The organism is Shewanella sp. 3_MG-2023 (genome assembly GCF_030548765.1).
GTDB lineage: Bacteria > Pseudomonadota > Gammaproteobacteria > Enterobacterales > Shewanellaceae > Shewanella.
Genome location: NZ_JAUOSH010000022.1, coordinates 1 through 57671, shown reverse-complemented (window position 1 = coordinate 57671; position 57671 = coordinate 1). Strand labels below are relative to the sequence as shown.

Annotated in this window: 52 protein-coding genes and 1 other RNA gene (1 of these 53 running past the window's edge); 31 read left to right on the top strand and 22 right to left on the bottom strand. The window is 42.4% G+C overall.

Annotation, left to right across the window (positions count from 1 at the left end; all coding sequences use genetic code 11):
- A protein-coding gene (gene pulA / locus Q4591_RS13440; protein ID WP_303461447.1) for a pullulanase-type alpha-1,6-glucosidase crosses the window boundary here: on the top strand, positions 1–625 show its 3' portion. 3704 nt of this gene lie to the left of the window's left edge; only the last 625 of its 4329 coding nucleotides appear in the window; the start codon falls outside the window, past its left edge; it ends in the stop codon at positions 623–625.
- A 497-nt stretch (positions 626–1122) separates the two neighbouring features.
- Complete coding sequence (raiA, locus tag Q4591_RS13435; RefSeq protein ID WP_102477203.1) at positions 1123–1479, top strand: ribosome-associated translation inhibitor RaiA; 357 nt, start codon at positions 1123–1125, stop codon at positions 1477–1479.
- 109 nt (positions 1480–1588) lie between these two features.
- Here raiA and Q4591_RS13430 read toward each other — a convergent pair whose 3' ends face one another.
- Positions 1589–2311 (bottom strand): YebC/PmpR family DNA-binding transcriptional regulator, encoded by a 723-nt coding sequence (locus tag Q4591_RS13430; RefSeq protein WP_102438132.1) that lies wholly within the window; start codon positions 2309–2311, stop codon positions 1589–1591.
- A gap of 326 nt (positions 2312–2637) precedes the next feature.
- On the opposite strand from Q4591_RS13430, the gene Q4591_RS13425 reads away from it, so the two are divergent.
- Positions 2638–2901, top strand: coding sequence for a TIGR02922 family protein (locus tag Q4591_RS13425; protein WP_102438134.1), 264 nt, complete (start codon positions 2638–2640; stop codon positions 2899–2901).
- A 312-nt stretch (positions 2902–3213) separates the two neighbouring features.
- On the opposite strand, the gene Q4591_RS13420 is transcribed toward Q4591_RS13425, so the two are convergent.
- Positions 3214–5952, bottom strand: a complete 2739-nt coding sequence (locus Q4591_RS13420; RefSeq protein WP_133126442.1) for an EAL domain-containing protein — start codon at positions 5950–5952, stop codon at positions 3214–3216.
- A gap of 396 nt (positions 5953–6348) precedes the next feature.
- On the opposite strand from Q4591_RS13420, the gene Q4591_RS13415 reads away from it, so the two are divergent.
- Positions 6349–6690 (top strand): zinc ribbon domain-containing protein YjdM, encoded by a 342-nt coding sequence (locus Q4591_RS13415; protein ID WP_076542642.1) that lies wholly within the window; start codon positions 6349–6351, stop codon positions 6688–6690.
- 175 nt (positions 6691–6865) lie between these two features.
- Here the strand turns inward: Q4591_RS13415 and ssrA are convergent.
- Together ssrA and smpB are read right to left on the bottom strand one after the other, a co-directional pair.
- Positions 6866–7220, bottom strand: a transfer-messenger RNA (tmRNA) gene (gene ssrA / locus Q4591_RS13410).
- Positions 7221–7293: 73 nt separating this feature from the next.
- The gene (gene smpB / locus Q4591_RS13405) at positions 7294–7791 is read right to left on the bottom strand and encodes an SsrA-binding protein SmpB (RefSeq protein ID WP_076542647.1); all 498 of its coding nucleotides are present in this window, start codon (positions 7789–7791) and stop codon (positions 7294–7296) included.
- Positions 7792–7995: 204 nt separating this feature from the next.
- Here smpB and Q4591_RS13400 point away from each other — a divergent pair, with 204 nt between their 5' ends.
- Together Q4591_RS13400 and Q4591_RS13395 are read left to right on the top strand one after the other, a co-directional pair.
- A complete protein-coding gene (locus Q4591_RS13400; protein WP_102440491.1) occupies positions 7996–8433 on the top strand; it encodes a type II toxin-antitoxin system RatA family toxin in 438 nt (145 codons plus the stop codon).
- A complete protein-coding gene (locus Q4591_RS13395) occupies positions 8423–8758 on the top strand; it encodes an RnfH family protein (RefSeq protein WP_102440492.1) in 336 nt (111 codons plus the stop codon). Before Q4591_RS13400 ends, Q4591_RS13395 begins: the two co-directional genes overlap by 11 nt.
- Before the next feature lie 104 nt (positions 8759–8862).
- Here the strand turns inward: Q4591_RS13395 and Q4591_RS13390 are convergent, their stop codons facing one another.
- Positions 8863–9378: an outer membrane protein assembly factor BamE gene (locus Q4591_RS13390; protein ID WP_102440603.1), complete on the bottom strand. Its 516-nt coding sequence runs from the start codon at positions 9376–9378 to the stop codon at positions 8863–8865.
- A 322-nt stretch (positions 9379–9700) separates the two neighbouring features.
- On the opposite strand from Q4591_RS13390, the gene Q4591_RS13385 reads away from it, so the two are divergent.
- The 4 genes from Q4591_RS13385 (at position 9701) to aceB (ending at position 15007) form a co-directional block, all read left to right on the top strand.
- Complete coding sequence (locus Q4591_RS13385) at positions 9701–10522, top strand: SAM-dependent methyltransferase (RefSeq protein ID WP_102520548.1); 822 nt, start codon at positions 9701–9703, stop codon at positions 10520–10522.
- A 90-nt stretch (positions 10523–10612) separates the two neighbouring features.
- Positions 10613–10822, top strand: coding sequence for a hypothetical protein (locus Q4591_RS13380; protein ID WP_102440602.1), 210 nt, complete (start codon positions 10613–10615; stop codon positions 10820–10822).
- A gap of 67 nt (positions 10823–10889) precedes the next feature.
- Positions 10890–12581 (top strand): GGDEF domain-containing protein, encoded by a 1692-nt coding sequence (locus tag Q4591_RS13375; protein ID WP_303461443.1) that lies wholly within the window; start codon positions 10890–10892, stop codon positions 12579–12581.
- A gap of 788 nt (positions 12582–13369) precedes the next feature.
- Positions 13370–15007: a malate synthase A gene (gene aceB / locus Q4591_RS13370; RefSeq protein ID WP_102440609.1), complete on the top strand. Its 1638-nt coding sequence runs from the start codon at positions 13370–13372 to the stop codon at positions 15005–15007.
- Positions 15008–15703: 696 nt separating this feature from the next.
- Here the strand turns inward: aceB and Q4591_RS13365 are convergent.
- The 4 genes from Q4591_RS13365 to Q4591_RS13350 form a co-directional block, all read right to left on the bottom strand.
- Entirely contained in the window at positions 15704–16192 is a 489-nt protein-coding gene (locus tag Q4591_RS13365) for a nuclear transport factor 2 family protein (RefSeq protein WP_102440600.1), read from the bottom strand.
- Between the two features lie 69 nt (positions 16193–16261).
- Positions 16262–17086 (bottom strand): zinc-dependent peptidase, encoded by an 825-nt coding sequence (locus tag Q4591_RS13360; protein WP_102477205.1) that lies wholly within the window; start codon positions 17084–17086, stop codon positions 16262–16264.
- A gap of 152 nt (positions 17087–17238) precedes the next feature.
- Positions 17239–17637 (bottom strand): CopG family transcriptional regulator, encoded by a 399-nt coding sequence (locus Q4591_RS13355; protein WP_102440598.1) that lies wholly within the window; start codon positions 17635–17637, stop codon positions 17239–17241.
- Positions 17597–18343, bottom strand: a complete 747-nt coding sequence (locus Q4591_RS13350) for an AAA family ATPase (RefSeq protein WP_076542673.1) — start codon at positions 18341–18343, stop codon at positions 17597–17599. The genes Q4591_RS13355 and Q4591_RS13350 overlap by 41 nt, the downstream gene beginning before the upstream one ends.
- Before the next feature lie 442 nt (positions 18344–18785).
- Here Q4591_RS13350 and Q4591_RS13345 point away from each other — a divergent pair, with 442 nt between their 5' ends.
- Entirely contained in the window at positions 18786–18998 is a 213-nt protein-coding gene (locus Q4591_RS13345; RefSeq protein ID WP_102440597.1) for a DUF3820 family protein, read from the top strand.
- Between the two features lie 75 nt (positions 18999–19073).
- Here the strand turns inward: Q4591_RS13345 and Q4591_RS13340 are convergent, their stop codons facing one another.
- From Q4591_RS13340 to Q4591_RS13325, 4 genes are all read right to left on the bottom strand, one after another.
- Entirely contained in the window at positions 19074–19598 is a 525-nt protein-coding gene (locus tag Q4591_RS13340) for a GNAT family N-acetyltransferase (RefSeq protein WP_102440596.1), read from the bottom strand.
- A 73-nt stretch (positions 19599–19671) separates the two neighbouring features.
- Positions 19672–19974: an NrfJ gene (locus Q4591_RS13335; RefSeq protein ID WP_102440595.1), complete on the bottom strand. Its 303-nt coding sequence runs from the start codon at positions 19972–19974 to the stop codon at positions 19672–19674.
- Positions 19975–20134: 160 nt separating this feature from the next.
- On the bottom strand, positions 20135–21895 hold the full coding sequence (locus Q4591_RS13330; protein WP_102440594.1) for a bifunctional UDP-sugar hydrolase/5'-nucleotidase: 1761 nt from the start codon (positions 21893–21895) through the stop codon (positions 20135–20137).
- Between the two features lie 209 nt (positions 21896–22104).
- The gene (locus tag Q4591_RS13325; RefSeq protein WP_102440593.1) at positions 22105–23187 is read right to left on the bottom strand and encodes a CNNM domain-containing protein; all 1083 of its coding nucleotides are present in this window, start codon (positions 23185–23187) and stop codon (positions 22105–22107) included.
- Between the two features lie 159 nt (positions 23188–23346).
- Between Q4591_RS13325 and Q4591_RS13320 the strand changes: the two genes are divergently transcribed.
- The 15 genes from Q4591_RS13320 (at position 23347) to Q4591_RS13250 (ending at position 38525) form a co-directional block, all read left to right on the top strand.
- Complete coding sequence (locus Q4591_RS13320) at positions 23347–24468, top strand: bifunctional tRNA (adenosine(37)-C2)-methyltransferase TrmG/ribosomal RNA large subunit methyltransferase RlmN (protein ID WP_076542685.1); 1122 nt, start codon at positions 23347–23349, stop codon at positions 24466–24468.
- Positions 24469–24502: 34 nt separating this feature from the next.
- Positions 24503–25285 carry a type IV pilus biogenesis/stability protein PilW gene (gene pilW, locus Q4591_RS13315; protein ID WP_102477209.1) on the top strand — a complete coding sequence of 261 codons (783 nt, stop codon included), beginning with the start codon at positions 24503–24505 and terminating at the stop codon, positions 25283–25285.
- Positions 25285–26268 (top strand): RodZ domain-containing protein, encoded by a 984-nt coding sequence (locus tag Q4591_RS13310; protein ID WP_303461441.1) that lies wholly within the window; start codon positions 25285–25287, stop codon positions 26266–26268. Before pilW ends, Q4591_RS13310 begins: the two co-directional genes overlap by 1 nt.
- Before the next feature lie 52 nt (positions 26269–26320).
- Positions 26321–27436 (top strand): flavodoxin-dependent (E)-4-hydroxy-3-methylbut-2-enyl-diphosphate synthase, encoded by a 1116-nt coding sequence (gene ispG / locus Q4591_RS13305; RefSeq protein WP_076542693.1) that lies wholly within the window; start codon positions 26321–26323, stop codon positions 27434–27436.
- Between the two features lie 98 nt (positions 27437–27534).
- Positions 27535–28809 carry a histidine--tRNA ligase gene (hisS, locus tag Q4591_RS13300; RefSeq protein ID WP_303461439.1) on the top strand — a complete coding sequence of 425 codons (1275 nt, stop codon included), beginning with the start codon at positions 27535–27537 and terminating at the stop codon, positions 28807–28809.
- Positions 28810–28861: 52 nt separating this feature from the next.
- Positions 28862–29479 carry a tetratricopeptide repeat protein gene (locus Q4591_RS13295; RefSeq protein ID WP_303461437.1) on the top strand — a complete coding sequence of 206 codons (618 nt, stop codon included), beginning with the start codon at positions 28862–28864 and terminating at the stop codon, positions 29477–29479.
- Positions 29480–29491: 12 nt separating this feature from the next.
- Complete coding sequence (bamB, locus tag Q4591_RS13290) at positions 29492–30679, top strand: outer membrane protein assembly factor BamB (RefSeq protein ID WP_076542699.1); 1188 nt, start codon at positions 29492–29494, stop codon at positions 30677–30679.
- Between the two features lie 79 nt (positions 30680–30758).
- A complete protein-coding gene (der, locus tag Q4591_RS13285) occupies positions 30759–32225 on the top strand; it encodes a ribosome biogenesis GTPase Der (protein WP_076542701.1) in 1467 nt (488 codons plus the stop codon).
- 256 nt (positions 32226–32481) lie between these two features.
- Positions 32482–33048 (top strand): cytochrome b/b6 domain-containing protein, encoded by a 567-nt coding sequence (locus Q4591_RS13280; protein WP_157936137.1) that lies wholly within the window; start codon positions 32482–32484, stop codon positions 33046–33048.
- A 333-nt stretch (positions 33049–33381) separates the two neighbouring features.
- Entirely contained in the window at positions 33382–33861 is a 480-nt protein-coding gene (locus tag Q4591_RS13275; RefSeq protein WP_102440588.1) for a TlpA disulfide reductase family protein, read from the top strand.
- A gap of 4 nt (positions 33862–33865) precedes the next feature.
- Entirely contained in the window at positions 33866–34105 is a 240-nt protein-coding gene (locus Q4591_RS13270) for a DUF4266 domain-containing protein (protein WP_102440587.1), read from the top strand.
- The gene (locus Q4591_RS13265; RefSeq protein WP_102440586.1) at positions 34096–35406 is read left to right on the top strand and encodes a DUF3570 domain-containing protein; all 1311 of its coding nucleotides are present in this window, start codon (positions 34096–34098) and stop codon (positions 35404–35406) included. The genes Q4591_RS13270 and Q4591_RS13265 overlap by 10 nt, the downstream gene beginning before the upstream one ends.
- 153 nt (positions 35407–35559) lie before the next feature.
- Positions 35560–36387, top strand: coding sequence for an FAD:protein FMN transferase (locus Q4591_RS13260; protein ID WP_102440585.1), 828 nt, complete (start codon positions 35560–35562; stop codon positions 36385–36387).
- Between the two features lie 47 nt (positions 36388–36434).
- Positions 36435–37094 (top strand): response regulator transcription factor, encoded by a 660-nt coding sequence (locus tag Q4591_RS13255; protein ID WP_102440584.1) that lies wholly within the window; start codon positions 36435–36437, stop codon positions 37092–37094.
- A gap of 33 nt (positions 37095–37127) precedes the next feature.
- Positions 37128–38525 (top strand): ATP-binding protein, encoded by a 1398-nt coding sequence (locus Q4591_RS13250; RefSeq protein ID WP_303461435.1) that lies wholly within the window; start codon positions 37128–37130, stop codon positions 38523–38525.
- A 157-nt stretch (positions 38526–38682) separates the two neighbouring features.
- On the opposite strand, the gene Q4591_RS13245 is transcribed toward Q4591_RS13250, so the two are convergent.
- From Q4591_RS13245 to Q4591_RS13230, 4 genes are all read right to left on the bottom strand, one after another.
- Positions 38683–40140 carry a DUF3300 domain-containing protein gene (locus Q4591_RS13245; RefSeq protein WP_303461434.1) on the bottom strand — a complete coding sequence of 486 codons (1458 nt, stop codon included), beginning with the start codon at positions 40138–40140 and terminating at the stop codon, positions 38683–38685.
- Between the two features lie 127 nt (positions 40141–40267).
- Positions 40268–41644: an ATP-binding protein gene (locus Q4591_RS13240; protein WP_303461432.1), complete on the bottom strand. Its 1377-nt coding sequence runs from the start codon at positions 41642–41644 to the stop codon at positions 40268–40270.
- Positions 41645–41651: 7 nt separating this feature from the next.
- Positions 41652–42329, bottom strand: coding sequence for a response regulator transcription factor (locus Q4591_RS13235; protein WP_102440581.1), 678 nt, complete (start codon positions 42327–42329; stop codon positions 41652–41654).
- A 60-nt stretch (positions 42330–42389) separates the two neighbouring features.
- Positions 42390–42761 carry a PepSY domain-containing protein gene (locus Q4591_RS13230; RefSeq protein ID WP_133126440.1) on the bottom strand — a complete coding sequence of 124 codons (372 nt, stop codon included), beginning with the start codon at positions 42759–42761 and terminating at the stop codon, positions 42390–42392.
- 232 nt (positions 42762–42993) lie between these two features.
- Here Q4591_RS13230 and Q4591_RS13225 point away from each other — a divergent pair, with 232 nt between their 5' ends.
- On the top strand, positions 42994–43905 hold the full coding sequence (locus tag Q4591_RS13225) for a choice-of-anchor H family protein (RefSeq protein ID WP_303461430.1): 912 nt from the start codon (positions 42994–42996) through the stop codon (positions 43903–43905).
- Positions 43906–43988: 83 nt separating this feature from the next.
- Here the strand turns inward: Q4591_RS13225 and xseA are convergent, their stop codons facing one another.
- The gene (gene xseA / locus Q4591_RS13220; RefSeq protein WP_102440579.1) at positions 43989–45317 is read right to left on the bottom strand and encodes an exodeoxyribonuclease VII large subunit; all 1329 of its coding nucleotides are present in this window, start codon (positions 45315–45317) and stop codon (positions 43989–43991) included.
- Between the two features lie 121 nt (positions 45318–45438).
- On the opposite strand from xseA, the gene guaB reads away from it, so the two are divergent.
- The 3 genes from guaB (at position 45439) to tadA (ending at position 49408) form a co-directional block, all read left to right on the top strand.
- Positions 45439–46911, top strand: a complete 1473-nt coding sequence (guaB, locus tag Q4591_RS13215) for an IMP dehydrogenase (protein WP_303413421.1) — start codon at positions 45439–45441, stop codon at positions 46909–46911.
- Between the two features lie 116 nt (positions 46912–47027).
- Positions 47028–48605 (top strand): glutamine-hydrolyzing GMP synthase, encoded by a 1578-nt coding sequence (guaA, locus tag Q4591_RS13210; protein ID WP_076542725.1) that lies wholly within the window; start codon positions 47028–47030, stop codon positions 48603–48605.
- Between the two features lie 128 nt (positions 48606–48733).
- Positions 48734–49408 (top strand): tRNA adenosine(34) deaminase TadA, encoded by a 675-nt coding sequence (tadA, locus tag Q4591_RS13205; protein ID WP_102440607.1) that lies wholly within the window; start codon positions 48734–48736, stop codon positions 49406–49408.
- 297 nt (positions 49409–49705) lie between these two features.
- On the opposite strand, the gene mltF is transcribed toward tadA, so the two are convergent.
- Positions 49706–51163 carry a membrane-bound lytic murein transglycosylase MltF gene (gene mltF / locus Q4591_RS13200; protein ID WP_303461428.1) on the bottom strand — a complete coding sequence of 486 codons (1458 nt, stop codon included), beginning with the start codon at positions 51161–51163 and terminating at the stop codon, positions 49706–49708.
- Positions 51164–51532: 369 nt separating this feature from the next.
- On the opposite strand from mltF, the gene purL reads away from it, so the two are divergent.
- Positions 51533–55414, top strand: a complete 3882-nt coding sequence (gene purL / locus Q4591_RS13195) for a phosphoribosylformylglycinamidine synthase (RefSeq protein ID WP_303461461.1) — start codon at positions 51533–51535, stop codon at positions 55412–55414.
- A gap of 273 nt (positions 55415–55687) precedes the next feature.
- On the opposite strand, the gene Q4591_RS13190 is transcribed toward purL, so the two are convergent.
- From Q4591_RS13190 to Q4591_RS13180, 3 genes are all read right to left on the bottom strand, one after another.
- Positions 55688–55999 (bottom strand): hypothetical protein, encoded by a 312-nt coding sequence (locus tag Q4591_RS13190; RefSeq protein ID WP_102532124.1) that lies wholly within the window; start codon positions 55997–55999, stop codon positions 55688–55690.
- Positions 56000–56136: 137 nt separating this feature from the next.
- Positions 56137–56895: a trypsin-like serine protease gene (locus tag Q4591_RS13185; protein ID WP_303413412.1), complete on the bottom strand. Its 759-nt coding sequence runs from the start codon at positions 56893–56895 to the stop codon at positions 56137–56139.
- 486 nt (positions 56896–57381) lie between these two features.
- Positions 57382–57513 carry a hypothetical protein gene (locus Q4591_RS13180; protein WP_303461426.1) on the bottom strand — a complete coding sequence of 44 codons (132 nt, stop codon included), beginning with the start codon at positions 57511–57513 and terminating at the stop codon, positions 57382–57384.
- Positions 57514–57671: the final 158 nt, after the last annotated feature.

The following is a 57671-nucleotide window of genomic DNA, read 5'->3' as shown; positions in this document are numbered from 1 at the left end:
CGGCATGAATGGTTGGGGCGAAACCAATGAATTGGTTTACATGGGTGGCAGTATTTACCAAGCAGAAATATTGGTATCAGCAGCAAACCATGAATTTAAAGTTGCCTCAAGTGATTGGTCTACAGTTGATTACGGCAGTTTAGATGATAATGGTGCAGTGACCTTAGATACTGCCAAAGCGTTAGCGGTTGCAGGGACGAATATGAGTCTCAACTTTGAAACTGAAGAAATGTACACTTTTACTTTTAATATGAGTAATCGTTTAGAGCCAATGCTAACTGTCAATAAAACAGAAATGTTTGGCACTAATACTGTGTATATTCGTGGCGGAATGAATGGCTGGGGTGAAGTTGATGCACTAACTTACCAAGGTTCTTCGGTTTACCATGTTGATATCGCTTTAGAGGCGGGCAATCATGAATTTAAGATTGCTACTGCAGATTGGTCTACTGTTGATTTTGGTGCTATTGCTGGCGAAGAAACGGTGTTAGAAGGTGAAATGAAGTCATTGGCATCCAAAGGGGCTAATATGAATTTTAATGCTGCAGATGCTGGCACATATCGATTTACGGTAACTGGCCCCAGTGCGAGCTCTCCCACCTTGTCGGTAACCAAAGTTAACTGACTTTAACGATAAACTTATCTCAAATGACCGATATAACAAAACCCAGCTTATGCTGGGTTTTTTATGAAATCCACTCCAGTGCTTAAAAGTGAGTGTAAAGCGTGAATTATCACTTTTAGTCATAGATTAACTTGAGGCCATGGACGCTTGAACTGTGCCTTAATTTAGCTTTTTTGGCTGATTTTTAAACTATTTTGAAGGTTAATTTTCTTAAAAAACAGCTAAATGCACAAATAAAGTGCAAACACGACAAAAGTTGCAGATTTTGTTTTAATTTTATGTCTATACTGAAGTTGTAAGACAAATGAATCGCTGCAAACAAAATAATTAACACTAGTATGAGGGGGTAGTGAGAAATTTTTGTAATGTTAACAAAAATTTATCCAACTTCCCTTGAGTTCTAGGACACAAGTCCTCAAATATACTGGTGTAAGAATAAAATTGCTTAAAGAAAGTGAAGTATATAGCGTCGCTATATTATTAAAGGATATTTATCTATGAAAATAAATCTTTCGGGTCACCATGTCGATGTTACTGATACTGTAAAAGAACACGTCAATCAAAAATTCACTAAAATAGCCAGTCATTTCCCAACGCTAATATCACTCGATATTATTATTTCAAAAGAGCACGGCGAGTTTGAAGTAGAAATTACCACGAACTATGAAGGTAGCCGAATCGCTGCCAAAGCGTCAGATCCCGTTATGTACCCAGCACTTACCCAAGCAGGTAAAAAACTTGATGCCGCACTCAAGCATCGAAAAGGACAATTAAAAGCAGATTTACATCAGAAGCCCGAGGTTACAGCACCTGAAATAGCTTATGAAAAAGTTCAAGAAATGGAATTAAAATAAGCGACTTGCCCTTATTTTAGCTACAAAGGTAAGCCATAAAAAACGCAGTCTATTGACTGCGTTTTTATTGGGCTCATCCGCTTTAGGGCTGGCGTAAGAGCTGTTGCTGTTAGTCGTTAATCTCAGCATTGTGATAAACGTTTTGTACGTCATCACAGTCTTCTAAAGCAGCAATAAATTTATCGAAGGTTTCAACATCTTCACCGGTCACTTCGGTCATGGCCTGAGGTACAAATGTGATATGTTCAACTTCAAATTCGATGTCTGCATTATCTTCAGTTAATGCCACACGGACTTTATTGTATTCAGTGATTGGTGAGAAAACGCTGATCATGCCATCTTCTAACTCAACATCAGTCACGTCCACATCAGCCATCATCAGCAATTCTAAAACGGCTTCATCGTCATCACCAGGAAATACAAATACGGCTTGGTGGTCAAAACTGTGAGCAACAGTACCAGGTCCACCTAACTTAGCATCATTTTTAACGAAAGCTTGACGCACTTCAGTGAAAGTACGTTTCACATTGTCAGTTAAGCAATCTACGATGACTGAACATCCACCAGGGCCAAAACCTTCATAACGCGCGGTATCATAATCTTCACCGCCACCGCCTTTGGCTTTTTCAATGGCACGTTCGATAACATGAGTCGGTACTTGGTCTTTTTTCGCTCGTGCAATTAAGCTGCGTAATGCTAAGTTACCGTCAGGATCAACACCACCATTTTTAGCTGAAACATATATCTCTTTACCGTAGCGCGAGTATAAACGCGTTTTTTGGCCAGCGGTTTTAGCCATAGATTCTTTGCGGTTTTGGTATGCTCTTCCCATCTTAATCTCAGTCTTATATCGAAAAATTGTCGATGATTCTAGCAAAAATTATCGCAACTGTTTAGGGGCTGTATCTGTTTCAATGTTAATTTTACTGGTTTTTGCTCATTTTCTTGCCAGCAGCACAAAAATGACCGCTGTAGATATTAAAATTCCCCCTAATTTTTGAACAAAATCATCATTAAGCAGTGAGCTAGGTCAAATTAACAATACCTTTGTAAGTAATATGTTGTTCAGTTTCTCGATAAATCAATAATTCATGACTAGACTTATCATAAGGGAACTAATAGTCATGTTAGCCGCTTTATAAGGATGAGAGTGAACTTATGACAGAAGTAACGCAGCCGTTAGCCACAGTTGATAAAGATAATAAAGCGACAGTAACGGTATTATTTTATGATGCTCCGGCAGGTCTATCTATGAATAACACTGTACTGAAAGGGTTGCATGTCAGTGCCGCTGGAAGGGTAATATTGCCCGATGAGTTTCGAGAGGGTAAGTCGATTATTGCCGTGCTTGATGGTGAGTGCACAGTGCTTAACACCTTGGGCGAGCGAGTTTATTCTCAACAAAAAATGATTGGTAACTAACTAATTTTTTATAATCAAACAGCAACTAACATCATTAAATAAAACTAGGGCGACTATATTTAGTCGCCCTAGTTTTATTTAATGGCCACGGTTTTGTGTTTCACACTAATCTGATGCCATGTTGTCTGAGCGAGTTTAATTGCAACCAGACTCATAAAAACACAGCTCATCGCTGATTGAGCCGGCTTGGTGAGTGACAACATACCGCAACTGAGTAGCGGTATTTTTTGTTAGTGATTAGCACTTACTTCTAACTCCTAACTCCTAACTCCTTAGTGATTAGTGATTAGTGCTTGCAGATAGTGCTGAGGGTTAACTAAATACTGGCTCAATAACGCTATTTGTCAGCTGTTTTTTTACTGGGCGCGGTAAGCCTAATGCTGCCTCAATTGTTGGCTGGGGTTTACCCAGTAAATAGCCTTGGGCGTAATCAATTTGGTAGTGCTTGACCATATTTAGCACCTTGTCAGAATCCACAAATTCAGCCACGGTTTGAATATGCATTTTGCGAGCAAACTCAGATACGGTTTCAACTAAATGTTGGGCTTTTTTATCATGATCTAGGTGACGGATAAGCGAGCCATCAATCTTAATGATATCCACATCTAAGCTGAGTAAATGACTAAAGTTAGAATAACCAGCTCCAAAGTCATCAATGGCTATTTTACAGCCAAAAGGTTTTACTTTTGCAATGAAGTCTTTTACTAATTGGTAGTTGGTGATCTCATCACTTTCAAGTAATTCAAAGGTTAATCTTTGCGCCACCCCAGAGTATTGCTTCAGTAAATTAAGCAGCTGATTCACTTGTTCAGGTAGGGCAATATCATCGATAGAGATATTGACTGAAAACTCGTAGGGCTGTAGATGAAATAATGCAAAAGATTTTGTTAGCATACTCTGCATCAATAGTGGGTAAATACGCGATTGCACGGCGGTTTTCATAAACATTGCAGGCGTTAAATAATCGCCATCAGCTTGTTTTATTCGCATTAAACATTCAAATTTCGGGGCGCTATTGCCATCCAGTGGCTGGATTAATTGTACAAAGGGCACTACGGCATCATTTTGTATTGCCAGCGCCAACATACGGCTTTGCTGCATGTTGTGTTCAAAAGCTTGTGGGTTGACCATTGATAAAGAAAACAGCTGATAACGCTGAAACTGTTTAAGGGCAATTCTTCTGGCTAAATCAGCATGTTGATGCAGTTGTGAGTAATTACTATCAATACAGTGGGCTCCACCGGCGCTGAGGTTAACATATACCTCGTTGCCATCTATGGTGATGGCATGTTGAGTGACATCATCAATAATGGCTTCTGCTAGTTGTTGTAAGTGCAGATCTTCAACTTGATTGCTAAGGGTGACGACAAACTCGTTAGCGCCGGTTTTGTAAACCGTGTGCTGACTAGCGGCAGCGACGATCCGCTTGGCAATAACTTTGATAGTCGCATCGCCAGTTTTTACCCCGTAAAAATCATTTATTTGGCCAAACTGATTAATGTTAAAGGCAATTAAAGAGTGCGCAGTTTTGCCTGCTAAATCTGCGTAAAGCTTTTTGCGGTTAGGCAAGCCTGTAAGATTATTAAAATAAGCCTCGGTATACAGATTAGTATTTTGCTGCTCAATTTTATTAAAGCTGGTGACCAAGGACTGACGCATTAATTCGAAGTCTTCGGCCAGTTGTTGAATTTCATCTTGGCTATTTATGTAAAGTTTTTGGTTTAAATTACCCTTAACGATTCTTTGGGTCCAACTGGTCAGTATTAGAATGTCTTTGGTGACAATTTTACCGACGCGCATAAACAACCAGCTAGCGACAGCAATCAGCCCCAGCAAAAGCAACAACTGAAAAAACAGTATATTTAATAGTTCAGTGCCATAAAGCTTTACTTGAATCGACGCACCATAAAAGCCTTTTAATTGACCTCGGTAGACAATAGGCTGCATCAACTGGCTAAAACCTAGTACCCATTCAGCTTGTTGGGTACGGGCGGTTTCTATTTTACGCATATTACGTGGGCGTTTTTTTACCTGTAATTGCCCAGTAAGCGCTTGTTGTTGTGCCTTGGGAATTAATTGCGCCCATAAGCCCTTCATAAAGTAATCTTCAGAGCTAGCAAAGCCAAGTTTTGAGGCTCTATCTTGTTGGATGGTTTCATTCTGACGGCGGTGATGCAAACTGACTAATTGGCCGTTTTTATCCAGCACCGCAAAATCAGACAAGGTAATTTGAAATAAGCTGTTTTGTTTTTTATCGATGCGGGTAGTCGCTTGAGAAAAAAAACGCTCAATGGTCGCTGAGATTTGTTGTTGCTGGCTTGCTATGTTGTCAAAATCAATTTGTTCACTGGCTAGCAGCAAGTGCATGTTATGCAAGGTGTCACTAACCGAAAGCTTTATCAATTGGCGGCTTTGATGCAGTTGATAGCCAAAAAACACCACTTGTACACAAATAAGGATCAACATGTTGCTGATCATCAGTTTACGGTGAAAGGGCATTTTTAAATGCAGTAACCAATATAAAAAAGGCTCTAATACACAAAATAGTAAAAATGCCCCCACAATCGATAGAGTAAATAGCTGCACTGTGGTGGCAATCTTGGGCCAGTCAAACACGTGTAACACAGAGTTGGTATCACCCCAAGGGTTACTGGCTGTGTTAGGGGTATTCGGGTCTAAAATCCAAATCGGTGTCGGCTGTCCATCGAGATGCAGCACCAGTTTATATTCAATGTCACCGGGATGAATGGAAAGATCATATTGCCACTGGTTAGCAGAGACTTGCTGCATTTGATAATAAGGGTCGTCACTATACCAGTCAGAAAAACTGCCACTGACAAAAACCTTATTCACTTTAGCATCAGGGCTAAGACCATAATCTTGATTGAGGGCGTCAGAGAGCGGCAAGGTTAGCGTGATGCGATAAGGGCTTAACGCATCTGTAGTCATTGCATTAATTAGCCAAGTTTGAATCGGCCACAAACAGACTAGTGCAACCAAAATGCCCAGCCTCATTTTCCATTTATGTAAATAATGAGCAACTATACTCACAGACACGACCTTGTATCTTAAAAAAGTAACTACAGATGACTATATAACTTAGCCTTTGGTAAGCAATATGAGCTGCAATTTCACAGAGGTCAACAAATAGCAGTATAAAAAATGCCTTAAACAGTGTTCGGAAAAATCACCAATGATCGCAAGCCCTTATGAGGCCAGAGTTTGGGCTTAAAATAACTGATGTAACATGTTTAACACACTTGTATGAAAAATAACACCTTGGCCAGTTCAGTCTCACATCAAGGTGCTAATTTGTGAAGCTCAGCAAATAAGCTGTCTAGCAGATATAGCTTATTTTGCGTATAATAACCGCTATCTGTTTCTGCAATAAAAGTGCTATTTAAGCCACTTAAAGGCAGACAATCATTCATTTAAAGAGAACTCACCATGAGCAATATCCCACCATGTCCAAAATGTGAATCAGCCTACGTATACGAAGATGGCTCACAACTAGTTTGTCCAGAATGTGCTCATGAATGGAACCCAAACGAAGAAATCGTTGATCCAGATGCAATCATCCTAAAAGATGCAGTAGGTAACCTACTTGCAGAAGAAGACAAAGTGACGCTGATTAAAGACCTTAAAGTAAAAGGTTCTTCATTAGTGCTTAAAGTTGGTACTAAAGCGGTTATCAAACGTTTTGTTGATGCTGACCATGATATTGACTGTAAAGTTGATGGTCACGGCCAAATGATGCTCAAATCAAAGTTTGTTAGAAAGCAAAACTAAATCGCTTTTTAATTGAGTTTGATAAAAACCTGCCAAGTGCAGGTTTTTTATGGCCGGCAGTTCAGTTGCCACCGTCTCATTGGAATCGAGAAAGTTATTGATTGGGATTGATAAAAGTTGTTTGAACTAGCCAAAGAAAAAGGGCTTAACCTTGCGGTTAAGCCCTTTTAGAATTTGGTGGAGGCGGCGGGATTTGAACCCGCGTCCAGAAAGCCTACATCCAAGGCGCTACATGTTTAGTCTCTCTTTTGGTTAACCAAGTACACTCCGAAAGACAGGATTGCAATTGGCGAGTCCGATACTATTTCGCGGTTCACCCTCGGACGGAGTTCCCTCGCTATCAAATGTAATATGACCATCTTGAATCCCTGCCCATTTGAGAGACGTGGGTAAGATGGCTAGCTAGCCTAAGCTGCTAGAGAGTAGTTAGAGTCGTTAGCAACTATAACAGTGCGGCTTTTTACGAGGCCAACCGCCCCTCGACATGCTCCCAGGGTTTCGTGAATCCTGTCGAATCCAGAATCGCCCCCAAAGTTTGTTGATTGTATCGGGTAAATACTAAAATACCTAATGTATTTGACCACAGTTACAATCGTTTGTTCATTATCCGTCCAGTCTCGACTTCTTCATTACTCGAGATTGTTCAACTTTCCACTCACGTTCTTTAGTGTCTTGGCGTTTATCGTGATCTTTTTTACCTTTACCGAGTCCTATTTCCACCTTTACCCAAGCGCTTTTGCGCCAGTAAAGTGACAATGGCACTAAGGTGTAGCCTTGACGCTCAATTAAGCCTTCAAGTTTATCAATTTCACTGCGCTTTAATAACAGCTTTTTAGTACGCACTGGGTCGCAAACTACATGGGTGGTTGCAGTGTTAAGTGGCTGAATGGTACAGCCATGCATAAAGGCTTCACCGTTTTTAATAAAAACGTAGCAATCTGCGAGGGTCACTTTACCCATACGCAAAGATTTTACTTCCCAGCCTTGAAGCTCTAAACCGGCTTCGACTTTTTCTTCGATTTTAAATTCAAAGGTGGCGCGCTTATTACGTGTAATCGTAGCGGGCGGATTCTTTGATTTTTTTGAATTCTTTTTTACCATAATCGCGTGTGATACCCGCTGTTATCCCATTTAAAAACTCTGCTTACTCGTTGACGTGTGGCAGAGATGGGGGAGAGAGAAAACTAATCTGTGGATTATACCCAAACGGCTTAAAGATGCGAGTACATTCATCAAGCTGTAATGGATGCGTTTTCTTGGGAGCATGTTAAAATCGACTCATTGTTAATATGAGTGTTGTTTTTCATGCCAAAAATTTCAAAAAGTGTACTGGTTCGATTTAGTGCAATGCAGATGTATGATCTGGTTAATGATGTGGAGTCATATCATGCATTTTTACCCGGCTGTGTGGGTGGGAAAGTGCTGGAGTTTGATGGACAAACTATGGTGGCGTCGGTTGATGTCTCTAAAGCTGGGATCCGTAAAACCTTCACCACTCGTAACCAAGTGGTGCCAGGTAAAACGATTGAGTTAAGGCTTGAGAATGGCCCTTTTAAACATTTAGACGGTTTATGGCGCTTTACCGAGTTAACGGACGATGCCTGTAAAGTTGAATTTGATTTAAATTTCGATTTTTCAAATCCATTAGCTGATTTGGCCTTTGGCAAAGTGTTTAAAGATCTGATGAATTCAATGGTGACGGCATTCACTGAAAGAGCCAAGGTGATTTACAATGACAAATGATGTTGAAACATTTGCGGTGGATGTGATTTATGCGCTACCGACTCAGCAAAAAATTATTAGCGTGAATGTGCTGCCTGGCACCACATTTATTGAGGCGGTAAAGCAAAGCAATATTGTCAGCTTTTTTCCAGAAATTGATTTAGCCAAGGTGAAGCTAGGGGTGTTTAGCCGTCAGGTCAAGCATGATGAAGTATTGGTGTCCGGTCAACGAATAGAAATATATCGGCCATTAATTGCAGATCCTAAAGATGTGCGTCGCAAGCGTGCTGAAAAAGCCAAAGAAGAAGGCCGCAGCAATAAGATAACGGGTGCAAAAGTTAACTGATTTGAACTAAAAGCGGTCATGTATTACTGCTATTACATAAATAAAAACGGAGAGAATGAAACATTCTCTCCGTTTTTATTTTTATTGCTTAAATCTGTTTTTCATTACTGCTCATCTTGCTGCGGTACATCATTTTCAGTTTCTAAGCGCTCTTCTTCAACAAGTGGGTGAATATCGCCCCTCATCGCTTTAGGTTCTTGCTCAGGTAGTAATGGTGCAACAACTGGGGCTGACACTGTTGGCAATGCCCCTTCGTTTAAAGGCGTATTAAAGTCATCACTGAGTTCATAGTCGCCTTCAACTTTGGTGAGTAAGTCGCCATCAAAGTATAAAATAAGTTCTTTATGAGTCACTTTAGCGTTACGGCCACTTTTAAAGTGATAAACGTAATACCAAATATTGTCTGCGAAACTATCACGCAACACTGGGCGACCTAAGATGTATTCAGCCTGCTCTTTAGTCATGTCGATACGCAGTTTTTCAACTTGCTGTAACTCCATGTAGTTACCTTGCGGTATATCTGGCTTGTAAATTAAGTAGTCAAAAACGCTACATGCACTTAGTGATACAGAAAGCGCAACGGCGCCTAAAAGGGTAAGACTTTGTTTTTTATTTATCATTGTCTGCGCTATTTCCTAAAAATCTGACGCCATCATACCCAAGGCTTCCCTATGCTGACAAGTGGCTATTGATACTTCATTACTACTTCAATGACGGTTATGACTCATTAGTGACTCAGTTAGTTCCCCAAATTTGACCAATGATGATTTTATTGGCGCTAAATATGTTGTGCAAATGTTTAAAAGAGGTGGTAATAGCGCTGCTATTTATATAAGTTTGATAGTAACTGGAGTTATTTTTAAATGCCGTGTGCCGCCATGGTAATGCTAGGGCATTTAGTGCAGAAAACTCTTAACCTTTTTTTGAAAAAAATTGAGCACAATGTCATTAACAAGAGTTGAACCGGGTGAGACTGGACGTTTAGTTTTTGTAGGGACGGGACTGCAACTTGCCGGCCATATCAGTAAATTAAGTCAAAGTTATATTGAGAATGCAGATATTGTATTTTCTATTGTGCCCGATGGTTTTGCTAACCGTTGGCTTGAAAGCTTAAATGGCAATCATATCTCATTACAGTGCCATTATGCTCAAGAGGGTGAAGTGAAGAATCGCCGCGACAGCTATGCTGAGATGGTTGAGGCGATTTTGCAGCAAGTTCGTCAGGATAAGCTGGTGGTGGTAGCCTTATATGGTCACCCTGGGGTATTTTCTTGTGTATCTCATTTAGCCATTAAGCAAGCGGTTAACGAAGGCTATGAGGCGAATATGCTGCCGGGTATTTCCGCTGAAGCATGTTTGTGGGCAGATTTAGGCATTGACCCCGGCTCTAATGGTCATCAAAGCTTTGAAGCAACACAATTTATGCTTTACCAGCATCATCCAGATCCTGCGACTTACTTGCTATTATGGCAAATCGCTTTGGCTGGTGAGCATACTTTGACCGAGTTTAGTACTGATCAACACCGCTTGGAGATTTTGGTTGATCACTTAAGCCAATGGTACCCACTTGATCACCAAGTTATTATATATGAAGCGGCAAACTTGCCAATTCAATCTCCAAGAATTGACCAAATTCCTTTAAAGGATTTGCCGTTTGCGCCGTTAAGTATGATCAGTACTTTATTAATCCCACCTTCAATGCCGCTGAAGTTAAATCAGCTGATGATGAAAAAATTAGGGATTAATGCCAATGATATTGGTTAACAGAATACGGGTTATTGTGGACAATAACCGCGCTTGATAGCTGTACTAATCAATAGTGATAACAACCTTGAAGACAAATAAGGAAATAACATGTCAAATTTAACCGAGTTTTTTACTCAATTAAGCTCAGATGCCAAGTTGTTAGAGACTTATAAGAAAGATCCTCGCGGCGTTATGCAGGCCAATGGTTTATCAGATAAAGACATTGACGCTGTGATGTCAGGGGATATGGCGCAAGTTAAATCCTTGGTGGGTGATGTTGAACTGAAATCAATTTTACTCGTCCATCACTTATCGTAATTTTAACCTCATGCTAAAAGCGCTTAATCGGTTACTTTGCTCCACGTTATTCATTTTCTGCGCAGCAGTGAGTGCCGATGACGTCAGCGCTGACGATATTGACCAAAAATTAGATCTGCTAGATGTATCAATACTTAAAGATATTGATACCTCTAGCGCCAGCATTAATGAACTGTTTGGTTTGTTTGATAGTCTAAGTCGAGCGCAAAAAATAAGGCTTTATATTTTTGAGTCGGTACGGCTTATTCTTGCCGGAAAATATGAAAGTGCCTTACAGACTTTAGATAAGGCTCTATTACTCAACCCGAACGATGAGCAATTAACGAATATTTATGCTTATAAAATTTCTGCTAGTATTCCTTTAAAGCGCTATGAAGATGCTTTTAGCCTACTGGAGAAAAGCCTAGCACGCATTGACAGCTTTCAAGATAACTCGATTAAAATCAGTTCCTATGTCAGGCTAATGAATACCTATCTAGATTTAGATAAATATGACGAGGTACTTAGGCTTTCGAAGATTGTTTTTATGTTAAATAAAGGCCAAGATAGCAAATCCCATTGCTATGCCATGGTACTGACATCTGCCGCGCAATTATCATTGAACCAAATCCCTTATCTAGAACAATTACAATTATTTGCAGATACCCAAGATTATTGTCAGCAAAATAATTTCCCGTTAATTGCAGCTATGGCCATTAAAGGCAAGGCTATAGTTGAGTTTGAACACCATCATTATCAAACCGCAGAAGTGTTATTTCTTAAAGCGTTAGCAGCTTATCAACCGTTTAATTTTGAGTTAGAAATTAATAATATTTACGCTTATTTAAGTGAAGTTTATTTTCAGTTACAACAATTTCAACAGGCGGTTGAGTATGCCGAATTGGTCGATAAACTGACTAACGAGCCTAATAATTATAAGGCTAAGCAGCGTGCTTATAATGTGCTTTCAATGGTGGCCAGTAAACGTGGTCAATTTAAAGTTGCTTATCAATATCATGTGCAAGCCCATGCCATAGGGATGCTGTTAGTTAATGATAAAAAGGTCAAAGAAACGGCATACCAAGTTGCAAAATTCGATAATGCAGAAAAGACTCGCCAGTTAAATAAACTGGCACAAGATCAAGAAATGCTAGCGAAAGAGCGCAGCATTATGAATAACGAAAAAAGCGCTTCGTTTATGTTTTCTACCGTCTTGACGGGCACGGTAGCATTTTTGAGTTTGTTGCTTGCCACCGCATGGATGCAAAGAAATCAATTTCGTAAACAAGCTCAAATTGATTTACTCACCGGCTTGTTAAATCGTGGTACTGGCGAAGAAAAAGCCGAAGATGAATTTGTCCAAGTGCTTGCCCGTGGCGGACAATATAGCGTTATAGTGATTGATTTAGACTTTTTTAAACAGATTAACGACACCTTTGGCCACGGCACTGGGGATTGGGCACTGAAAAAGGTTGCTGAGGTGATAACGGCGAATACCCGTAGTACAGATATCGTCAGTCGAATGGGTGGTGAAGAGTTTGCTATTTTTATGCCTTTTACCACAATTGAATTAGCAGTTGAGTTAGCGAAAAAAATACGATTTGATATTGAGTCGATTGATACTCGTTTTTCTGGTCATCAATTTACAATTACCGCAAGTTTTGGGGTTAGCCAAATAACGGCAGATGATCTAAGCCTTGATCCCATCATTAACCGTGCAGATACAGCCTTATATAAAGCAAAATCTGAAGGTCGAAATAAAGTGGTTTATTTATCATAGCTACCTGCTTTGGGCGTTTTTATCTGCACCAATATGGCTTCTGTATTTGCAAGCTTTGACCTTCCTTAGTGCAAAAATGCTTTAAAATGTGACTGTTTTTAACTTTTTATAAAAAAAAGATGCATTTTTTTTCGACTAAACCAATAACTTTTGTGATGTTGATCCGGTTACAACTCCACCAGTCTAGAGTATATATTCTATACAGCCTATTTTGTTTACGTAAACGTCAAATTAAAACAGTTGTTTAAATTTGGTTGTGATTAAGCATATTATAACTCAATGATTTTAATTATTTTAATGGCTTTACCTCAGGGTATGTTCAAAACAAAATGCTATTTCTACTTTAGTAGAAAACTGCCTTAAGGCTGTACACAATTATTTGCGACATGTAATTAAAGTACTTGTGTAATTACCTTTTTGTGCTGTTGGTAAATTGGTTGGACAAGTTACCAACTAAAACCAATTAAATGTTGTTTTAATTTTTATCTGTTTTAAATCAGTGTCTTGTTGTGTTTTTGCTGTTGGTGTTACCAATTATTAGGTTGCTGTTTGGCTTGTTGAGGATGTTATTTGGTTGTTGCAAATGCAAACGTTTCTGGTTAGGTTTTAGTACGAAACAAACATTTGATGGTTAAAAAGTAGCAGGGTTTGTTTTTAGATATGTGGAAGTAAGTTGTCTGTTTATAAACACTGATAGAGGTGTACAGATAAATACGCTTACTGACCACCATTTAACTTTTAAAAACGAATTATTGCTCAAGGGGCTAAATATGACAGCAGAACAACTAATGGCTAAATATGCTAAATCACAGCCAAGTGCTGAAACTGATTTACCAACAAGCTCAGAGCTTGCTTTGATTGGCCCAGAAGTCCCTGGCCAAGAGGTTATCTTCAATGATGGCTCACTGTCATTATTGGCTAGTTTATGTGGTGCTTTTGCTGCTGAAGTTCCTGAGTTGCTATCACAGCGAAAATTAAAGCAGCAACGCATTGATGATGGTCAATTACCTGGCTTCTTACCTGAAACCCGCGCTATTCGAGATGGTGAGTGGGCGATTAGAGGGATACCTGAAGATCTTACTGACCGTAGAGTTGAAATTACTGGCCCCGTAGATCGCAAAATGATTATTAATGCGCTGAATGCCAACGTAAAAGTATTCATGGCAGATTTTGAAGACTCACTAGCACCAAGCTGGGAAAAAGTCGTTCAAGGTCAAATTAACTTACGTGATGCAGTGCGAGGCGATATTAGCTTTACTGCTGAGGCAACAGGCAAACATTACAGTTTAGATGAAGATCCTGCAGTACTTATCTGTCGAGTACGTGGATTACACCTTAAAGAAAAGCACGTTGAGTTCAAGGGCGAGTCTATTCCAGGTGGTCTGTTCGACTTCGCGATGTATTTTTATCACAACTACCATCAATTATTAGCTAATGGCAGCGGCCCTTACTTTTATCTTCCTAAGCTTGAAAGTCATGTTGAAGCGCGCTGGTGGGCAAAAGTGTTCGCATTCGTTGAAGAACGTTTTTGTTTAAAGCCAGGCACAATAAAATGTACCTGCCTAATTGAAACGCTGCCGGCAGTATTCGAAATGGACGAGATTTTATATGAACTACGTTCAAATATTGTGGCATTAAATTGTGGCCGCTGGGATTACATTTTCAGCTATATCAAAACCTTGAACAAACATGCTGACCGTGTTTTACCAGATCGCCAAGCAGTCACTATGGATACGCCTTTTTTAAGTGCTTATTCACGTCTACTGATTAAAACCTGTCACAAGCGTGGCGCATTAGCTATGGGCGGCATGGCAGCATTAATTCCGGCTAAAACAGCCGAAGAAAATGAAATTATTTTGCAAAAAGTAAAAGGTGATAAAGAGCTTGAAGCGCGTAATGGACATGACGGTACTTGGGTGGCACACCCTGGTTTAGCCGATACCGCCATGGCGATTTTCAATGATTATATTGGCGCCGGAACTAACCAGTTGCACATTACCCGTGATGTCGATGCACCGATATTAGCCGAAGAGCTGCTGACACCTTGTGATGGTGAACGTACCGAAGCGGGCATGCGTTTAAACATTCGTATCGCAGTGCAATATATCGAAGCGTGGATCCAAGGTAATGGTTGCGTTCCTATCTACGGATTGATGGAAGATGCCGCTACAGCAGAAATCTCACGCACCTCGATCTGGCAGTGGATCCAACATGAAAAGTCACTTTCTAATGGCAAGTTAGTCACTAAAGACTTATTCAAAACCATGCTGGCTGAAGAGCTAATTAATGTCGAGCAAGAGCTAGGGCAGCAAAGGTTTACCAGTGGTCAGTTTACTAAAGCGGCCAGTCTGTTTGAGGAAATTACCACCTCTGATGAGTTGGTCGATTTCTTAACACTACCGGGTTATGAGTTATTAACAGCTTAAATTCAGTAGACGTATTACAAAAGTTTAATTTATAACGGCTGAGAAAGGTTATAGATTCGTGTCGCATCAACAAGAAGTGGGCACAGGTTACTTTGACCAAGTGACAAGCTGTATTCAAGGCGGTTAATCTTCAGTGAGGGCATTGACCGGCTTTACCGAAGAAGAGCTGTTTTAATACCACTTCTGTAACAGTTTAGCTGCCATGCAGCTGATGTCCCCCGATGTAGTTCACCTACAGGCTACATCGGGTTTTATCCAGTATTTGGAATTTTAGCGCAAGCTAGTTGTCGTTCTTAATGCGAGGATTTTTACTTCCTACCCAGTAAGTTTTCAACCATTTGCTTGTGTTGCGGCTCTTATGAGCCGTTTTTTTTTTGCTTAAAATTTATAGCGAAATCACAGCTGATTCAGTTAAACCTTCTAGTTATGTTATTGATTAATATCAATCCAAAGCGGCTAAAGGATTAGTGAGTCATTATCGAAGGCACCTAATGCTAGAGTAAATAACATAGACACTAATAGGGGGGAGTTTTGTTGCTGTATTCTTTTGCTTATGGACTTTTTTGACTGATAGCTCGTTAAACTCATATCTTGAGAAACTAATCGATTGTTTGGCTTAAGCGCTCAAGTAAGCAAAGCCAGCGTAGCTAAGTTGCTGGCTTAGGTTTTTAATCAATATTAACTTATCGATAGAGGTTATTTAGCTTGTTTCTTTGCGCCTATCAACTGCGCCACGGCTTTGGCATTGTCGTTAGGCACTGCAATACTTAAATGATATTGAATAATTTTCCAGCCATCATCAGTTAATTGTAGTGCACCTGTACCGCGACATAGACCATAACTGGCGCTTTCAAGTAATTCATCAAAAACAATGGTGTTATCAAACTGCAGTAGCTGGCGTGAGCTGACTTCATAATGCCAACCATCTGTAGGTCTGGCATAACCGGCAAATTGTTGCATATCCCAGCGCTCTGTGGCATCAGTGCCTAAAAACACCGCTTGCTGGTGATATAGCGAAAAGTAACTGTCCCAGTTCGCCTGGCTGGCATTTTGGTGTAGTTGGTCGAGAATGCTATTAGCTTGTTGCTTTGACTCGTCAGAGAGTGCCTCTTGAGCTGCTAGGGGTAAAGAAGACATTAAACATAAACTAGTGGTTAATAATAATCTTAAGATGGCTTTGTGCATGAAAATTCCTTGTCTGCTAAATGCTGGCTGGTAATGATAGCCGCGAAAATCAATGACTCAATGCTGATCTTAATGCCAATTGATTGGGTCTAGCTGATAAAACTGACTCAGTTCTTTATAAAGCAATTGATGCTGTTGGTAAAACGCTAACGGTTTCTCGAAAAAGGTTTCACTAATGACGGCAAAAAACTCAGCAGGATTGGTCGCACCATAGTAGTTAAACAGCGAGGGTAATTGATGCTGGGCACAATATTGCAGCGCTTTAAACTCACGACCGAGTGTTGCTGACCAAGTGGCATAATCGGTGAACTCTTTTAATGGCGGTGCGCCATTGGCATTGCCGTTTTCCTGATCTAGCTGATGAGCAAACTCATGAATAACCACATTTTGACCATCAAATGGCGCTGCAGCGCCGTCCAAAGTACTTTTCCACGACAAGATGATCTTGCCATTACCCCAGGACTCTCCCAGTAACACATTACGTTCATTAGAGGATACGCCGGCAAAGTCGGTGTTATTTTTCTCAACAATAAACGCATAGGGATACACTAAAATTTGTTTTAACTTGGGGTAAAAATTGGTTTTTCGATTGAGTAATAACAAGCAGGCTTGCGCGGCAATGGTCACTCTTACTTCGTCGGTAATGTTGAAGCCATCACAGCCGACAAATTGTTTTTCATCAATAAAAATCTGGATTAACTTTTTTAGTTGTAGCTGCAGATCTGTGGGCAATGCATGAAAATAGGGTAAGCGACGCTTAAGGATTTGCCGCCATGCTTTAGGGAAAGGCCTTGTCATAAGCTGTTGCCTGCGCTTTTCAGTGCGTTGAGACTTAGTCATAATCAACGCGATGGCAGTTACCGCAACGGTGACAAGTAAAAACACTGCAAACATTCAGCTCTCCCAGATTATATTAGCTTGTCATTATGTTATTGGGTGAATTTGCGCCAAATTCAAGTGGCTGATTTTTATTGAGACAAAAAAACTGGCAAACAACCAAGGTTGCTGCCAGAAAGAAGGGGAGGGAGTTTATTTTTATAGTTGATTTAACGTATTTGCAGTCGTTGCTCTATTTGCTGTTGTTCTTCAAGTGATAATGAAAAATGCTGTTTAATCATTATTCTAATTAACTTTGACTTTGCCGATTGGCTGCTTTGACTTAAGCAGTTTAATTGCTCAATTGCCGCTTCACTTAAGGTAAATGTTGCCCGTCTAAATGGTTTAGGTTTTTCATTTATGGGTTCATTCGCTTCAGCTTGGGTGGTTAATTCCCATAGTTGCTGCATCGCCTGTTGGTTTGAATCTGCATTTTTACAGGCGCTCGACTGCTGTGGTTTGCCCATAGCGTAAAGATTTGCTGCCTCAATAAAGTCATCAACTGACATTTGCGGCAAAAAAGGCGTACTACATGGCGTAACGGTTTTCTTCAGATCGGCCAGGCCCATAACTTCCCCCTAATTGCGTTACATTATCGTTATTATTTCGCTGCCTGATTAGCTGTTTGGCATCGCTTACTTCTAGCAATTCACAAGCAATATTACGGATTTCAACCGCGGCTTTTCCATTGGGGTCTATTTCAATGACTGACAAGCCAGACTCTTCACTGTCGTCATAAATATTTCGGCTGTAAGTAATCGCATCAAGCACGTTAATATCGTAAGTTTTACATACCTCTTTAGCTTCGAGTATTCGACCTGCTTGGTTAGGCAAACTTGGACACTGAGTTACCACAAAAGAGGCTTTCATGGTGGGATTAATCATTTTGCAGGTAGCGACAATATCATCCATGTGACTGACCGTTTTTAGGTCTCTACGCTTGGGTCTTAGGGGCATTAAGGCGTGAGAGGCCACTGATAATGTAGCGCGCAGGGCTAAATTGTCTTGGCCGCCGCAGTCAACGAGTACATAATCATAATGTTTCTCAAGACTGAGTAAGTCGTTACGGATTTTTCCGTACAATTGGACGCAATTTATTGCTGGTAATTCAGGGTTGTTATTGCGCGCTTGGATCCAATCTGATGTGGTTCTTTGCGGGTCGCAATCGACCATGATAATACTGGCTGTGGCTTCTTTAGCGAGAAATACTGCGATATTTTGGGCTAAGCAGCTTTTACCACTACCGCCTTTTTCACCACCGACTAAGATAATCATCAAAACATCTCCTGATGTGGTATAACGCCATTGGATTGTCAATCATTATTGATTCGCTTGGTTATAAAAGGTTGATTTTTTGTTGGCGCTTTATGTTGTACTTGTTATTAACTTTATGTTGCTATGACTTGGTCGTCAATGTGCTATAAATTGACGGTTTTAGTGGCTTTGACAGGCGTTTGTTTTTTGACAAAATAGCGGCTAATGGCGATTTTTTGACTGTGTTAACCTTATGAGCTATTCACTAGAATTTATCAATAAATTGAATTGCTTAAGTTGATTATTTGATAAATTAATGACCAGAAAAGTGGCTAGTGTTGCCAACCGCTAAATGTAAATGACTCTTATCTATAACTAAACTTTGCTTTTGTATTTATCGCTATTCCAAAATGTTATATTGCTATTGTTAACTAAATCTCCTGAACAAAAAGACTTTGACACTATGAATGAGAAATTATTATTAGAAGCCATTAACCAAACCATGCCATTTGGTAAATATGCTGGACGAAAGTTACTGGAATTACCCGAGCCATACCTGGTGTGGTTTCATAGTAAAGGTTTTCCTGAGGGGAAGTTAGGCGAGCAATTGGCATTGATGTATGAAGTAAAACTTAATGGTTTAGAGCAGATGCTGCAGCCGTTATTAACAAAGTAAATCCACTGGTTAACGTGTTTGTAAGACTTGTCTTTATCAGTTGATATCTTGCCTTGTGCTGCTGAGGATTAAGATTTAAGTGAGCGGCTTGCTTAAATAGAAACTATTAATCACCTGCTGTTGACTGATTTGGTAGCTTGGCTGGATCAGTGTAAACCCTTGCTTGATGAAAAATGCTTTTGATAAGTATGACGCATCAACATTCAATTCTGCGTAGCCTTGGCTGAGAGCCCACTTTTCTAAGGTTTCATAAAGCTGACATGCTAGCCCTTGTTGCTGATAGGCGGGGGCGATATACAAACTATCAATATAACCGCGGCTTTTAAAATGGGTTTCGACATTGATAACCCCAATAACCTTTGGCTGCTGACTTGCTAAAGTATCGGCTTTGTTTGTTGCCAGCATTAACCAAGATTGCGATCGCGTCAGCCGTAATTGCCAATGTTTTGCTGAGCGCGGTTTAGTTGACCATGCGGCTAACTGGGCTTGAGAGTATCGTCGGTGTGAGATTTGTCGAACACTTTGATGAACTAGCTCACTGACTTGCTGAGCAAAAGCAGGCCTGAAGGTGATAATTGAATATTGCGCTGTTTGAGTCATGGCTGCTTGATATCAGATAAAAAATCGGCTAATGAGAATTAGCCGATTATGGGGTATTTATTGCTAAAGCGAGTTATTTTTTCTCGATTTTGCCAACAAATAATAATTTATCAAAGGTTTTGTTTAATGTGCTGCTGGTGAAATCTTGCATCCACATTTGCTCATTCATGATCACAGTGTCACCTTTAGTGATCGCAACTTGTGGGCCAGCAGCCCAAAAAGTTTTATCTTCTGCTTTAACTTGAACATAGGTATAACCACCGCTGTTCATCGTTTCTACTACTTCACCTTGGTGCATAATACCAGCAGCCCATGCTGATGATACGCCTAATGCTAATGTTGCTGCTGCAGCTAATTTGATCAGTTTTGCTTTCATGAATACGTTCCCTATTTGATTAGGCTAAATTTTGCAATGATTCAGGTCATGAATCTACATAAAGATAGTTTATTAAATCATGAAGCGCACACAGGGTCTGTGATCCGCGGCAGATTTGTGAATACTAAATTACTACACAAGGCAAAATTTAAACTCAATATTACCTGTGGCTAATATAGTAAACATTAGGCTGTAATGGGTTTTCGATTAAGTTTCCATGCTGGGTAACAAAATCAACAAAGGCTTCAGGTAACGTCATGGTATCTAAGTCTTGTTGCCAATGGGCTTTTAGTAATGCGTCATAACCTTCTTTACCTAAGGCGGTATAGGCCGAAGACACCCCAATATAGAGCTTTTCAGGATCAATTGCCGACCATAAACCGTCTTGATATAACTCAACGGAGGTAATACGTTGATGCATCGCTAAGGTGCCATCATAGAAATAGCGGATACCATAAGTGTAGGGGAAGCTACCAGCGCCAGTGCCAGTTACCCCATTATTGGTGGCGGCATTAATGGCCGACTCCAGCACTTCATAAAGGTATTTGCCTTGAATTTGATATTTCACTAATGGCAACTCAAAAGGCAAAATCCGCCCTAATACATCCGCCATTGATAAGCTGCCTTTATTTAATGACTGCCGAACGCCACCGGCATTATGTAAGGCAAAATCGAGTTTTTCACCTGAATGCTTAGTGGCTTTAAACATACTTCTACAAACCCAAGGGGCAATTTCACTGCCATGGGGAAAGTGCTTACTGGGTAAACGGGTATGAATGAAATCATGGGGTATGTAAGCAAGCACTTGCTCTTCTAGCGCATTTAGCGCTGGGCGGTATTGCTCCATTATAGTGTTATGAATGCTTTCACAGGCCTGATCACCACGGATAGCAGGGTGGCTGATAAGCTTGGTTTTTACGCTATTTATTTGCTGCTCTGTGGGCAAAGTATTGAGGTTAGTAAGCTGATTATCTTGCTTAGGATTAAACAGCACTTCTAATTCATCATCAATCATAAAGTAGTTATTACCATTTATGGCAATACAGGCGCCAGAGCGATCAAAAGTGATATTAGCTAAGCCTAAGACTTCAGCGTATTTACTGGCATGGATGATAGGGGTGTTATTTACCCGCTCAGCATAGGGAGTGTGGCTAAGACCTAGTTCATCGAATTGACCTTGTAAGGTATGTGAGTGCCCACCAACTATGACGCTGATCCCAGATACTTTTTCTGCTAACTCTCGGTCTTGATCTAGCCCTAAATGGCTGAGGACAATAATATGCTGTATGCCTTGCTGCTGCAGACTGGCAATGGTATTAGCCGTCGTGTCAATGGCATTGATAAAATGGGTATCAGGATCGGGGCGAGCAATCAGCGGCATCTGATCCAGCGTAATCCCGACAATGGCGATGTGAGTATCATAAAACGGCTTAACTAGCACCTTGGCACATTGGGTCTGATTGTCGTAATCATAAAGCATAGGGTGACCACTTAGGCGGCCTTCTTTATCGGTTAACTCTTGGCTGAGATCCATATTGCCAGCTAACACCGGAAATTCGATACGATTTAAAAAAGCCAGTACTGGGCTATTACCTGCATCTATTTCATGATTACCTAACACCATAGCATCGGGTTTGAGCATATTGAGTAGGTGCGCGTTAGCCGCGCCTTGAAATTCTCTAAAATATAAGGTGCCTTGAAAGCTATCGCCGCCATGCAAAAACAAAAACTCATGGTTATGTTGAGCAGCTTGTTGCCTTGCTGATTCAATTTGATGGCCTAAACGGGCGTAGCCACCTGTTTTCGTGTTGACGTGATAATGCTGTTGCTCGACCGATAAGGAAAATTGAACACTGCTAGGCTCAAAATTAGAATGAGTATCGTTAATATGAGCAAGGCTAAGGCGATAGTTATTGGGCATCTTTTACTCTAATACAGAAAAAGGAGGCTGTTCCTGATCCGGCGTTTAATGAACTTAATGGGTGACTGATTTTTGTAGCTGTTTACTTTAGTCGTTGTTTACTTTAGTTGCTGCTAATGCATAGCCGTTAAACCAAGGCTGTGGTTATATTAACTAAATTAAAAAGGGAGCTTAAGCTCCCTTAAATCTATAGCTATAAAGCTAGAGTATTATTGCGGTGGGGTTTGAGATTGCTTGGTAAACTCACCGTCATCAGATAATACAATGCCTTTATGCTTCATGCGGCTACTCCACAATTTACGCGCTAATTGCTGCATATCGGTGACAGGATCGTTTGAATCGACAATTTCTAGTCCCAGTAAAGACTCAACAATATCTTCTAAGGTGACAATACCTTCACCAGAACCATACTCATCGACAATCATAGCGATTTTAGTATTTCTCTTAATCATCAATTCAAATATCGGTAAAATCTTGGCGGTTTCAGGAATAACCAGCAGGTTTTTCTTCAATACACCAATGGATTCTTTCTGGGTGTAACGTTCTGCTTGAATGATATTATTACGGTTAACATAACCAATAATATTATCAGGGTCGTCTTCATATACAGGAATACGGGTAAAGGGTTTAGCTAAAAACTGCTGCACAAATTGCCCTTGGGTCAGAGTCACCGGTAATTTAAACATCACGGTTCGCGGTGTCATAATCGCTGAAACGGGCATTTCTTTAACCGATAACATTTGCGTTAAAATGGCAGACTCTTGTTTATCAAGTTCACCTGATTGTCGCCCAATTTCGGCCATCGCACTCATTTCTTGACGAATATACTGCCCTTCGTCGCCTTTACCCATTAATTTGGTGACTTTTGAAGACATCCAGATTAGTGGTTTGGTAATACGCTCTAACCACACTAAAACTAGCGACACTGATGGCGCTAATGAACGCCAATAGTTTGCACCTAAGGTTTTAGGAATGATTTCTGAGAAAAATAAGATGAGAAAGGTCAGTACCCCGGAAAATACCCCTAGCATTTCATCGCCAAAGACCTTTGCCGCTTGAGCACCAGCAACAGCTGCGCCTACGGTATGGGAAATGGTGTTGAGAGTCAGGATAGAAACCAGTGGTGATTCCACGTTTTCTTTCTGTTTATTAAGCCGATCGGCAGCTTTACGATTCGTTTTAGCCAAAGTGGCAATATAACTAGGCGTAACAGACAGTAGTACCGCCTCAAATACACTACAAAGAAAAGAGATTGCAATGGCGATAAATACTATAATGATAAGGGTTATCATAAAGGTGGAATTACACCTCCAAATGGCAGACCAATATTAGTCCGAGGAAATTCTAGCATAGTCTCTAAGCTTTGTTGCTACTTCTATAGCCAAATTTTGTTAGGATCTGTATAATTCGCCGCCCGCAAGCAAGTTTTAGGTTTTTTGAGGTTACACAACATGAGTGAAAAAAAGATCAATTTATTGGATCTTGATCGAAAATCGATGAGAGCGCTATTCGCAGAAATGGGCGAAAAACCGTTCCGAGCCGATCAATTGATGAAATGGCTTTATCACTTTGGTGTTAGCGACTTCGAAGAAATGAACAATATTAACAAGGCACTGCGCGCTAAGTTAGCTCGAAAGTGTGAAATTGTTGCCCCTGAGATTGCTAGCTTTCAAAAGTCATCTGATGGGACCATTAAGTTTGCGATCAATGTTGGTCAAGGCCAAGAAGTCGAGACTGTTTACATCCCTGAAGAAGACCGTGCAACCCTGTGTGTATCATCACAAGTGGGCTGTGCATTGGAATGTACTTTCTGCTCAACAGGGCAGCAAGGCTTCAACCGTAACCTCTCAGTGGCTGAAATCATCGGTCAAGTATGGCGTGTATCAGAATTTTTAGGTTTCCATAAAGACACTGGCGATCGTCCAATCACTAACGTTGTTATGATGGGAATGGGTGAGCCACTATTAAACTTAGCCAATGTGATCCCTGCAATGGACATCATGTTAGATGACTTTGGTTTTAGTCTGTCTAAGCGTCGTGTGACCTTATCGACTTCAGGTGTCGTGCCTGCGTTAGACAAATTAGGTGACGTGATCGATGTGGCTTTAGCGGTGAGTATTCATGCGCCAAATGATGAGCTGCGTGATGTATTGGTGCCGGTAAACAAGAAATACCCGCTAGAAGAATTTTTAGCTGGGATTCGTCGTTACCTAGAAAAGTCCAATGCTAACCGCGGACGTGTTACAGTCGAATACGTGATGCTTGATCATATCAATGACAGTACAGATCAAGCCCATGAATTAGCCAAGCTAATGAAAGACACGCCGTGTAAGATTAACTTAATTCCGTTTAATCCTTATCCTGGTTCGCCATATGGTCGCTCTTCTAATTCTAGAATTGACCGTTTTTCTAAAGTATTAATGGAATACGGCTTAACGGTTATTGTGCGTAAAACCCGTGGTGATGATATTGATGCGGCTTGTGGACAATTAGCCGGTGATATTCGTGATCGCACTAAACGTTTAGCAAAAAAACAAATGCAACAAAATCAGATTTCGGTCACAATGGATTAACTCATTGTTTGTATAGATTAATAGGCGTTGGAATATGCATGGATTGCCAAAGTTTTTGATTGTAGTCGCGATGGCATTACCTCTAACGGGTTGTGTCACTGAGCGCACTTATAGCGGTACTGATATTCCTGTTGCCGAAAGAACCTTAGATAAGCAAGCCGCAGCTATTGAGCGAATGCAGCTGGGACTGACTTATTTAAATCGAGGCAATATTGAACAAGCTAAATTTAATTTAAATCGTGCGGTTGAATATGCACCGCAGTTAAGTTCAGTGCATATCGCGATGGCGTATTATTACCAAACGGTAGGTGATACTGTACGTACAGAGGCGGCTTACCGTAAAGCCATTGCCGCGCCAGATGCAGGTGGTGATGCGAAAAATAACTTTGGCGTGTTTCTTTGCCAGCAAGATAAATTCGCACAAGCTGAAGAAATGCTATTAGCCGCGATTGAAACCAAACAATACACTCGCACCGCTTCAAGCTACGAAAACTTAGGCGTGTGTAGTATGTCTGCAGGTGACACCGAAAAAGCCAAGGGCTATTTTGAAGATGCGCTGCGATATGATCCAAGACGACAATCAACCTTGAAAGAATTGATTGAGCTTGCGATAGTAGAAAATGATTATCAAGCCGCTAAAGCGAATTTAACGCGTCTTCACCGTGTGGCACAACAAACACCAGAAAGCTTAGCATTAGGTATTAAAATTTCCCGTGAGTTAGCGGATGATGAAGCGGTAAAACGCTACGGAATTACTTTAATTGCCAAATATCCTGCTTCAGAACAAGCGAAAGAATACAGGGCTAATTTGCATTAATGACAAATAAAATTACAGAGATAGAAACAGATAATAATCTCGAGCAAGCTGAATTACTCGAAACTGTTTCAACAGCGGGTATGCTGCTACGCACCGCCCGCGAAAAAAAGGGTGTCTCGATAGATGCTGTGGCATTACAGCTGCATTTGCGTCCCAGTGTTATTGAAGATATTGAAAATGATATTTTTGATAATATTGCTTCAGCAACCTATGCCCGTGGCTACGCTAAAAACTTTGCCAAGTACGTTGAAGCAGATGTTAATGCCGTTCAACAATGTTTAGCCCAGCAACTTCCTGATGAAACTGCTGCTATGCAAAGCTTTTCTCGCAAAACTACCCGCGAAGCCCGTGACAGCCGTCTGACCTTAGTTACTTATCTCATCGTAGCGATATTACTTGCGCTATTATTGTTGTGGTGGGTACAAAAAGACTCAATGCTAACGGGAGTAGATTTATCAAAGCCGACAGCAGAAGAAGTCGCAGCTGCTAATGTGGCGCAGCAAACACAAGACTTATTAGAGCCAGAAATCGATCCTAAACTGGCTTATCGGGAACCCGTTGCCAGCGAGGTAATCTCAGCACAAAGTCAAAACGATGACGCAGTTCAAGTGAGCAGTAATGTTCAGGAGAGTAACCGTGTTATTAAGCCAGCAACGGCGACTGACACACTTGACTCTGTTGCTGTGTCACCAGCAATAACAGCTGCAGTTGATACTGCAGTAATCACTGCTGATGTGATTGAAACTGATACTATATCGCTTAGCTTTAGTGATGATTGCTGGGTTAACATTATCGATGCCGATGGTAAAACATTGGTTGATGGCGTTAAGGGCTCAGCTAGAGTCGTTGAAGTCACCGGCAAGGCACCTTTTAAAGTGATATTGGGTGCGCCGCAAGTTGTCACCATGAGCTTTAATAATGAAAATGTCAGCCTTGCTGAGTTTTCTGACCGTGTGGCCAAGTTAACCCTGCCTAAAGCCTAGTCTTTAAAGCTTAGTGTTAACTCAATTTTGGTAAGTAGTAGAGCAACAGATTATGTATAACGAATCTCCAATCATCCGCCGTCCTTCTAGCCGCATTTATGTAGGGGATGTTCCGATCGGCGATGGTGCACCAATTGCGGTGCAATCGATGACAAATACTAAAACCACTGATGTCGACGCCACAGTTGCACAAATTTTGGCCCTTGAAAAAGTCGGTGCAGACATAGTGCGAGTCTCAGTACCAACAATGGATGCCGCTGAAGCGTTTAAGCTTATCAAGCAGCGCGTTAGTGTACCTTTAGTTGCCGATATTCATTTTGATTACCGTATCGCACTTAAAGTGGCTGAATACGGTGTTGATTGTTTGCGGATTAACCCCGGCAACATTGGTAATGAAGAACGTATTCGCAATGTAGTTGAATGTGCGCGTGATAAAAATATTCCAATTCGCATTGGTGTTAATGGCGGTTCATTAGAAAAAGATCTGATGGACAAGTATCATGAGCCAACACCAGAAGCATTGCTTGAATCAGCCATGCGTCATGTGGATATTTTAGACCGTCTAAACTTCGACCAGTTTAAAGTCAGTGTAAAAGCTTCAGACGTATTTTTAGCGGTTGAATCATACCGTTTACTCGCCAAGCAAATTAAGCAGCCATTGCATTTAGGCATTACTGAAGCAGGCGGCGCTCGTGCGGGTTCGGTTAAATCAGCAGTGGGCTTAGGCATGTTACTGGCTGAAGGTATTGGTGATACTTTACGTATCTCATTAGCGGCAGATCCAGTCGAAGAAATTAAAGTCGGTTTTGATATCTTAAAATCATTACGTATTCGCAGCCGCGGCATTAACTTTATTGCCTGTCCGTCTTGTTCACGCCAAGAGTTTGATGTGATTAACACTGTCAATGCGTTAGAAATGCGCCTTGAAGATATCACCACCCCAATGGATGTGTCGATTATCGGCTGTGTGGTCAATGGCCCAGGTGAAGCGTTAGTTTCAGATATTGGTTTAACCGGTAGCCACGGAAAAAGTGGTTATTATGATGACGGTAAACGTCAAAAAGAACGCTTTGATAACAACAATATAGTGGATTCACTGGAAGCAAAAATTCGCGCAAAAGCAGCGATAATGCAAAACCGAATCGATATCAAAGACGCAACAGAATAAGTTAGTTTTAGATAAAAACACACTTACCAGCAGTGGTAGGTGTTTTTTTGTGTAAGGCATATGATTAATTAATTAGCTAAAAATTAGGCGAATTAAACGTGGCAAAACAGATCCAAGCAATCCGTGGAATGAACGACATTCTGCCAACTCAAAGCCCTTTATGGCAACAAGTCGAAGCGGTTATTCGCTCTACTGTTAGTGCCTATGGTTACAGTGAAATCCGTACTCCTATTGTTGAAAGTACTGATTTATTCAAGCGCTCAATTGGTGAAGTCACCGATATCGTTGAAAAAGAAATGTATACCTTTGCTGATCGCAATGAAGACAGTTTAACATTGCGCCCAGAAGGCACAGCATCGACTGTTCGTGCGGGAAATGAGCATGGTTTACTTTACAACCAAGAGCAACGTTTATGGTACATGGGACCTATGTTCCGTCATGAACGTCCTCAAAAAGGTCGTTACCGTCAATTCCACCAATTTGGTGTTGAAGTGTACGGCATTGCAAGTGCGGACATTGATGCGGAAGTATTGATGTTATCTGCAAGATTATGGGATTCATTTGGCATTAAAGACCACGTTAAACTGGAACTTAATACCTTAGGTGATCCTGCTGAACGTGCTACTTACCGTGATGCATTAATTGCATTTTTAGAGCAGCACAAAGAGCAATTAGATGAAGACTCACAGCGCCGTATGTATTCAAACCCGCTACGAGTATTGGATTCTAAATCGCCACAGGTTCAAGCCTTGCTAGCTGATGCGCCAGAGTTAATGGATTATTTAGGTGAAGAATCAAAAACACATTTTTCAACCTTATGTGAACTCTTAGACGCTGTCGGCATCCAATACACAATTAATCCTCGTCTTGTGCGTGGTTTAGATTACTATAACCGCACCGTTTTTGAGTGGGTAACGGATTGCTTAGGCTCTCAAGGAACGGTACTTGCTGGTGGTCGTTATGATGGTCTGGTTGGTCAATTGGGTGGTAAAGATACCCCTGCAGTAGGTTTTGCAATGGGACTTGAGCGTATTGTCTTACTACTGCAAACCCTTGAGCTTGATAAAGATGTCGCGCCAGTTGTCGATGTTTATGTCACGGCAATGGGCGAAAACTGCTTAGTTGAAGCAATTAAAATTGCCCAAGAGTTGCGTCAAAGCCTGCCAGCGCTTAAAGTCATGAGTCATTGTGGCGGCGGTAACTTTAAAAAGCAGATGAAACGTGCTGATAAAAGCGGTGCGCAGTACGCCCTGATCATTGGTGAAAACGAAATTGCCAATAACCAAGTTGCAATTAAGCCACTGAGAAATAAGAACGAACAACTTTTAGTTGCCCGAGAAGAGTTGGCGACTACGATAAAATCATTATTTTAATATTAGCCCTTAGCTAATAAAAAACAGAACTGAATAGAAAGGGGAAGTGCGCGTGGAAATTTATAGCACAGAAGAACAACAAGTAGATGCTATTAAGCAGTTCTGGAAAGATTACGGCAGCTCAATCATTGTGGGTGCAGTCGTAGGTCTAGGTGGATTGTACGGTTGGAATTATTACTCTGACGTAAAAATTGAAAAATCGGAAGCTGCATCAGAAGCATTTCAACGCATTACTGCTAACAGCGACAGCAGTGCAGTACAAGCAGCTATCGCTGAGTTTGGTGCACAGCACGATCAAAAAGGTTACCAAACCTTGCTTGAACTCATGTCAGCTAAAGCTGCTGTCGATGCAGGCGAGTTAGATAAAGCAGAAGCGGCTTTTACTAAAATCATTGCTGCAAAACCGGGTGCTGCTTTAGAGTCTTTAGCGACGTTACGTCTATCTCGCGTGCAAGCAGAGCAAGGTAACATCGGCACTGCAATTGCGACATTAGAGCAAATTACCGATGAAGCATTTAATGCTCAACGTGATGAGTTAAAAGGCGATTTACTTGTGCGTCAAGGTGACATGGATAGTGCACGTTCAGCTTACCAAGCTGCTGTTGATAACGGCGGTTCGTTAACCAGTCCTGCATTACAAATGAAGCTAGACAATTTAAACAAGGCATAAGGAATTAGCCGAATGAAGTCTTTATGCAAAACTTTGCTAGCAGCGGGCTTAAGCGTCGCATTGCTATCTGCTTGTTCTTCAAATGATAATGAAGAAGAAGTTGTTACTGAACTAACTGAAATTCAAGCAACTGTTTTTCCAGAAGTAAACTGGCATGCCAAGGTTGGGGGCGGAGTCGGTGACTTTTATTCTCAACTTAAACCGGCTATTCGATATGACCATGTATATGTGGCCGATCGCAACGGTGAGGTCGTCGCCTTTGAAGAAGCAACAGGCAAAGTGGCTTGGCGTAAAGACTTAGCTTCAGAATTTAAACATACTGAGCTGGCGAAAACGAAAGAGGCACGCATTGCCGCAGGCGTTACCGCTGGCCGTAATAAAGTCTTTATTGGCGGCGAGTCTGGTTTATTGGTGGCATTAGATGCTCAAACCGGTGAGACCGTATGGTCAGCAGTTGCAAGCGGTGAGCTGTTATCGGCTCCAACTGTGTCTGAAGATTCAGTTGGCGTGCATACCAGTGATGGTAACTTTGAAGCATTTGATATTGATGACGGTGCTAAACTGTGGACCCATGAGATGCAACTGCCAAATCTAACGCTACGCGGCACTAGCTCAGCAGCTTATGATTCAGGTGGTTTCTTCCTTGGCACTGCTGATGGTAAAATAGCGGTTATTGTCAAAAACAATGGACAAGTGGCTTGGGAGCAGGCGGTATTTAACCCAACCGGTGGTAACGAGTTTACTCGTATGGCCGATGTGGACATGACACCGTTAATTTTGGGCGATAATTTATACGCGGTAAGTTACAATGGTAACTTAGTGTCTATGGAGCTAAGAACGGGTCGTGTTGTATGGACGCGTAAGTATTCAAGCTTCAATGAATTAGCGACAGCAGGGGTTGGACTATACTTAGTCGATGACCACAGCCGAATTTATTCAGTAGATAGACGTAACGGTCTTGAATTATGGAGTAACTCTACGTTAATGAATCGTAGTTTAACTTCACCTGCCGTTATAGGCTCTTATATTGTTGTAGGTGACTTTGAAGGTTACTTACATTTTATTGACCGCAATTCTGGCGAAGTCGCTGGACGTGTTGAGGTTGATAGTGATGGTTTATTCTCACAACCAGTAGTGGTTGGAGATAAAATTTATGTGCAAGGTCGTAGCGGCAAAATCGCGACGATTGTACTGCCATAAATTGAATAGCAAACCTTATTAGAGCCCCTGGAAGTGTGTTCCGGGGGCTTTTTATTTTAAAGTTTTTAGAGGCAAAATCATGATCCCTGTAGTGGCCCTTGTGGGGCGACCTAATGTTGGTAAGTCAACTTTATTTAATCGCCTTACTCGCACAAGAGATGCGCTTGTCGCCGATTTTCCTGGTTTAACTCGTGACCGTAAATATGGACGTGCGTTTTTAGCTGGTTATGAATTCATTGTGGTTGATACTGGTGGTATCGATGGCACTGAAGAAGGGATTGAAACTAAGATGGCTGAACAATCGCTAGCGGCGATTGAAGAAGCAGATGTGGTGCTATTTTTAACTGATGCTCGTGCAGGCTTAACAGCAGCTGATTTAGCGATTGCTGAGCATTTACGTAGCCGTGATAAAACTACCTTTGTTGTTGCTAACAAAGTTGATGGTATTGATGCTGATTCAGCCTGTGCTGAGTTTTGGTCATTAGGTTTAGGTGAAGTTTATCAAATGGCAGCTGCGCAAGGTCGCGGTGTTACCAATATGATTGAATACTCTTTAGCGCCTTATGCTGAAGCTATGGGTATTACTCGCCAAGAAGACGGTGAAGAAGTTGAAGATGTACGTGAGTACACTGAAGAAGAAGCCGAAGCTGAACAAGAGCGCCTGCAAAACTTACCGATTAAGCTTGCTATTATTGGTAAGCCTAACGTAGGTAAATCAACGCTAACTAACCGTATTTTAGGTGAAGAGCGTGTGGTTGTTTATGATGCACCAGGTACGACTCGTGACAGTATTTACATTCCAATGGAACGTGAAGGTCGTCAATACGTATTAATTGATACTGCTGGTGTGCGTCGCCGCGCGAAAGTACATGAAGTTATTGAGAAGTTTTCAGTGATTAAAACCCTGAAAGCAGTTGAAGATTCTAACGTTGTCTTGTTAGTGATCGACGCTCAAGACGGTATTACAGAGCAAGATCTTGGTTTGCTTGGTTTTGCGCTTAATGCTGGTCGTGCAATTGTACTTGCTGTGAATAAATGGGATGGTCTTGACCAAGCATTTAAAGAAAGCGTTAAAAGTGAGTTAGATCGCCGCTTAGGCTTTATCGACTTTGCCCGCATTCACTTTATTTCAGCGCTTCATGGCACAGGTGTTGGTCATTTATACGAGTCAATTGAAGAAGCCTATGACAGTGCAACGCGCCGCGTAAGTACTTCAATGCTGACCCGCGTTATGCAAATGTCACAAGATGATCATCAGCCACCATTAGTACATGGTCGCCGTGTGAAGCTTAAGTATGCCCATGCTGGTGGTTATAACCCACCAATCGTTGTGGTGCATGGTAATCAGGTAAGTAAGTTACCTGATTCATACAAGCGCTACATGATGAACTACTTCCGTCGTTCATTGAAAGTTGTGGGTACGCCAATTCAAATGCGCTTTCAAGAGGGAGCTAATCCATTTGAAGGCCGTCATGAAAAGCTAACCATTAGTCAAGAGCGTCGCCGTAAACGCGCAATGAGCCACATTAATAGCCGCAAAAAATAAATTATTTTCTGTGAGTTAAGCAAAACCTGAATGACTGCAAAGTGATTCAGGTTTTTTTATGTCTCTGATTTACTGGTGTTTGAACTGAGGAGTTTGAACCGAGGAGTTTGAACCGAGGTGTTTGAACCGAGGTGTTTGAACCGAGGTTATTGAATGTTATTGGCTTGGTAAGGTGAAACGCTCAATGATCTAGCATAAGCAAATGTTAAGTTTTACCTCTTATAATAATCATTCACTTTCAATCGCTGAGGTTTTTATGAGTACTCACAGCCATTTCCCTGCTATCCATCGTCTTCTGCATTGGGGGCTTGCGTTGTCGATGTTGGTGATGCTGTTAACCATCTTACTGCGTTTAGGCTGGATGGAGAAAAATCATATGGCAGAGATGATCCAGCAAGGGCTATTGCCGCTTGATTTACTCATCAGCGATAAACAAGCCGTCATCATTGCTAAAAGTATCCGTAATGTGATGTTCCAGTGGCACCTATATTTTGGTTATGCGGTGGCTGTTTTTGTGTCGCTGCGGTTTATCTATATGGCAAAATGCGGTTTACAATACCCTAGCGCATTCAGTAAACAGGCTAGCGGCCGTGAAAAATTTCAAGCGTGGGTATATTGGCTATTTTATCTGGGTATTGCGTTATCGGTCTCCACAGGCTTGTTGATTGAATTTGGGCCAGAGTCAATTGAACACCAAGCTGAAACCGTGCATAAACTTGCCTTGTGGTATTTTATTCCGTTTATCAGTTTGCATTTGGCCGGAATAATACTGGCCGAATTTACCCACGATAAGGGCTTAGTCTCGAGAATCATCGGCGGGTAAACACAGTCACCAGTTGTGTTGAACTAAGCCTATTGAGCAGCGTATCAGCGGTTGTTCTAGCTATTGCTTCAAGACCGCGTCATGGCGTTAGTGCTAGCGCGGTGATTATTAGTCCTCATTAACCAACTCTTGTTCGCTATCCTATACTCGTCAGACCTTGTTAACGGGTTAATCTTTACCTATTTAACTCTCCAACTTAACACTCTGTTAAACTAACTCGTCACAATGCTTAATAAAACCTTAAGATTGAAGATTTAACTTAGATGATATTGAATCATTAAAAATTAGTCATTCATGACTCCTCAAAAATTAAAACTAACAAAGCGAGACTCCATGAAGCGATCATTACTAGCGAGTTTGTTACTCACATTGGCCTTTAGCGGCCCATTATTTGCCGCGCCTTCACTTGAGCATACTGTACTAACCAAAGATGGCACCGAAACTAGCTTGAAAGAGTTTGCTGGCAAGGTGGTGTATGTGGATTTTTGGGCATCATGGTGCGGTCCATGTCGAAAGTCTTTTCCTTGGATGAACCAGATGCAGGCCAAATACCAGCAGCAAGGCTTTGAAGTGGTTGCTATCAATCTTGATGTTGATACTGAGTTAGCCCATGAGTTCCTCACTAAAATCCCCGCTAATTTTAATTTACGCTTTAATCCAGAAGGGGATGTGGCAAGGGAGTTTGATTTACCTGGTATGCCAAGTAGCTATTTATTTAACCGCCAAGGCGAATTAGTTCAGCGTCATGTTGGTTTTTTTGACAAGAACAAGCCTGCTTACGAACATGAAATTCAACTGTTATTAAAGGAATAAGCCAATGAAAAAATCGAGTTTTAAGCAATACATTAAGCTGTTATTGGCCTTGTCTATTATCAGCAGTTTAGCAGGCTGTTCGAGTTTAGGGGTAGAGCCGTGGGAGAAGGATCAATTTGCCCGCGCTGATATGGCACTTAATAATGAAAAGTTAGATTTAGCATTGGATGACCATATTTACTTCAGTAAAGAAGGCACCAGTGGCGGACGCTCATTAGCTGGTGGAGGTTGTGGATGCAACTAACTTCGAAACTAACGCCGAAACAAAGCATCGCTAGTGCATTGGCCATGGCTAGCTGCAGTTTGTTGTCACAACAAGCTAGCGCACAAGAGCCGGTACCGGCAAACGATGATTGGAAAGTCGATGCCGCCATTATGTATTACGGTGAGCAAGACCGTGTACAAGCCGTTGAAGCTATTGGTAATGTGCAAAAAGCCTTTGGTGAAGATTCGCTGCTCGATATGAAAATCGTTGTCGACAGCTTAACCGGCGCTTCAGCTTCTGGCGCTGTAGCACAATCCATCAGCCAAACCTTTACACGACCTTCAGGTAAGGGAGAGTATACGGTCGCCCCAGGTGAAACGCCCCTTGATGATACGTTCCAAGATACTCGAGTGCAGTTAAGTGCCAATTGGCAGGAGATTTTAAATCCTGACTGGACGGTTAACTTGGGTGTTTATGGCTCTAAAGAATACGATTATTTATCATTAGGCTTAAATGCGGGTGTGGAGCGCAGTTTTAACAAAAACAACACCACTCTTGCCTTATCGGGTGCCTATACTAATGATACTGTTGATCCTGTTGGCGGTCGTCCTGTGGCATTATCAGAAATGGTATTTCGCGGTGATTATGATGGCGATGATGCCTTTCAAGCTGCATTTGACGCCACTCGATTAGACGGTGATGATACCAAGCAAACCGCTGATGTTATGCTAGGTGTGACCCAAATCTTGAATCGCAATTGGTTAATGCAAGCTAACTACGGCTTTTCAAGTGTGTCGGGTTATATGACCGATCCCTATAAAATTCTCAGTATGGTCGATGGTAATGGTGAGTCCCATGGTTATCGCTACGAAAACCGCCCAGACTCGCGCACTAAGCACAGTGTTTTCTTGTTAGCAAAAGGCGCATTGGACTCAGGGGTGATTGATTTCTCTTATCGCTACAATACTGATGACTGGGATATTCAAGCGCACACTTTAGAAACCCATTATCGCTATTACTTTACTCCAAGCTTATATGGCCAGCTGCATTTGCGTTATTACCAGCAGCAAGCTGCTGAGTTTTATCAGCCATTTTTGCGTACAGAAGCAGCATTACCTGAGTATGCCAGTGCGGATTATCGCATTGGTGACATGTCAGCGTATACCGTAGGGCTTAAGTTTGGCCATCGCTTATCTGGCGGCCATGAACTGAGCTATCGTATTGAGTATTATCAGCAAAACCCTGAAAACAACGGCACAGATATCCCTGGTGAGTTAAATAATCAGGATTTATTTCCATCGGTGAAAGCAATCGTAGCTCAAATAAGCTATTCGTTTTAAATAAATAGTCTTAAGATAAATAAACGCAAAACATCAGAGTTATTGAAATTGTTAAATAAAGCCGCTGTTACATCACAAGCCGCTACATCTAAGGCCCCACAGGTCGCGACGCTTACACGTCGCCCTTGGGGCTTTTTAGGTTCATTTAGCGCCATGGCAAGTCCATGTGAAATGTTAATGCGACTAGATGATGAGAAGATTGCCCAGCAGATGTTAAATATCGCTGTGGCTGAAGCCAAACGAATAGAGCGTAAATATAGCCGTTTTTTACAAGGTAATATTGTTTGGCAACTCAATAATGCCCAAGGGCAGGCGGTTAACATTGATGCTGAAACCGCACATTTACTGCAATTTGCCCAGCAATGTTATCAATTAAGTGACGGCGCTTTTGATATCAGCGCAGGTCCTTTAATGAAGTTGTGGCGCTTTGATGGTAGCCATCAAGTGCCACCAGCTAGTGCGATTAAATCGGCATTAAAGCTAGTGGATTTTAGCGCCATTGATTTTACTGACAGCAAATTGACTATGCCTGCAGCAATGAGTTTAGATTTTGGTGGCATAGGCAAAGAGTATGCGGTGGATAGTACAGCGCAATTACTCAGCAAGCGTTGGCCTGATATCTCTGTGTTAGTTAATTTTGGCGGCGATATTGCCTGTCCCATCCTTAACCCAGATGGCTGGCAAGTGGGGATTGAAAACCCGCAGCAATTGGATAATGCCGCGGCGCTGTTAACCATACGCCAAGGCGCATTAGCCACTAGCGGCACCACTCGGCGCTACATTGAAGTGGATCAAAAACGCTATGGCCACATTATTAATCCTCGAACAGGATATCCTGTGGAGCAAGCGCCGCTTTCAGTGACGGTATTAGGGCCAAATAGCGTAACCGCGGGAATGTTATCGACCATGGCAATGTTAAAAGGCGCTGCTGCTGAAGCCTTTTTGAGTGAGCAAGGTGTTGACTTTAAAGTGTTTAGATAAGCTTAAATCGCGCTTTAGTTATTATAAAAGTAATAAGGGAATAACCGATGCGGGTATTGTTAGTAGAAGACAATCAGTTATTAGCACAAGGCGTGGTTTTGAGTTTGGCTAAAGAAGGGATCCAAGTGGATCACTTATGTTCTTATAACCAAGCATTAGCGGCGCTGGATAATGAAGATTTTAGCGCCATTATTCTTGATTTAGGTTTGCCTGATGGCAATGGCGAAGATTTATTAAAGCACTGGCGTAAAGCGGGAGTATCTTTGCCGATTATTGTGCTTACAGCCAATACGGATTTTGATACTCGCTTAAACTGTTTAGACATTGGCGCAGATGATTATCTCAGTAAACCGTTTGATGTGCGGGAATTAGTTGCAAGACTGCGAGCGATTGTTCGCCGCCAACACGGCTTAGATAACAATCAATTTAGTTTCGGCGCATTGACCATCGATTTCAGTTGTTGTGAAGTGCATTTTCGAGAGCAATTAATCAATCTGCCACGGCGGGAATATCAATTGTTATTGGAGTTTGCCCAATCAGCAGGGCGAGTACTAACCCGCAGCCAGCTTGAGCAATTAACCTATGGTTGGGATGAAGTCGGCAGTAATTCCATTGAAGTGCATATTCATCATTTACGTAAAAAAATGGCCCCAGAACTGATTAAAACTGTTAGAGGCATTGGCTATATTTTAGCTGAAATTCAATAAGCATTAATGGTCAGTAGATCATAAAAGGATATTATGTTTTCGTTACGTTTCTCCCTTAGTTTATTGATGTTAGTCGGCATCTTACTGACCGTATCGGTTGCCAGTGTGCTGAGTAGCCGCGATGCCATGTACGAGATAGAAGAGCTATTTGATGCAGAAATGGTGCAAACCGCCAAAGTGCTGGATTTGTTTTATGTCAAAAGGCTTACTGCCGCCAAAGTAGCAAGCTTAATTGAGCAACCTATTCGCTTTCATGTGTCAGAGTCTGAAATAGAAACCTTTGCCGAGCAGTCTACGGTAGAAACCCTCTCTTACGAGCGAAAGCTGTCATTTCAATTATTTACCGCAGCAGGTGAGTTACTTGCATACTCAGATAATACTGGTGTAAAACCGCTAACGGATTTTAACCACGGCTATGCCTATCAGGCAGTCGGTGAGCACACCTGGCATGTGTACAGCTTGTTTTCAACGGCGCAACAGGTGTGGATTGTGACTGCACAGCGTGATGATGTGCGCCAAGAGTTGGTGGATAAGATTAACGCCAATAGCTGGCGCTCGCCTTTGATTATTGCGCCTATCATGTTGCTTATCATGCTATTGGTGACTTACTACTTATTTAAACCCATCAAACTACTTGAACGTCACTTAGCTTATCGCAGTGCTCAAGATCTAGCGCCAATTAATATCCGCTTACCGTCAGAACTTATTACAATTCAGCAGTCGCTTAATAGTTATTTAGCCCGTATCGCCGATATGATGATCCGCGAACGACGCTTTAGTGCTGATGCCGCCCATGAATTAAAGACCCCCTTAGCCATCATTAAACTTCATGGTGATGGTTTAGAAAGCGTGATTAATTCATCAACCGATGAAAGCTTAAAGCAACAAGCAATGCCTTATACTCAAGCCATGGGGCAGGGAATTAAGCGTATGAGTCATACTGTTGAGCAACTGTTATTACTCTCAAGGGTTGATGCCATTGAAGCGATTAATAAAACTGAATGCGACTTACAAAGCCTAATTGATAATGTGATTAATCAGTTAGTGCATATTGTGGCCGATTATCAGTGGCAGCTTGATATTCCTAAGGGACTTACCGTTAAAGCTGATAGCTTTTATCTTGAATTAGTATTAAAAAATATTATCGAAAATGCCTGTAAATACAGCCCTAAAGAATCGGTTATTAGCATTCGCGCTGAGCAAGATGCTAACCAATGCGTCATTAATATCATTGATCAAGGCATAGGCATGTCTGCAAGCGAAATTGATTTAGCCAAGAACCGTTTTTATCGGGTTGATGAAAATGTATCCCAAGGTGCAGGGCTAGGGTTATCCATTTGTCAGCTCATCATTATGTTGCATCAAGGTGATATGAGTTTTCATCAAGCTAAGCCTCAAGGGCTAAAGGTCAACATTGTGTTACCCAATTAAACTAACTTATTTAATCTTGGGATAGAAAAAGCCTGAGTCACAGTGAATGTGATTCAGGCTTTTTATTTATTTCAGACCCAGCTTCTAACTCAGCTTCTGGCCCAGCTTATGACTTAACTTCTGACTCAGAAAAAGCGCAGTTTATTTCACTCGTTACTTATTTCACTCGCTGTTTAGACGACGAGTGATGACTGCTTGAGCGACTACCACCACGGTTGTTGTGGGATGCATTACTCGCTCTTTGCTGCGGTTTGGCGCTACGGTTGTTATTCACTCGCGCAGTTTGGTTATAGTGCTTGCTACTTTGCTGTTTATTAACAGTCGGTCTGCTGGTCGCTTGTCTATTAGTAACCTGCCTGTTTGTCGCTTGTCTGCTGCTCGGTTGCTTGGTCGCTTTTTGGCTTTGATGAGCCTTATTTGAACGGTTTGGCTGTGATTTATTTGCCGTTCTCAGCGCTTTATCCTGCTGGCCATTATGCATTTTATTCGTATTACTTGGCTTAGTGCTCGGTCTAGTGCTCGGTCTAGTACTGGGCTTAGTGCTGGGTCTTGAGCTATAGCTCGGCTTAGCATTATGATTATTTTTTAATGCTTTATTAACACGTTGCTGCTTTGCTATATGGCTTGGCTTAGAGTTATGCAGCTGTGCAGGCTTACCTTTATGACCAGGTTTTTGAGCATGAGCCACCTTGTGGCTTTTATTGTAACGGGCACGATCATACTTATGGCTTACTCTCGGCGCTTTATATGCAACCCCGCGGCGATGAGCAGGTTTGTGCTTCCAGCGGTGTGAGCCTTGGCTATAGGCAATCTTATGGGGCTTACGATAGTAACGAGTCTTATGATGATTAATCACCACCACGCGTCTACTTGACCAATGCACCGCGCCAAAGAAGTAGTTAAAGTTGATATAAACACTTGGTCCCCAATAAATTGGGCGGTTCGGGCGGTAATGCACATAAGATGGATAACGCCAATATACTGGTGGGTATGCATTCCAGCGCCAGCTACCGTAAACAATTCTTGGGTCGTAATAGGGAACATAAACCACTTCCGTACGGGCAGGCTCAATAATGATCTGCTTTTCTTCACGGGTGATGGTCATGTTTTCCATATCATCAAAACTATTGGCTTCATCTGCTTGATGGCGCAATGTTTGAATGCTGGCTAATACCGTTTCTTCATCTTGCAGAAATGCTTCACCTAACTCCTGAGTCCAATCAAGATCTTCATTAAGCTTTTCAAGCACAGTGGGAAAGGCCACCAATGCCATGACGCTAGGGTCCCAATCCTGTTGCTCGGCTTGCTGCATTTTCTGTTCGCTATCAAGCTGACTATTTTCTTGCTGCCAGCGATGGGCTTGTACTACCTCTAGAGGGTAGGTAGACGCAATCAGAATATGGGTTAACAAACTATCTGGATATAAGGCTATAGGAGCAAGCATTTGCGCCAGCTGCGCTTCAGACAGCTGCTCAGCATCTTGACTGTAGGCTTGATCGCTTACCAGTGTTTGTGCGCCACTGTCTGTGGCCGCGAATGCCGCAGGAGAAAGCATAATGCACACGGCAACTAGGCTTGTTCTGATGCGATTAAACGTCGTATTCATTAATATCATATCGTCTCCAACTCCTTTTTGATAAAGGCAGTTTTTGAATGTTAGATATAGGATAACGAAGTGAAAATGAACACAAGATGAAAGCAGGGAATTTATTTTGAGTGAATTAAGCGGCTAATGGTAAAAGCTAGTCATTAAATGTGATGGTGAATTTAGCGCCGCCATAAGTGTCAGATGCACCGACGCTTAATTGCCCCTGATAACTTTCGACAATATCACGCACTATGGCTAAGCCAATACCGTGACCTTGTTGGTAGGTATCGGCTCTGATGCCACGTTCAAAAATCCCTTGCTGCTGCTCAGGGCTTAGGCCTTTGCCGTCATCTTCAATGATAAAGTGTAATTGGTTATCGGTTTGAACTACGCTAAGGCAAACTTGGGCCTTAGCGGCTTTACAGGCGTTGTCTAACAGGTTGCCAAGCATTTCACTTAAGTCAGCTTCTTCACCTTTAAATAGCATGTTGGCTTGGGCTTGGTAATCGATATCAAGGTGTTGCTGTTGGTATATTTTACTTAAGGTTCTGATTAACTTGCTGGCGACATCATCCACTTTAACCCCTAAATGCCAAGGCTTATTACCGCTAGTTTTGGCTTTATTGAGCTGATAGCTAATGATGTTATTGATATTGCTGGCTTGCTCTTTGGAGTCGGCACTTAAGTCTTTTTGGCTTTGCAGCACAGCTAGCGGGGTTTTTAAGCTATGGGCTAGATCGGCTAAGGCATTTTTATAACGCTGCCTTTGCTGTTGCTCAGTTTTTAATAGCACATTGAGCTGTTTTGCCACCGCGTTGAGCTCTATTGGGTAGTTTTGCTCAATGCGAGTTTGCTCACCTTGCTCGACTAACGTGAGCTCTTGAGTAAAACGGTTTAACGGTTTTAATGTCCACAGCAACCATATGGCCTGTATCAAGGCTAGTACCACCATTAACACTGCTAACCATGTCCATAGAGTGTTGCTAAACTCACTAATTTGCCTTTGAAAATCTGCGTCATCTTTAATGATATGAACCGTTATTTGTAGCGGTTTTTCATCTGTTTCAAAAGAAACGGTGAAGCTATATACCACATGATTATTGGGTTCATTACTAATGTCATCATCAAAGATGATTTGAGTAAGCTTGCCTTCGCCCATGGCCGGTATTGGTAATTGAGGCAGGGTTAAGCCTAAAAAAGATTCTGATGACCATACTTCATTAACGCCAGAGGGAGAATTTGAAGTGATAAGTGCATACAAACCCGAGCCGACAATATTAAATTGATTTTCCAATAAGTAATTGGGCATCACCACCTTATTGTCTTTGACTTCTGCCACTGCCAGCACCGAATACACATAGGCTTTTAACTGGTTATTAATCGATTGGGCGATTTGATGTTTAAAGGCATTATTAACCGCCGCGCCAATGAGAGGCAGTAACACCACAATTAACACTAAGCCACTGAGCATCAACCTTACTTTTAAGGAGTTAAAGAGTGCGAGTCGAGGCAAAGTTAATGGCTTTTTCATCAGAAGGTTATTTACTTAGCTGGCGTAGGCGATAACCTTGGCCACGCAAAGTTTCAATTAATTTATATTGGTTATCAGGGTCGAGCTTTTTACGTAAGCGGCGGATAAACACTTCAATGACGTTGGAGTCCAAGTCAAAATCCTGATCGTAAATATGTTCAATTAAGGTGGGTTTAGAAATCACTTCACCCTGATGCATCATAAAATATTCAAACAGTTTGAATTCAGAGCTACTTAAAATAACCGACTGCTGTAAATGCGTTAACGCTAAGGTGCGGGTATTAAGACTAAAAGGGCCATTACTGATCACCGGACTTGCTTGCCCAGCTGAGCGGCGGATTAATGCATTGAGACGGGCGACTAACTCTTCAGGCTGAAATGGTTTAGTGAGGTAATCATCTGCGCCAGAATCTAACCCCAGTACTTTATCTTGCCAGCCATCTCTGGCGGTTAAAATCAAAATCGGATAATCGATTTGTTTTTCACGCAGCTGGGTAATTAAGCTCAGGCCATCTATTTTAGGTAACCCCACATCGATGATAGCGGCATCATATTGATATTCAGAGGCTTGAAACAATCCGTCTTCGCCATCAGATGAAATATCGACGCTGTAATTAGCCCCTTGAAGGTGCTCAGTGAGATTGCGTTGTAAGCCTAAATCATCTTCAACTAATAATATTCTCATGCCTAGCCTCTTGAATTTAGTTGCTAAAAATTAAGCTTTGGCAACGATGGCGGTTAAAGATTAGTTTCTTGAAACTGAACCTGAACGGGCATTGACGGTGGCGTAAAACACCATGCCTTTATTTGACAGTAGCTTAACCCGATAGCCAGGAGAGCCGTTCACTGAGGTTGATTGCACCGACAGTACTTTAGCCGAGTATTGCCTTTTAGCCAGTTGCGCAGCCTGCTGTGAGCTATTAACCGCTAACTTTTTCGACTGGTTGGTTTTTTTTTGATTGGGCGCATGCTGATTAGGTGATTGATGGGCACGTTGATGGATGCCTTGTTGACTCCAATTGCCCGAAACTGGCGCAGCCTGAACTAATCCGATACTGAGAAAACTCAATATTAAGATAGTCAGGGGAATGCGTAATTTCGTTGTTACTTTGCTCATTTGCCAAGTCCAATTGAATATTTATCTTTGAAATCAGTCATCAGTGTAAAAGATCTGCTGCAATATAGAAATAGCGCTTCGCTATCAAAACTGCCTATCTCACAGCAGTAGTTTTAATCATTATCTAATGGCTTTGATGAATTCTAGCTGAACGTGTTCAGCTTATATTCATTTTCAATGCACTTAAATAGAAAGCAGGTTTCACCAAGCGCATTGAAAACAAGGATTGATTATGATGACTTTATCTATTTCAAAATGGTCGCTGACGGCAGTAGTGCTTTTATCGATGAGCGGTTTTGTACACACTGCTGTCGCCTCTGAAGCGGCTGCTTTGTCAAATGTGGCTGCTTTATCAAATCAAGTGCAGGCAAAAGTATTAGTGAGTAGTGAAGGGCGACAATTAACTGCCTCAGAAAAGCCAAACCAAGTGAAGGTTGACCCGCAGCGCATTAACGCATTGGTAAATAATGCCAAGCAGCTTGAGCCTGCGCTAGCCGTTGAGCGTTCAGTGCGCATCAAGCAGTTATCGCAGTTATCTAAACAAACCACATCACAAGTAGCGCCTAAAAATACCTTAACCAATAATGCCATAACCAATACTGCCTCTATGATGTATGTGCAGCCGGGGCTTAGGGATTTTACGATTTATCAGGCCTACAGTCATTTATATGATGATTTTGATGAAGATGGTTTTTATCAAACTTTTACCGTGACCTTTGATGCTGATGTTTACGGCTTTAGTGTCGGCGAGCCTGCTAATGTTTATGCTGAATTGTATTTAAGCCGAAATGGCGGCCCGTGGCAGCATTATTACTCCACCGATATTTTTACCATTTATGGCGAAGCTGAAGATGACAGTTATGAGGTGCTAACCACCTTAGCCCAAGGGTATAAAACCGATTACTATGACGTACTGATTGATTTATATGAGGTGGGTTATGGGGATATTGTTGCCACCATCAGTAGTGAAGAGGCTGATAGCTTATATGCCTTGCCGTTAGAAAGTAGCGATAGAGATACGGTTTATATTGAAGAAGAAATCATTGAAACTGAAGTGATAGTCAGTGGCGGTAGTACCTCAGGTGTCATGTTAATCTTAGCTGTAGGTTTGCTAATAATGAGACGAAAAAGTATGACGTCATGAGCTTATTAACTCACCACCGTGACTCTTATTAATTAACAGCGTCGCGGTGGTTATTCATTTCTACTTCACTGTTACTTCACTATTTATTTAACTAGGGACTCAATCTCACCATGATGTAGCTGAGTAACCAGTAAGTCACCTGAGCTTACTTGGTTCGCCTGTTCAACTACCTTGCCATCACTGTCTTTAGTAATACTGTAACCACGGCTTAAGGTGGCTAACGGACTTACGGTTTCCAGCTTATGAGCGCTGTAACTGAGTTGCTTACTGGCGTTATCAACTCGGCTTTTCATCGCTTCATTTAAGCGATTACTTAGATAAGTCATTTTGTTTTGCTCAAGGGTGAGTTTGTGCACTGGCGATTGCTGCTGCAAACGGCTTTTTAATTGTTGTTGCCTCATTTGGGCGCGGGCCAGTTTGTGCTGCAACGCAGACTCAAGCTTTAACTGCATTTCATCAAAACGTTGTTCAAGCTGTTGTAGTTGCCTTTTAGGATCTTGTCTTTGCAGCTGGTGGCTTAATTCAGCAAGTTGGGTGCTTTGATGCAATATGTAATGACGATAGGCTTGCCTTAAACGCGCGAAAGTCGCAGTCAATTTTTGGCTTTTATTGCCTTTATCATCAGATAACAACTCAGCCCCTGCCGATGGCGTCGGCGCTCTTACATCAGCAACATAGTCACTGATGGTGGTATCAATTTCATGGCCCACAGCGCTCACTACGGGCAATGCACTGTTATAAATCGCGTGGGCTAAGTCTTCATCGTTAAAGCACCATAGATCTTCCAGTGAACCGCCACCACGGGTGAGTAGCAGCACATCAACCTCAAGACGTTTGTTGGCGGTAGTGATGGCATCGATAATTAATTTACTGGCAGTAGCACCTTGTACTTGAGTGGGGTAAACCACCACTTCAATGGACGGATCGCGCCGCGATAACACATGCACTACATCGCGAATGGCTGCACCAGTAGCTGAGGTAATCACACCTATTCGTTGGATATTTTGTGGAATAGGGCGCTTAGTTTCTGTTGCAAATAAGCCTTCTGCGGCTAATTTTAGCTTAAGCGCCTCATATTGCTGTGCTAGCAATCCATCACCCGCAGGCAACATCGACTCTAATAGTAATTGATAATCGCCGCGGGGCTCGTAAACACTGATGGCGCCTTTAACTAAAACCTGTTGTCCATTAACCGGTCTAAAGGCGACTGATTGATTACGACCTTTAAACATCGCACAACGAATTTGTGAGCGACTGTCCTTTAAAGTCATATACCAATGACCTGAATTTGGGGAAACAAAGTTCGAGATTTCGGCCTCTAGCCAGACCTTACCAAGCTCTCCTTCAAGCAGCTGGCGGACTTCACCGTTTAATCGCGAAACGGAGTAAACATTATTTTTTGAGCTTTTCATCAATTTAGGCCACCCAATCGGAACTTTTGACTATTTTCCATTTACCAACCCCAATATGCAAGGTATAATCCCGCCGCAATATTTACCCTTTCTAAACCCTACACTTTCTGGGAGATGTTGCATGTTAAGATTAAGAAATGACGCACTAACATTTGATGATGTACTACTGGTGCCTGCTCACTCAACCGTCCTCCCAAATACCGCTGTTCTAAAAACACGTCTGACTAGAAAAATAGAATTAAACACCCCAATTGTTTCTGCAGCTATGGATACCGTAACTGAAGCTCGCTTAGCGATCGCGATGGCACAAGAAGGTGGTTTAGGTTTTATTCATAAAAATATGACCATTGAGCAGCAAGCTGAAGAAGTTCGTAAAGTTAAAATTTACGAAGCGGGTATTGTTCAGCAACCTGTTACAGTTAATCCATCAACAACCTTAGCTGACGTTAAGCAATTAACTGAGCGCAATGGTTTTGCTGGTTACCCAGTGGTTAATGACGCAAGTGAACTTGTGGGTATTATCACTGGCCGTGATGTGCGCTTTGTCACTGACTGGACCATGACAGTTGAACAAGTTATGACCCCCAAAGATCGTCTTGTGACGGTTCAAGAAGGCACTAAATTAGATGAAGTACAAACATTAATGCATTCTCACCGCGTTGAGAAAGTGCTAGTGGTTGACGTTAACTTCAAGCTTAAAGGCCTTATCACAGTTAAAGATTTCCAAAAAGCTGAACGTAAACCAAATGCATGTAAAGACGAGTTAGGTCGTTTACGTGTAGGTGCAGCCGTTGGCGCTGGTGCAGGTAACGAAGAGCGTATTGCTGCATTGGTTAAAGCCGGTGTTGACGTATTATTGATTGACTCATCTCATGGTCACTCAGAAGGCGTATTGCAACGTATTCGTGATACTCGCGCATCATTCCCTGACTTACAAATTGTTGGCGGTAACGTTGCAACAGCTGAAGGCGCATTAGCCCTAGTTGAAGCTGGCGTTGATGCGGTTAAAGTGGGTATTGGCCCAGGGTCAATCTGTACTACGCGTATCGTAACCGGTGTTGGCGTGCCGCAAATTACTGCAGTATCTGACGCAGCAGCGGCAGTTAAGCATCTTGATATTCCGGTTATTGCCGATGGCGGTATTCGTTTTTCAGGTGATTTAGCTAAAGCATTGGCAGCGGGTGCATCTTGCATCATGGCAGGTTCAATGTTTGCTGGTACTGATGAAGCGCCGGGCGAAACTGAGCTATACAATGGTCGTGCTTATAAGTCATACCGCGGTATGGGCTCTTTAGGTGCGATGACTCAAACTCAAGGTTCATCAGATCGCTATTTCCAAAGTGACAATGCTGCTGACAAATTAGTACCAGAAGGTATTGAAGGCCGCGTTGCTTACAAAGGTAAATTAAAAGAGATTATTCACCAGCACATGGGCGGCTTACGTTCATGTATGGGTCTTACCGGTTGTGCCACCATTAAAGAATTAAATGAAAAAGCTGAGTTCGTTAAAATTACTTCAGCAGGCATGGGCGAGTCTCATGTGCACGATGTCACCATCAGTAAAGAAGCGCCGAACTATCGTAGCGGCACTTAATAATTAATAAGGCGCTCATTTATTTGAGCGCCTTTTTTCAATTTCATTATGTATTTGAAATTATGCATTTGAGATTGAAGCAAACCTACTAGATCAAACCAGATATAAGGTAACCCATGAGCAACATTCATGAGCATAAAATCCTGATCCTAGATTTTGGATCGCAATACACGCAGTTAATCGCCCGCCGTATTCGTGAAATCGGTGTTTATTGTGAGCTTTGGGCTTGGGATGTATCTGAAGAGCAAATTAAAGGTTTTGCTCCTAACGGCATCATTTTAGCTGGTGGCCCTGAAAGCGTTACCGCTGCTAACTCACCACGAGCACCAGAATATGTGTTCAATGCTGGCGTACCTGTTTTAGGTATTTGTTACGGCATGCAAACCATGTCTGAGCAGCTTGGCGGCAAAGTGATCCAAGGCGTTGGCGAAGGCGAGTTCGGTTACGCGCAGGTTGAACTGCAAACGGAATCAGCCTTATTCAAAAGCATTGAAGATGCCATCAGTGAAACAGGCAAGCCATTACTGGATGTATGGATGAGCCACGGCGATAAAGTATCTGAAATCCCAGAAGGTTTTGTTACTGTCGCTAAAACTGACACTTGCCCATACGCTGCAATGGCCAATGAAGATAAGCATTTCTACGGGGTGCAATTTCACCCAGAAGTGACCCACACTCGTCAAGGTAAGCGCATGCTTGAGCACTTCGCGCTAGAGATCTGTGGCTGTCCTGCTAACTGGAAACCATCATCAATTATTGAAGATGCTATTGAAAAACTGAAAAAACAAATCGGTAACGATGAAGTAATTTTAGGTTTGTCAGGTGGTGTAGATTCATCGGTTGTGGCCATGCTATTGCACCGCGCAATAGGCGACAAACTGACCTGTGTATTTGTTGATAACGGTCTGCTACGTTTAAACGAAGCCAACCAAGTCATGGAAATGTTTGGCGATCACTTCGGACTGAATATTGTTCACGTTAATGCTGAGCACCGTTTCTTAGAGCAAATGGCTGGCGAAGCAGAGCCAGAAGCTAAACGTAAAATCATTGGCCGCGTTTTCGTTGAGATTTTCGATGAAGAGTCAAAGAAATGCGTTAATGCAAAATGGTTAGCACAAGGCACGATTTACCCTGATGTAATTGAATCTGCAGGCAGCGCCACAGGCAAAGCCCATGTGATTAAGTCGCACCATAACGTTGGCGGTTTGCCAGATGATATGGAAATGGGACTAGTTGAGCCATTACGTGAGTTATTTAAAGATGAAGTGCGTAAAATTGGTTTAGAGCTTGGTCTGCCATACGACATGCTTTACCGTCATCCGTTCCCAGGACCGGGTCTGGGTGTGCGCGTTTTAGGTGAGGTGAAAAAAGAGTACTGTGACTTACTGCGTTTAGCGGATGCTATCTTCATTGAAGAGCTGCACAAAGCTGACCTTTACAACAAAGTCAGCCAAGCATTTACCGTATTCCTACCTGTTCGTTCTGTCGGCGTTATGGGCGATGGTCGTAAATATGATTGGGTAGTATCGCTGCGCGCAGTTGAAACTATCGACTTTATGACAGCCCACTGGGCACATTTACCTTATGACTTCTTAGGTCGTGTATCTAACCGCATTATTAATGAAATCGATGGTATTTCACGTGTGGTTTACGATATTTCAGGTAAGCCACCGGCAACCATTGAATGGGAATAACCCATTTAGATATTGCTGAATAAACAAAAAGGCGCTTCGGCGTCTTTTTTGTTTTAAACTATCTAATTCAATCTAACTGTTTTACAGCTATTTTTTACAACTAAAGCGTTATGAATTATCGAGCCCCCATGCCAACATCTACTGACATTGCAGATCCTATCATTGATGCCGATCTTGAAACCAAGCCTGAAACTGAGCCTAGCTCTGAGCCAGTGAATAAACTGGTTAATAAGCAGATCAATCAACTCGGTCAATTAGTTGAAACCGAGCTGACCGCTGAACAAACAGCTATTGATGAAAAGTGGATGCGAGTAGCAATGGCGCAAGCCAGGTTAGCAGAAGCCAAAGGAGAGGTGCCCGTGGGCGCAGTCTTGGTTAAAGATGATGAGTTGCTTGCTAGTGGCTTTAATTTAAGTATTTGCGAGCATAACCCCACAGCCCATGCTGAAATTGAATGTATTCGCGCCGCAGGGCAGGTGCTTGAAAACTACCGCATGTTAGACACTAGCTTGTATGTCACCCTAGAGCCTTGTTCCATGTGCGCTGGCGCTATGGTGCATAGCCGAATAAAACGAGTGGTATTTGGCGCAGATGATTTAAAAACCGGCGCCGCTGGCAGTGTGGTTAATTTAGTTCAACATGCTGATTTTAATCATCAGCTAGAGGTGACGTCTGGGGTATTAGCGAGCGAGTGTGCTGGGCAATTAAGTGCTTTTTTTAAACGTCGCAGAGAAGAAAAAAAAGCACTTAAAAAGTTACTGAAACAGCAATCAGACTTGTTGCTGCAAAAAGGCGAAAAATAATTTCTGGCGGTTAAGCATTTTACGTTGTTTAAGCTTGATAGCATTACGGCGACGAGCGCTGTTATTAGTGTTTCTTCTCATGTTAAGCCTTACTACATTGGTGAGGTTTTATATTAGTTAAAGCGAGCATAAATCACTTTCGAAAACAAACCATCGCTGCCCGGTTCGCTGTAAATCTAAAACTGGGTTAGCTCACAATCCCCATTTGCTAATTCGTATCCCTTACTTGCATTCACTAGCATAAAGGTGATGGTTAAAAAGTTACCCTAGACAGTGTAAAGCCAGTAAGTGACGGTTTTATTGCGCCGCTGATTTTACAATATCTTCTGGATTTTTATCATCATTGGCTGAAGTCTTAGCTTGGCCTGTGGTGTCATTTTCTGCTTGTTGCTGCATAAGTTCAAGCTGTTTATTTTGACTATCGACCCACACTAAGGTGTCGTAATATCGGCGGATGTTTTCCACATAGTGAACCGCTTCATTACCACGAGCATAACCATAACGAGTATGTTGATAATATTTGCGTTGTTGCAGCAGCGGCAAGACCTCTTTGACATCTCGCCATGCACTGGGATCTTTACCCATCCCTTGGGCTATTTTGCGGGCATCCTCCACATGACCTAAACCCACATTATAGGAGGCAAGGGCAAACCAAATACGCTGACTGTCAGGGATTGATGCTGGTAAACGATCGATCATTTTTTGCAAATAAATTGCGCCACCGCGAATGCTTTGTTCTGCATCGAGGCGGTTATCCACCCCCACAGAGCTTGCCGTTGGCTGGGTGAGCATCATCATGCCGCGAACGCCAGTGGGTGAGCGCGCTTTAGGGTTCCAATGGGACTCTTGATAACCGGCGGCGGCCACTTTACGCCAGTCGAGATCGCCAGCATGTTTTTCAAATAAGGCTTGGTATTCAGGTAGCACATTATCAATAGCGCGAATAAACGCGCGAGTATCAACATAGTCAAAGCGCTTAACATGGCCAAAATACTTTTCATTTAAATGCTCAAGGGTGCCATTCCGTTTTTGCTGATGCCAAAACGACAATAACGAGCCCATTAAGCGGTCGCTGCCATTGGGGCGCAATAACCATACAACGTCAGTTTTATCATCTAGGACGATACTGCCCCGTAACTCAGGTAAATAGCGTTGATTTATTCGTAGACTTTTAGAGTCTGCCACCGTATAAAGCAACTCGCCTTTCGCCACCAAAGAAAACAATTCTTCGTTGTCTTTGTCATACACTTGCTGCCATTTAAGGTTTGGGTGTGATTGCTGCAAGCTGGTTAATGTATCCACCGCCGCAGACTCAGAGATGACATAAATATCACCGCTCAGATTATCAAGATTTCTTGGCTTTTGAGTGCCGGTTTTATAAATCAATACTTGATTGACCTCATATAAAGCTGGCCCCAGTAAAAATTGTTCACGACGGTTTTGGGTAGTGGTAATTGCGGCGGCAACAATATCGATTTCATCATTTCGCAGAGCGGCGAATAACTGCTGCCTGTGGGTGTAAGGCACCATTTCTAATGGCACATCGAGGTGCTGTGCAAACTTTGCCGCCATTTCATAATCAAAACCACTCTCGCCAAGATCTGAGTTGAGGTAGGTTTGCGAGCCGTAAAGCGTCCCTACCTTTAAGACGGTACGTTTGGGGGAGGTTTCAACAAATTCAGTGACTTCAAACCTAGGTGGCTCACAGGCCACCAGTAAAAAGCTGAATGAAATAATCGTTAAAAGTTTGGTCATATCCATCTGTAAGCTATTGGTATTAGGCACTGTGCACTATTCAATGTTGAGCCTGAAAATATAATACCGTTTTAAAAAATGTCAGCGCTTTAGATATTTTAGCAGTAGTTTGCTATTTCACCTAGAAACCGGCTCAAGCTGAGTAAAATATACGTTTGAATTGATTAAAGAAAACCAAATGACAATTGGCTTTTAATCGCGAATTAACGCTTAAATTTTAAGCGCTTTTATGTGTTATTTAAATTGATTGTTTTCGTTAACGGGAAACACTGTTCTCACGCGCCTTGGTGGGTGATTTATAGGGTGTGATTCCCTATAATAGCGCCAATTCTTACCCTGCCATTATAATTAATAAGGTGAATTGACGTGATTGAGATCATTCGCGGAGCCCCAGCACTTTCAGCTTTTAGAGTTCAAAAGCTTATGGAGGCCTGTGAAACAGCTGCGCTTCCTGTTGAGCAAATCTATGCTGAGTATGTCCATTTAGCCGATTTAAGTGACAAGCTTGATGATAAAGAATATCAGCAACTTGAAACCATTCTAACCTACGGACCTGCAATTGAATCTCATACTCCAGAAGGATCATTGATATTTGTAACACCTCGCCCTGGAACGATTTCTCCTTGGTCATCTAAAGCAACTGACATCGCCCAAAATTGTGGTTTAGGCAAAGTAAAACGCCTAGAACGCGGTATTGCCTACTATGTTGCAGGAGCATCATTAACAGCGCAGCAGTTAGAGCAAGTGAAAGGCTTAATCCACGACCGTATGGTTGAAGTGATTTTACCTGAGTTTGCCGCAGCATCAGTATTGTTTGAACGCACTGAGCCATTGCCCTTCAAAAGCATCAATATTTTAGCTGAAGGTCGCCGCGCCCTTGAAGTGGCAAACGTGCAATTAGGCCTAGCGCTAGCAGAAGATGAAATCGACTACTTAGTTGATAACTTTGTGCGCTTAAACCGTAATCCTAACGACATCGAGCTAATGATGTTTGCTCAAGCAAACTCAGAGCATTGTCGTCACAAGATTTTCAATGCAGACTGGACTATCGATGGTGAAGTTCAGCCTAAATCATTATTCAAAATGATTAAAAACACCTTCGAAGTCACCCCAGACAACGTGTTATCAGCTTATAAAGATAATGCCGCTGTCATGACAGGCTCTGTTGCAGGTCGATTTTTCCCTGATCAAGATGGCGTTTATAACTATCACACCGAGCCAATGCACGTGTTGATGAAGGTTGAAACCCACAATCACCCAACAGCAATTAGCCCCTATCCGGGCGCTGCCACAGGATCAGGCGGTGAGATCCGTGATGAAGGCGCAACCGGTCGCGGTTCAAAACCTAAAGCAGGTTTAACAGGCTTTAGCGTATCAAACCTTAAAATCCCAGGCTTTGTGCAGCCATGGGAAGGCGACTACGGCAAACCTAGCCGTATTGTAACGCCACTTGAAATCATGACTGAAGGCCCATTAGGCGGCGCAGCATTTAATAACGAATTTGGTCGTCCAGCCCTTGTGGGTTACTTCCGTACTTACGAGCAAGAAGTTGCCAGCCATAACGGTGTTGAAGTACGCGGTTACCACAAGCCAATCATGCTTGCTGGTGGTTTAGGTAATATTCGTGAAGATCATGTTCAAAAAGGCGAAATTACCGTTGGCGCTAAGCTGATTGTACTTGGCGGCCCTGCAATGAACATTGGTTTAGGCGGCGGCGCTGCGTCATCAATGGCCTCTGGTCAATCAAGCGAAGACTTAGATTTTGCTTCTGTACAACGTGAAAACCCAGAAATGGAACGTCGTTGTCAGGAAGTGATCGACCGTTGCTGGCAGATGGGTGACGATAACCCAATTCAATTTATTCACGATGTGGGCGCGGGCGGTTTATCAAATGCCTTCCCTGAGCTGGTGAATGATGCCGACAGAGGCGCATTGTTTAATTTACGTAACGTACCATCTGATGAGCCGGGCATGAGCCCACTTGAGATCTGGTGTAACGAATCTCAAGAACGTTATGTTCTGTCTGTGGCACCTGAGAATTTAGAAACCTTCAAGAAAATTTGTGAGCGTGAACGTGCGCCGTTTTCTGTGGTAGGTGATGCAACTGAAGAGCAGCACCTCACCCTTGAAGATAGCCACTTTGACAACAAGCCAATTGATTTACCCCTTGAGGTTTTATTAGGTAAAGCACCTAAAATGAGCCGCGATGTGGTCACTGCCAATGCTGAGTTTTCAGCGCTCGAAACCGCTAATATTGACCTTAAAGAAGCGGTATCGCGCATCTTGCATTTACCAACTGTGGCCGATAAGTCTTTCCTTATCACCATTGGTGACCGCTCGGTAACAGGTTTAGTTAACCGTGACCAAATGGTTGGACCTTGGCAGGTTCCTGTTGCTGATTGTGCCGTAACTGCAGCAAGTTATGACAGCTACGCCGGTGAAGCCATGTCTATTGGTGAACGTACTCCATTAGCATTACTTGATTTTGGCGCTTCAGCTCGTATGGCCGTCGCCGAGTCAATCTTAAACATTGCGGGTACTGATATTGGTTCATTCAAGCATATTAAATTATCAGCTAACTGGATGTCGGCAGCAGGTCACCCAGGTGAAGATGCCGGTCTTTATGAAGCAGTAAAAGCAGTGGGTGAAGAGCTTTGTCCTGAACTTGAGTTAACTATCCCAGTGGGTAAAGACTCAATGTCGATGAAAACTGCGTGGAACGAAGCCGGTGAAGATAAAGCTGTTACTTCACCAATGTCACTGGTTATCACTGCATTCGGTGTGGTCAAAGACATTCGCAACACTGTGACTCCAGAGCTTCGCACTGATAAAGGCGATACAGAACTGTTACTGATTGATTTGGCTAATGGTCAAAACCGTTTAGGCGGTTCTTGTTTAGCTCAAGTTTACAGCCAGTTAGGTGATGTGGCGCCAGACTTAGATGATGCAGCAAGCTTACGTAGCTTCTTTGAAGTGATTCAGCCATTAGTCGCTGCTCAAAAAGTCATTGCTTATCATGACCGCAGTGACGGCGGTTTATTCACGACACTAGTGGAAATGGCATTTGCGGGTAATACCGGCCTTAATATTGATTTAGCAGCACTTAAAGGCACAGACCTTGAGCGCTTGTTTAATGAAGAGTTAGGCGCGGTTATTCAGGTGTCTAAAGCTGATTCAGCTAACATTCAAGCTCAGTTCGCTGCCGTGGGCGTGTCTTGCCAATATATTGCCAAGCTAACCAAAGATGATCAAATCACTATCGTTGATGGCCAGACGCCAGTATTTAGTGACAGCCGCGTAGCACTGCGCACCATGTGGTCTGAAACCACTTATCGCATGCAGTCACTACGTGACAATCCTGAATGTGCTAAAGAAGAGTTTGAACTTAAGCAGCAAGCCAAAGACCCAGGTCTTACAGTTGATTTACGCTTTAACCCAAGCGAAGACGTTGCCGCGCCATTTATCTTAAAAGGTGTCGCACCTAAGATGGCGATTATCCGTGAGCAAGGGGTTAACTCCCACGTTGAAATGGCAGCAGCCTTTGATCGCGCAGGTTTCGAAAGCCGCGACGTGCATATGTCTGACATTTTATCGGGTCGCATCAACCTAGAAGAATTCCAAGGCCTAGTGGCTTGTGGTGGATTCTCTTACGGTGATGTACTGGGCGCAGGTGAAGGTTGGGCTAAGTCAATCTTATTTAACGACCGTGCTCGCAGTGAGTTCTCACAGTTCTTTGAACGTGATGGCACGCTAGCATTAGGTGTATGTAACGGTTGTCAGATGTTATCTAACCTGAAAGAAATCATTCCAGGAAGTGCACATTGGCCACACTTTGTCCGTAACCGTTCAGAACGTTTTGAAGCACGTGCGAGTTTGGTTGAAGTACAAAAGAGCCCATCAATCTTCTTTGAAGGTATGGAAGGTTCACGTATGCCAATCGCAGTATCACACGGTGAAGGCCGCGCTGAGTTTAGGTCAGTTGAAGCCTTAGCCGCCGCTGAAGCGACAGGCACAGTGGCACTGCGTTACGTTGACGGTAATGGCGCTATAGCAACCCAATACCCACAAAACCCCAATGGTTCGCCAAATGCGATTACCGCATTAACTACCACTGATGGCCGAGTGACGATTATGATGCCGCATCCAGAACGAGTATTCAGAACCGTTGCCAACTCTTGGCACCCAGATGAATGGGGTGAAGACAGCCCATGGATGCGTATGTTCCGTAACGCACGGGTTAAGTTAGGTTAAGCTTCACTTAACCTAGATTGAGTTAACAGCAAAAAGGCGACCAAATGGTCGCCTTTTTATTGGATGGGACTTGTGTGGAGAGTATTGCTAACTCATTTCTGGATAGAAACGCGTTAGACATTTAACTCTATCTGTGAGTTTCAGATTAAAATTTCGATGAATTAACGCCGCAATTTGCGGCCGTAGTGTAGGCGCGAAGCGCCGAAACGGAGGTCCAGTGAGCGCAGCGAACGAAGCAATATTGCTTTGTTATACGCATACCCGTTATGTTTTTTAGGACATGTTTTTTGCAATTCGTAACACCCACCAACCAATAAGGACACTTGAAATCACCCTAATAGGGAAATATACCAATGCAGGAAGTCCAAACAACCAAGTAACAACATTGGGAGGCATTACATAAATAGCTACTTGCTTTACCCAATACAAAAAGCCAATATGACTTTTAATCAGGCTTTCGACCGAAATTCCGATCCCGACAGTTGAATCAAGTAAGATTAAATAGCTCCCGTAAATTGCGATTAGCCCATCGCCAATGCTACCAATGATTGAAATCCATGCGAATATTATTAATCCTTTTTTCATGCCCTTTCTCTAGTCTTTATTTACGCAGCCCTGACTACGTATAACGCTAAGCTAACGGGCAGTGACGTAGCGGCATAATCGCGGAGCGCCGCTGCGTTACTGTCCCAGTGAACGAAGTGAGCGAGTTAAGCGTTTTGTTAGAGGACCCCGCCCGCCACTGTTTTTTTAATCCACTCTTTAAAGTGTGAAATTCTTGAATAGTTTTCGATAACTCCATATCTGGCCTCTCTCCACTCAGTGGGTTCCGCGTTCTGCCATGAACTAACACCAATAATGTATAATTGCCCGTCCAAATTCACATAAGCAGGCCCTCCCGAGTCTCCGGGGCCGCTTATTCCTTCCAAAGGCAGAGCTGTATCTCCTTGTTCGAAAATAAACCTTATCCATTGATCTTCCGCACTATCAACTTGGTTCTTTGCCAGTCTGATTTTGCCGTCTGCACCAGTTACTCCAGTGAGACCATTGCCATGATCCCCACGACCAATAAAAGTTGCTGTTTTTCCAATTTCGTTGCTAGACGTATACAGACTAGCAATCGTTGCAGACTCGATTGGCTTGGTCAATTTGACAAGAGCTATATCGTTTGGGAATTTTTTATCCTCCCACAACGGATGGCTTACTACTTGTTCAATTTTATGTTGAGAGTTTTTGAACAGTACTTTTCCATCTTTCTTTAAGTATTTAGCAACGTGCGCCGCTGTAACAACCCAATCTCTAGCGATAAGTGCACCCGTACCTTCGACGATTTCCTCACCCTGATAAATCCCATAAAATGTAACAGTTGAATTATCGCTTTTTGCGGCGTCTTGATATTTTTGATCTGGTACGTCATGCCTTATAACAATTGCGTGAGCATTCAAAGAAATAACCAAAGTAAGTAAATACATCCATTTCATTTAAAAGGTCCTCTAACGCCTCACTCACCGGAATTTTGGGAGCGAAGCGAGTAAAATTTCCGAGTGCAGTGACTTGTGTACGCCCAGCATGGGCATGAACTAATGAGGTGAAAGTCCTCTGTAGGAAGATCACCGTTACTCTTTCTAAAAGAGAATAACATACTGTTATTAAACGTTAACTACTAGCGAATGGCAAGGGCTTATCCGTGAGGATTGGTCTGGAGGAAGCCGCTAGCACTTTTTTATCGGCAACAGGCGAGCTGATGAACAAGAACATCATATGAGGCGTAGGCTAGAGATGAGTTGGCAGGGTCTGCCCCGCGAAGCAAGGGTACAAGACGACGAAATCACGTGATCTAATGGCCACCGTAAATGATGCAGCAGTGCAAAGAAAGTTCATGCTCTTATCTACCAATAAAGAGTGGGGAGATCTGCTTAACTCGCGATCGCGAAGTTTTTGTACAAGCTAACCAGTAAGGCTCTGGTTTATAAGTGCCTTGGCTTTTCAGCGCCATCGACTGAAAAGAGCGAATCAGATGGAAACCGATAGCGCATGACGGGGTAACTTGGCATGTGATTAAGCAGAAGACCTAAAATGTTCCCGACATTTTTTGGCATTCACTCCTTCCATGGAGATTTCAGCAGACGGCATACGACTGCATGGATGCAGGAGGTAGAGCAACGCAGGAGCAGTTGCCGAGTAGCCCAACGCCCATCGTAATGGATGGTACATGGTGAAGGCCTGAACATTTAGAAGAAGGAGGAGTCTTGTCAAA

Bases quoted from the DNA above. Each gene is read 5' to 3' on its own strand.
- raiA (WP_102477203.1), top strand. From the start codon at position 1,123: ATGAAAATAAATCTTTCGGGTCACCATGTCGATGTTACTGATACTGTA.
- Q4591_RS13430 (WP_102438132.1), bottom strand. From the start codon at position 2,311: ATGGGAAGAGCATACCAAAACCGCAAAGAATCTATGGCTAAAACCGCT.
- Q4591_RS13425 (WP_102438134.1), top strand. From the start codon at position 2,638: ATGACAGAAGTAACGCAGCCGTTAGCCACAGTTGATAAAGATAATAAA.
- Q4591_RS13415 (WP_076542642.1), top strand. From the start codon at position 6,349: ATGAGCAATATCCCACCATGTCCAAAATGTGAATCAGCCTACGTATAC.
- smpB (WP_076542647.1), bottom strand. From the start codon at position 7,791: ATGGTAAAAAAGAATTCAAAAAAATCAAAGAATCCGCCCGCTACGATT.
- Q4591_RS13400 (WP_102440491.1), top strand. From the start codon at position 7,996: ATGCCAAAAATTTCAAAAAGTGTACTGGTTCGATTTAGTGCAATGCAG.
- Q4591_RS13395 (WP_102440492.1), top strand. From the start codon at position 8,423: ATGACAAATGATGTTGAAACATTTGCGGTGGATGTGATTTATGCGCTA.
- Q4591_RS13390 (WP_102440603.1), bottom strand. From the start codon at position 9,378: ATGATAAATAAAAAACAAAGTCTTACCCTTTTAGGCGCCGTTGCGCTT.
- Q4591_RS13385 (WP_102520548.1), top strand. From the start codon at position 9,701: ATGTCATTAACAAGAGTTGAACCGGGTGAGACTGGACGTTTAGTTTTT.
- Q4591_RS13380 (WP_102440602.1), top strand. From the start codon at position 10,613: ATGTCAAATTTAACCGAGTTTTTTACTCAATTAAGCTCAGATGCCAAG.
- aceB (WP_102440609.1), top strand. From the start codon at position 13,370: ATGGCTAAATATGCTAAATCACAGCCAAGTGCTGAAACTGATTTACCA.
- Q4591_RS13365 (WP_102440600.1), bottom strand. From the start codon at position 16,192: ATGCACAAAGCCATCTTAAGATTATTATTAACCACTAGTTTATGTTTA.
- Q4591_RS13360 (WP_102477205.1), bottom strand. From the start codon at position 17,086: ATGTTTGCAGTGTTTTTACTTGTCACCGTTGCGGTAACTGCCATCGCG.
- Q4591_RS13355 (WP_102440598.1), bottom strand. From the start codon at position 17,637: ATGGGCCTGGCCGATCTGAAGAAAACCGTTACGCCATGTAGTACGCCT.
- Q4591_RS13350 (WP_076542673.1), bottom strand. From the start codon at position 18,343: ATGATTATCTTAGTCGGTGGTGAAAAAGGCGGTAGTGGTAAAAGCTGC.
- Q4591_RS13345 (WP_102440597.1), top strand. From the start codon at position 18,786: ATGAATGAGAAATTATTATTAGAAGCCATTAACCAAACCATGCCATTT.
- Q4591_RS13340 (WP_102440596.1), bottom strand. From the start codon at position 19,598: ATGACTCAAACAGCGCAATATTCAATTATCACCTTCAGGCCTGCTTTT.
- Q4591_RS13335 (WP_102440595.1), bottom strand. From the start codon at position 19,974: ATGAAAGCAAAACTGATCAAATTAGCTGCAGCAGCAACATTAGCATTA.
- Q4591_RS13330 (WP_102440594.1), bottom strand. From the start codon at position 21,895: ATGCCCAATAACTATCGCCTTAGCCTTGCTCATATTAACGATACTCAT.
- Q4591_RS13325 (WP_102440593.1), bottom strand. From the start codon at position 23,187: ATGATAACCCTTATCATTATAGTATTTATCGCCATTGCAATCTCTTTT.
- Q4591_RS13320 (WP_076542685.1), top strand. From the start codon at position 23,347: ATGAGTGAAAAAAAGATCAATTTATTGGATCTTGATCGAAAATCGATG.
- pilW (WP_102477209.1), top strand. From the start codon at position 24,503: ATGCATGGATTGCCAAAGTTTTTGATTGTAGTCGCGATGGCATTACCT.
- Q4591_RS13310 (WP_303461441.1), top strand. From the start codon at position 25,285: ATGACAAATAAAATTACAGAGATAGAAACAGATAATAATCTCGAGCAA.
- ispG (WP_076542693.1), top strand. From the start codon at position 26,321: ATGTATAACGAATCTCCAATCATCCGCCGTCCTTCTAGCCGCATTTAT.
- bamB (WP_076542699.1), top strand. From the start codon at position 29,492: ATGAAGTCTTTATGCAAAACTTTGCTAGCAGCGGGCTTAAGCGTCGCA.
- der (WP_076542701.1), top strand. From the start codon at position 30,759: ATGATCCCTGTAGTGGCCCTTGTGGGGCGACCTAATGTTGGTAAGTCA.
- Q4591_RS13280 (WP_157936137.1), top strand. From the start codon at position 32,482: ATGAGTACTCACAGCCATTTCCCTGCTATCCATCGTCTTCTGCATTGG.
- Q4591_RS13275 (WP_102440588.1), top strand. From the start codon at position 33,382: ATGAAGCGATCATTACTAGCGAGTTTGTTACTCACATTGGCCTTTAGC.
- Q4591_RS13270 (WP_102440587.1), top strand. From the start codon at position 33,866: ATGAAAAAATCGAGTTTTAAGCAATACATTAAGCTGTTATTGGCCTTG.
- Q4591_RS13265 (WP_102440586.1), top strand. From the start codon at position 34,096: ATGCAACTAACTTCGAAACTAACGCCGAAACAAAGCATCGCTAGTGCA.
- Q4591_RS13260 (WP_102440585.1), top strand. From the start codon at position 35,560: ATGGCAAGTCCATGTGAAATGTTAATGCGACTAGATGATGAGAAGATT.
- Q4591_RS13255 (WP_102440584.1), top strand. From the start codon at position 36,435: ATGCGGGTATTGTTAGTAGAAGACAATCAGTTATTAGCACAAGGCGTG.
- Q4591_RS13250 (WP_303461435.1), top strand. From the start codon at position 37,128: ATGTTTTCGTTACGTTTCTCCCTTAGTTTATTGATGTTAGTCGGCATC.
- Q4591_RS13245 (WP_303461434.1), bottom strand. From the start codon at position 40,140: ATGATATTAATGAATACGACGTTTAATCGCATCAGAACAAGCCTAGTT.
- Q4591_RS13240 (WP_303461432.1), bottom strand. From the start codon at position 41,644: ATGAAAAAGCCATTAACTTTGCCTCGACTCGCACTCTTTAACTCCTTA.
- Q4591_RS13235 (WP_102440581.1), bottom strand. From the start codon at position 42,329: ATGAGAATATTATTAGTTGAAGATGATTTAGGCTTACAACGCAATCTC.
- Q4591_RS13230 (WP_133126440.1), bottom strand. From the start codon at position 42,761: ATGAGCAAAGTAACAACGAAATTACGCATTCCCCTGACTATCTTAATA.
- Q4591_RS13225 (WP_303461430.1), top strand. From the start codon at position 42,994: ATGATGACTTTATCTATTTCAAAATGGTCGCTGACGGCAGTAGTGCTT.
- xseA (WP_102440579.1), bottom strand. From the start codon at position 45,317: ATGAAAAGCTCAAAAAATAATGTTTACTCCGTTTCGCGATTAAACGGT.
- guaB (WP_303413421.1), top strand. From the start codon at position 45,439: ATGTTAAGATTAAGAAATGACGCACTAACATTTGATGATGTACTACTG.
- guaA (WP_076542725.1), top strand. From the start codon at position 47,028: ATGAGCAACATTCATGAGCATAAAATCCTGATCCTAGATTTTGGATCG.
- tadA (WP_102440607.1), top strand. From the start codon at position 48,734: ATGCCAACATCTACTGACATTGCAGATCCTATCATTGATGCCGATCTT.
- mltF (WP_303461428.1), bottom strand. From the start codon at position 51,163: ATGACCAAACTTTTAACGATTATTTCATTCAGCTTTTTACTGGTGGCC.
- Q4591_RS13190 (WP_102532124.1), bottom strand. From the start codon at position 55,999: ATGAAAAAAGGATTAATAATATTCGCATGGATTTCAATCATTGGTAGC.
- Q4591_RS13185 (WP_303413412.1), bottom strand. From the start codon at position 56,895: ATGAAATGGATGTATTTACTTACTTTGGTTATTTCTTTGAATGCTCAC.
- Q4591_RS13180 (WP_303461426.1), bottom strand. From the start codon at position 57,513: ATGCCAAAAAATGTCGGGAACATTTTAGGTCTTCTGCTTAATCACATG.